The organism is Tumebacillus amylolyticus, from assembly GCF_016722965.1.
Classification (GTDB): Bacteria; Bacillota; Bacilli; order Tumebacillales; family Tumebacillaceae; genus Tumebacillus; species Tumebacillus amylolyticus.
Window position 1 is genome coordinate 895,163 of sequence record NZ_JAEQNB010000001.1, and the last position, 57,671, is coordinate 952,833.

Consider the following 57,671-nt stretch of genomic DNA (forward strand, 5'->3'; position numbering starts at 1 on the left):
ACGGACGCAACCGTGAAGCATGGCTTGAACCCAGCGGCGAGAACTGGCGGGAGCGGCGCTATCTCTACCGCTACAACGAGGAAGAGCTGACCTCCTGGGCACAACGAATCCACGAGTTGCAGCAGAGTACGTCCGAAGTCTGCATCATCTTCAACAACAATTCCGGCGGCGATGCCGTGCCCAACGCCAAACAACTCGCCGAGATGCTCGGCGTCAAGTACAAAGGCGAGCCTCCGGGGCAGATCAGCTTTTTCGATCTCTAAAAATACTTTTTGGGATTGATAGAAATGGATATAATGGAAACAACACATCCTCACTAGGAGTGCTTCCATGCAAATAAGAGCGATTCAAATACAGAACTTCAAAGGCTATGAGCAAAAGGAGTTCGCCTTCGACCCCAATTTCACATTGATCATCGGAGACAACGGAACCGGAAAAACCACGATCTTAGAAGCGATTAGCGTCGGGATCGGGGGTTTTTTGGCTGGGCTTGAAGGAGTAGAAACCCGAAATATCAACAAAGACGAAGTTCGACTGGGATGGGATAAGCCCGGCGATGCGACGGTGACGAGAGAGAAGCACTTTCCTGTCTCGATCTCTTGCGTGGGCGTCGTGGCGGATGAATTGTGCGAATGGACTCGTGAATTGCGCAGTTCAGGCGGACGTACAACCCGTGGAGAAGCGAGATCGATCATTGCCCAAGCGCAACAGATGCAAGAGCGGATCATCAAACATCGCGACCACGAAGTCGTGCTTCCCATGTTCTCCTACCAAGGGGCCGGGCGTCTGTTCTCGCAGAAACGCAACATGTGGGTCAACCCGTTTACCGCAGACGACCTCTCGCGTTTTCTCGGATATACGCATTGCTTAGATGCCGAGTCTGACATCAAGATGTTCGTCAGTTGGTTGCGTCGCATGACGATGATTCAGTTGCAAAAACGCAAACACATCGGCGAATTGGATGCCGTTCTCGGAGCGGTTACCGGGTGTATGCGCGGTCTGATGAACGAGGAAGTCAACGTCTACTTCGACTTCGAAGAGGAAGAAGTCGTGGTGGAGAACGGGGAGGTCGTGATTCCTTTGCGGATGATGAGTTCGGGGTATCGGACGATCATCGGCATGGTCGCTGATCTTGCCTATCGTGCTGCGATCCTCAATCCGCAACTGCGTGAGCGTGCCGTCCTTGAAACCCCCGGCATCGTGCTCATCGACGAACTTGACTTGCATCTTCACCCCAAGTGGCAATGGGTCATCATTGAGAACTTGAAAAAAACGTTCCCGAACATCCAATTCATCGCCACCACACATGCCCCCATCATCATCTCTTCTTGCAAGGACGGTTTCATCATCAACTTGGAGGATGGAGTACACGACGAGGATTCCATGACTCAACCGTCGAGCTACGGCTGGTTGATCGAGGACATTCTGAAAAAAGTGATGGGAACGCAAATCCGTGAACCGCACATTCAAAAGCAAATCCAGCAATTAGAGGTCCTTTATTCGAAGAAAATGGAAGGATCATTGACGGCAGAGGAGCTCGTGGAGATGGAGCGGTTGATGGAACACTTGGTCGAGCAATTGCCGGAGAGCGACCCTGCTGTCACGCTGGCGGAGTTGGCGGCCATTGAACTTCAGATGGAGAAGGGTTCCGATGAGACTAGTAACGAGAACAGCTAAACCGGGTAGTTTGGAAACCAATGCTGCCGCTTGGACCAAGGAACTCATGGATCTCCTTCAAAAGGGAACCGCTTTCGATGACATACCGAAATCTCTCCTGAATCGGTATCGCAAGACCGATGTTCAGGTCTCGTTACGCTCGATGTATCAGAGAAAATGTTGCTACTGCGAGAACCTGATAGGGATTAGCGACTACGAACACATCGACCACTTAAAGCCGAAGTCGTTACGTCAATTTCATCAGTTGACGTTCGAATGGTCGAACTTGCATTGGTCATGCCAGCGGTGTAACCAGAAGAAAGGTAACAAATGGGATGACGTGAACCCCATACTGGACCCCACCGTAGATGATCCCGAGGAACATCTGGAATTTGATATAACAACCTGCAAGATTAGACCGAAGAACGGTTCCTTACGAGGTCGGACTACCATCGAACACACCAATCTGAACCGCGAGTCGCTTGTCGATGCTCGTATCAAGGTTCGAGATAAGTTGCGTAACATCATTCTTCGATATAAAAAGGCCCAATCCGCTGAGGCTAAGGAAATGTGTGAAGAAGACTTGCTACCCTATCTTCAACAGAGCGAAACGATCAGTTACACGCTTTTGGTTCGCCAGATCTTACGACAATACGGACTTCTCTAGGACATGCCCTACACCCGGCATGTCCTTTTTTCTAAATTTTACAACTTATCGGAAGTCTCTTGCACACGGACAATTCCTCGTGCTACACTAAACCTACAAATCTTGGAAGGCCGTCTAGGGATCCGACGAGGCATGACTCGTGCTTCGGTTCGAACCAAGCGACGCAAGCGCACAAGCTGTGCGCCACACCGTAGGGATTAAAAGACCTCGGAAAGTTCCAATGCTGGGACTTTGCGTGGTCTTTTTTCTATGGCCAACATTGTCCACCATACACGTACAACAAGTGAAGGGTGGAATACAAAATGGGATTTCGTTCTCTGCATCGCAACTTGAAAATTCGGATGGTCGACTCGTTTCTGTCGATGATCCTCGGCAACATGCTGTTTCCGTTCATGACGATCTACTTCGCGCAGCAGTTCGGGGGCAAGACCGCCGGCGTGCTGCTCATGCTCAACGTCGCGCTCGGGGTTGTCGCAAATTTCTGCGGCGGGTACCTTGCGGATCGGTATGGCCGCCGGACCCTCATGCTGGTTGGCGAAAGCATTCGCTTCACGGCGTTTCTCGGGATGATGGTCGCCAACTCGCCTTGGTTCACCTCGCCTCTACTCACGTTCGTGACGTTCACAATCACCGGCCTTTGTTGGGGCTTGTCGGGGCCGGCGATGGACGCGATGATGGTCGACGTCTCCACACCTGAGAACCGCAAGCTCGTCTACTCCGTTCAGTATTGGAGCGTGAATTTCTCGCTGATGATCGGCGGGGTGGTGGGCGGGTTCTTTTTCCAAAGCTACAGATTCGAGTTGTTCGTCGCCGTCTGTGCGGCGCAGATGATTTCGCTGCTGCTCTTAGTGTTCTTTATTGAAGAAACGCATCGCGGCACACACGCGCAAACGCAACAAAAACAAAAGCAAGGCGCCGTCCGCGAGATGCTTGGCAACTACAAGTTGGTTTTTGCAGACCGTCGCTTCATGGTCTACGTGCTCGCGTCTCTGCTGATGATGTCGGTCGAGTTCATGAACAACTCCTACACGGGGGTCCGCCTCGCCGACGAGTTCGGCACGCAACATCTGCTCGGACTGCCGATTGACGGGGTGAAAATGTTCGGGATGCTCGGCTCGGAGAACTCGCTGTTCGTCGTCCTGCTCACGGCATTCGTCTCCGTCTGGATCAAAAAACGCCGTGAACAGCCCCTGCTGATCCTCGGCGTCCTGCTCTACGCAGTCGGATACGCGATGCAAGCGTGGAGCAACCAACCGCTGCTTCTGTTCCTCTGTATGGGGGTCGCCGTCTGCGGGGAACTGATCTGGGTGCCGATCAAACAATCCCTGATGGCAGACCTCGCGCCGGAGGAAAACCGCAGTGCGTACATGGCGGTCAACGGCCTCGTCTTTCGCGGGGCGAGCATCCTCGGGTCGCTGGCGGTGACGATTGGCGCATTTCTCCCGTCTTGGACGATGGCGATTTTGTTCCTGCTCAGCGGCCTTGCCGCGCTCAACCTGCTCCTGCGCGTGCTGAACAACCGCACGGCCACTCGTCGAGTGCAATCGCCCATCACAACGCAATCGCAAACAAAAGAGGGGATCGCCTAAGCGAACCCCTCTTTTTTTACATACGTGGCAAGGCATTTCTCATCCGAATCATGGAGAAGTGCAAAGTCGATTCCGGCAGAGCGTCGTGGAGCGGCCACAAGTTCGGCGTCAGGCGCAGTTCAACGCCCGCTTCCACCAACCGCGTGAGCAGGTCGCCGACGGGCTCGACTTTCACCGGAGTCACAGCTTCCCGCGACGTGAAGTAGCCCGCGCCGTGGTCTTCCATCGAGAACGTCTCTTCTGGCAGATGGTAGACGTACAACTGCGTGGTGCGCAGTTTTTCCAACCAGTACCCCTCGACGGCGATCATCATCCGCACGTCGGGACTTCCCAAAAAACGTCGCACGTCTTCGTCCGTGCTGCCGTCGATCTTCCACGCACAAACTCGCGGACAATCGCGGGGGAAAAAGTAGATCGGGGCCCGTGCCTCGTCAATCGCCCACACGGCCGGCGGTTTGCCGGGATGAGACGGGTGCAAACGGGGTTCAAACCGGGCAATCTCCGCTTCTTCGCTGAAATGGTACAGCATCCACAACCCTCCTGACTTGCAATCTGAGGGGGCTATTATAGCATGAGTTTGGGAAATTACTCCATGCGAAAAAACGACCTAGCCCGAGTCTGACATTGACCAAGCCTTTAACTGGTTGATAAACGACCATAGAGCCAAATTTCAATAGTCTTTCTCGACTAGTATTTATTGTCTGGATTTACTAATTATCCTATAATAAAAAGGGTACAGAGACCTAGTAAGGTCCTCTTACGAAAGTCCTAAACAAACTTTGCTATTGTAGACGCATGTCGTGCAATTTTAGAAGGTTTTGCTTAGACAGAGCAATGGGGGAGTGAAACACAAGGCATGTCCGTTTTACGACAACGAACGAGTCAACGAACCAAGAAACTGCTGATCGCCGGGGGCATAGGGGCCTTGGGCATGGCGGTCTTATCATCCGGGGTGTTTGTTTCCGTGATGATTCACAACAGCAACGTCAGCAAGGAACGAGACGCCGAGTACCAGAAGCAGATCGAAGAGAGCCAACAACTTCTGGAAAAAGAAAAGCAAACCAAGAAAAAAGTCTACGTCGCCGGCAAGGATCTCGAAGTCGGTACTTCCATCAACGCGGGCGATCTCATCGCCGTGGATGTCCCGAACGACGCGGTACCTGAAGACACCATCACGGAGAGCAACGGAGCGGCGGGGAAGTATTCCAAGATCACGATCAAGAAAAACACCCCCCTCACCAAAGCGATGCTCTACGAAGAAGGCGTCACCCCCGACGACATTCGCTCGCAGGAGTTCCGACTCATCCAACTGCCGAGCGACCTCAAACAAAACCAATTTCTCGACGTGCGGATCAAGTTCCCAACCGGTCAGGACTATATCGTTCTCTCCAAGAAAAAAGTCAAAAACCTCCTCGAAGGCACGATTTGGTTCGACATGGACGAACGGGAGATTCAGACGTTCTCGTCGGCCATCGTCGACGCGTTCCAAAACGGCGCGACCATCTACGGCCTTTCCTATGTAGATCCGTATGTCCAAAACCGCTCGATGGTGGACTATCCGGTCAACGCGATGGTGCGCACCCGCATCCAAGCCGACCCGAACATCCTGTCCATCGCCAAGAGTCGTCTCGAAGAAACGGCCCGCTTGAACTTGGAAGCCAACTTGAAAGTCCAAGGCGGTGCCGGAGCAGCGCTTACGGCGATCAACTTCAACGCTCCGTCGCCGAATTCGAGCCTCTATCCGGGCGCGGGAAGTGCTTCGAAACCGAGCGGCGGTTCCGGCGCGACTTCACCGAGCACAGGTTCGGGCAACTCCGCGAACAACTCGCAGAACGCGAACAAACCTGCCGTCGCAGCACCGGGCAGCACCTTGCAGAACCAATCGGGAGACGCGCAGAAGTCTATTTTTGAAAACAATGTCGACCACGTTGTGTCGCCGTAGGGAGGAGGCCCTGAGATCATGAAAAAAATGCTGTTTGCAGGCGCCTGTGACAAAAGCGACCTCCTGCTGTACATCGGCAAAGTGCTCGCATTGGCCGACCAAAAAGTCCTGATCGTCGACGCCACCCGCGAGCATCTCTACCAATACTCCGTGCCGAACATCGACCGGGAGTACCACGTCACCGAATTCGAGGGTTTCGACGTGGCGAACGGGTTCACTTCCTATGAAAGCTTGCAAACCTACATGGATGCCGAGCAAGAAAAACTCGACGCCTACGATTGCTTGCTGATCGACACCGACCGCCCCGATGCGGTGGCCACGTGGGGCGAGATTGAGCATTACGCGCTGGTCACCACGTATGAAAAACGCACCGTGCGCGCCAATCAGGATCTGATCGAAGGAATTTTCTCCGCACGGCGCGACGAGAGCGAAGTGCTTTTTCAAAAAGTGATCTTGCGCGAAGTCGATTGCCAGATTAACGAGGAGTACGTCGAGTCGACGATTTCGGAATACCCGATCCAATGGTCTGATCCGTCGTATCCGGTGTTCTTCGACGACGTGGACTTTGCGGTGAAGATCGAGAACCAATTCAACGAACGCTTGGCGATGAAGCGTCTCTCCAAACCGTTCAAGCAAGGGATTCAAGACCTCGCCCTGCTCATCTCCGGTCTGCCGGACTCCGACATCAAGAAAGCGCTCAAACAGGCAGAGAGGAGCAAGTAAGTCATGGGACAAGTCGCATTCTGGGGCAACGCGCACGGGCAAGTCGCCACGACCGCCAACGTCGTCGCCTCCGCCACGATTATCGGCCTCGAATACGCCCTGCGCACGCTGGTTGCCCACACGCATTGGTCGCGCTCCACGTTGGAGTCGGCGTTTCTCAAGTATTTCACCGGACGTGAAGACTCGTTGATCACGTTCAACGACACCGGTCTCGACGCGCTGGAACGTCTCGCACGCAGCGGCCGTCTGACGCCGGAGATCATCCAAGACTACACCAACCCGATTCTCAAGGACCGTCTCGACCTGCTGACCGGGACGACCAAGCCGGATGAAGCGATGTTCGAATCGATTCACGAGGTCATCCAAGGGATTTTTTACGCGGCGAAGCAATTCTACAACTTGACGTTGCTCGACTTGAACTCGGGGCAGCAGAACCAGCTCTCGATGACGATGCTCCAAGGCTCCGACCTGATCGTCGTCAACCTCAACCAGAACATCAACTTGCTGGAGCGCTTTTTCTCCAAGGAGGACTGGCCGGAGATTCTCAACGAGAAACCGTTCATCGTCGTGCTCGGTTCCTACGATCCGCAGTCGAAGTATTCCGCCCAGAACATTGCTCGCCGCTTCCGGTACAAAGACCCGATCTACACCGTTCCGTACTGCACCGATTTTCTCGATGCGCTCAACGACCGCAAAGTCCTCGACTTTTTCCTGCGCAACCGCAGTGTGACCAAGCTCCACGACAACTACTTCTTCATGCAGGAGATTCGCCGCCTCGCGCGCGCAATCGTCGACCATCTCGGTCTCAACTTGGAGATGGACGCGTGAGGAGGGGGAACTGATGTCGTACTTTTGGATCAACCTCCTGCTGATCATCGCGGTGTTGCTGTTGGTCGGGGTGTTCGTTTTCTTCAAACTGACAGACAAAAAAGACCTGCCCGATAAAAAAGTCACCGACGAGCGCAAGTACAACCTCGACGCGCTGACCGAGTACGTCAAACGAACCCTGCACGAGATGACGAACTCCAACCTCTACGACTTGGGCCTCTCCGCCGAAGAGTTCCGCCGCCGCAAGAACAAGCGCGCCGAACTGAAAAAAGCCCTCAAGGGCTGCACCAGCGGAGACATCAACGACAAGAACTACGTGAAGTTTTTCATCTTCGATCTGCTTCTCAAAACCTACGGCCTCAACGACCTCAACATCAACCTCGTGATTCCGTTTGAAGACCGTCAGCGCTTGAGCCCGCAGGACAAGTTCGAGATCTTGCTCTACCATTTCAAGAAAAAGCACGGCTACAACGCGCTCGCCGAGCTGATCAAAAAGTACGACCTCGACTCCACCAAGCATGTGATCGAAGAGGGCAAGACCCCGTCGTACATCATCACCGCGCAAGAGATCGAGCTCATTTTCAAAAAAGAAGTCCGTCGTCTGCTGTTCGAAGACAAGTTGCACATCATCGTCCAACGCATCTACCAGACCTACAAAGGCTTCTCCGTCATCGACGAGATTCGCGACATGAACATCGACGGCATCTCCGGCGGGGTTTCCGGTCTGCCGGCCTCGTTCATCCAGCAAACGGGCGAGTTTGAACTGTACGCCAAACAGATGAAGAAACCGGTCCCGAAGTCGCACGACTCGATCTGGCTGTTCTACCGCGGGAAGTCGATTCACCTGCAATGCATCTCGTTTGGCTCGGAGCTTGAACTCAAGCGCGTCTGCCAGAACATCTACAAGTACAACAACCCCGGCCAACTCTCCGAATCGAACGGGTTCAAAGTCAACGAGATGAAGGACGGCTCTCGCGTCGTCGTCGTCCGTCCGAACTTTGCCGAGTCGTGGGCGTTTTTCGTCCGGAAGTTCGATGTGCCGAACGCCTCGCTGGAACAACTGATCCGCGATCCGGGGGCAGAGCTCCCGATTACGCTGATTCAGTATCTGGTCAAGGGCTGTCGGATCACATCGGTCACCGGGTCGCAAGGCTCGGGAAAAACCACGCTGCTGATGGCGATGGTGCGTTACATCAACGCCGCGTTCAACATCCGCGTGCAAGAGATGGCGTTCGAGTTGCATCTGCGAAAAATCTACCACGACCGCAACATCCTCTCGTTCCGCGAAACCGACACGATTTCCGGACAAGCGGGTCTCGACGTGCAGAAGAAAACGGACGGGACCGTCAACATCCTCGGGGAAGTTGCGACCGACCCGGTTGCCGCGTGGATGATTCAGATGTCGCAGGTGGCGTCGCTTTTCACCCTCTTCACGCACCATGCCAAGACGTTCCGCGACCTCGTGTTCTCCCTGCGCAACTCGTTGCTCAAAACGGGGATGTTCAACAACGAGACGATCGCCGAACAGCAGGTCATCTCCGTCATCAACTTCGACATTCATTTGAAGCGGGACTTTGATGGGAAGCGCTACATCGAGCGGATCACCGAGTGCGTGCCGCTCGACTATCAACATCTGCCCTACCCCGAAGATTTCAAAGCGGCGAACACGCTGGAGGAAAAACTCGACCGCTTCATGAGCACGGCGACCGAGTACTTCAAGCGCACGACAGACCGCCAATGGTTCGAGTCGCGCAACCTCGTCGAATTCCGCAACGGGGAGTATGTCGCCGTCCATCCGCTTTCCGACCGCAACTTGCACGAGATGTGCGAGCACATGTCGGCCGAGGACGAGCAGGCGTTCCGCGACTTCCTCCAAGCGAATTGGGGGGCGACGCCTCTTGAATCTTAATCTCATCCTCTATACGGTCATCGGCGTTTCACTCGGCCTCTTTTTCCTTCTCTTGATCGCGTTTCAGATCATACGCCGACGTCAGGGTTCGAACTCTTCGTTTCAAGTGCAGAAGGGTTACTCCGACCTGATTGAACCGAATCAAAAAACCACGCGGCAACGCCTGGTGAACTTTTTCCAAAAATCGTACGTGTTGTTCTCCCGCACGCCGCTTCTGGAAAGCTACACGGCGAAGATTCGCAAGCGTCTGTCCACGATTCACTCCTACGATGAATTCACGATGCGCAAGGAGACGATGAAGATCGCCTACTTGACGCTCGGGATTCTGTTCGTGGCGGTGGTTCTGCTGGTGTTGGTCAACCGCGACCCGACGTTCCTCGCGATGGTCGTCGTGGCGGTGGTCGTCATCAACGGGATGTTGATCGACACGTTCGTCGGGCGGGTCGAGGACCGCTTGCTGAAGCAACTCTCTCATCTCATGACCGACGTGCGGCATTACTACCACCAGCACGGCATGGTCGAGGAAGCGATTTACGAAGCGGGGCAGGTCTCCAAGTACGAAGCGCAACTGCATGCCGAGCGCATCTACGAGGTCTTGACCGCCAACGACCCGCAGGACGAGTTGGAGAACTACTACGAAGTCGCGCCGACTCGCTTTTTGAAAGGATTCGCCGGCATCTCGTTTCTCGTCAAAGAGTACGGGGACAAGACGATCAACAACGGCTCGATGTACTTGAACGGGTTGAGCCGTCTCACGCAGGAGATCAACTTGGAAATTCTGCGTCGGGACCGTCTGCGCTACCTGTTCAGCGGGCTGACGATCATCTCGCTGGCCCCGATCTTTTTTACCAAACCGATTGAAATCTGGGCGCGGGGACACTTCCCGTCGATGGATGATTTTTATACGGGTAAGATCGGGTTTTTCACCAAGATGATTATCTTTGCGGTGATTTTGATCTCCTACGTCCTCCTGCGCAAGATGCAGGAGAACGACGAGGGCAAGTACGCCGCCAAAGCCACCCGCACCAAATGGGAGAAAAAAGTCTACGAACTCCCCGCCGTCGCGTGGATCGTAGACCGCATGGTGCCGGGTCAGCACACCAAGCAGCATTTCAAACTCACGCGGCTGTTGAAAGACACGTCCTCTCCGCTGACGATCGAATGGTTGTACTTGCAACGAATCTTGCTGTGCCTCGCGACGTTCGTGGTCTTGATCTCGACGACGCTGTACATGCACCATGTCTCCAAGCAGAACGTGCTGTATGCGCCGACCAAGAACACGACGTTGTTCGGTCAGCTCTCCCCGGAAGAAGAGAAAAAAGCCGAGGAGCTCACGATATCCGACCGCAAGATCATCGAAAGCGTGCAGGACGAACCGGACCCGAAAAAAAGAGAAGGCGCAGTCCGCGCCGCCGTCAAGGTGAAAGCGGGCCGCGACGCTTCCAAAGAAGCGGTGAACAAAGACGCCGCACGGGTTCTGAAAAAGCTCGACACGATGGAGAACGAGTATTTCAAGTGGTGGGAATTGGTCATCGCCGTCGGGGTCGCGACGGGCGGCTACTTCCTCCCGCTGTGGATGATCGAGTTTCGCAGACGGATGCGCGAGATGGACATGCAGAACGAGGTCGATCAGTTCCATACGATCATCGCGATGCTTTCGGAAATCGAGCGCATCTCCGTCGAGAACATCTTGGAATGGATGGAGCGCTTCGCCGTCATCTTCCGTCAACCGCTCCAAGTCTGCCTCATGGACTACGAGGCCGGGGGAGAAAAAGCGATGGAGCAGCTCAAGGAAGACGCGCCGTTCGTGCCGTTTGTCCGCACGGTTGAGCGTCTGCTCGTCGCCGTGGAGAAAATTCCGATTCGCCAAGCGTTCGACGATCTCGAAACCGAACGGGTGTATTACCAAGAGCAACGCAAGGAGCAGTACGAGCGCATCATCAACGAGAAAGCAAGTTGGGGTAAAATGATCGGGTTTGTTCCGATGTATGCGCTGGTGTTCCTGTATCTCGTCATTCCGCTCATTCTGATGTCGATGAACCAGATGAGCACGTATTTCAACCAGATCCAGACGATTCAGTGAGGAGGCTTTTACCAGATGGGAAACGCACAGAAAGCTTTGGTCATGGCGGCGGGGATTTTTCTCGCAATTGCCCTGATTACCATCGCTGTGGTGATGTTCATTTCGGCACAAGAAGCGACGAAGACCGCGCAGGATAACTTCTCCGGGATTCAGAATGAGCTGTCGAGCACGTCGTTTAACGTGTACGACAACACGATTGTCTCGGGGTCGCAGGTTGTGAATGCTCTGCGCAAATATGACAACCGTCAAGAGTTCGGCATCCAAGTAATCGTAGGCACTGACCGTCCGTCGGGTGCTTGGTACGGAGATGTGGTTTCATCCACCGGTAATATTGCGACAACGGACCATGCGTCGCAAGCTACGGAGTCCGCAAACACGTACGGTGGCCGTATTCACAATTCCTACTACTACACTCGCCCAGTAGAAGCGGAGGCAATTGAATCCCGACATTACGTCAACCCGGCAGGTCGTTTCCAAGCTATTGTCGTTCGCGACACATCCAATGTCGTCAAAGGCCTTGTGTTCACCCAGCAAGACTAGATCATGGGCAGCACAACACGAAAAATGCTCTACATGAGTGTCGCGATGATCTTGTTCATATCGGCGCTTTCGATGGGCTACACCTTGTTCACCAGCACGGCTGATGCGTTGGATCAGACGTATCAAACGAACCAAGGGCTTGACCGCAATCAAACGACTACATTAAAAGAGACTTCGAAAACGGACACCGTCCTTGGGTCGGTCGTCGTCCAAAATATCTATCACAATCATGACTTGGGGATTCCCGTCTACGTCGACGGCGTAGACCGCTCCGACCCCGACACGGTTGGGACGATCAACGTACAGGCGAAGTTCAACGTGACCTTCATTCGGGACACCCAAGGCCATCTCACCAGCATTCGTTACACCACGACACCGTAGAGGAGGATGGTCGATGAACTCAATATCCAAAGTGTTCGCTTTGATCCTCGCCGTCCTGCTCCTCTACTTCTACCCGATGTCAGAAGGGTTTGAACGCCAAGACGACATCTCGTACATGGTCGCCCTGAAAGCGGTCACCACTTTCACCGACTCCGTTCGCAACAAAGGCTACATCTCTCCGCAGATGTACAACGACTTTTTCACCGAGTTGCAGACGACGGGGAACACGTTCGATGTGAAGATGGAGCACCAGCACAAGCGGTACGATCCGACGATCCCGGACCCGAGCAATCCGACGCAGGACAAGTACGTGATCAACTACGACGAGTTTTACACCCAGCAGATCATGGACCTGATGTTCCCGGACAACACCACAGGGATCGACGACCCGAGCCGCCGCTATGAAATGCAGGCTGGAGATTACTTCAAAGTCACGGTCGTCAACACGAACAAAACAGCGGCAACGCTGATGCGGGACTTTTTGAACAATGGAAGCTCCGATACAGAGAAAATTGTCATCCCATACGGGGGCATGGTTCTCAACGAAGATTATTAGACAGAGAAAACTAGGGAAAAAAGGGGATACACCTACATGGGAAACGCTCAGAAAGCTTTGGTCATGGCTGCCGGCATCTTTCTCGCAATCGCACTGATCACCATCGCGGTCGTGATGTTCATCTCAGCCCAAGAAGCGACCAAGTCGGCACAAGAGAACTTCTCCGGTATTCAGCGTGAGTTGTCCAGCACGTCGTTCAACGTGTACGACGGCACGACGATTTCCGGCTCGCAGGTTGTCAACGCCTTGCGCAAATTCAGCCAACAAAAGCAATTCGGGGTATTGGTCATCACAGGGCGTAATAAAATTGCGACGACACCTGTTTCCGGAGGTACTTGGTACAACGGAGTGGTGAATGAATCGACGGGAATCGTTTCGTACGATTCGACTCTTCCGGCATCATCTTCGAATGTGGTTCCAACCAGTGGGTACAGTCAACTCGCGGACTCGACCACGCAAAGTGCCACTACGTACATCAACCCGGCTGGTCGTTTCAATGCTTCGATCATTCGAGACGACTCGAACGTGATTCACGGCCTGAAGTTCGTTCAGCAATAATCCTGACGCCAAACAATCTGTCGCTCCCTCACGCGAGGGGGCCACAGATTTTTTTAGGGACAAAACGAGAGGGGAGTGACGCACCGCCATGAAGATCACGAACTTTGCCATCATCGCCGTGCTGCTCCTGCTGCCGTTCTTCGTCTTCAACGGCTGGCACGTCACTGCACAAAAAGCGTCGCTCAACCTCGAAACGCGCTACAACGCCGCCATCACCTCGGCGGTGCAAGACGGGGCAAAAGCGCTGACGTTCAACGAGAAACAAGAGTTCGAATCAGGCTACGGCTCATTAAAAAAATACCGTGCCAACAAGGAGGCGGCGGTCGACGCTTTTTTGCACTCGCTGTACCTGAGCTTTGACGCGGAGGATGAAGCGACGCAAGGAACGCTGATGAGCTACATCCCCGCCCTGATGGTGATTGATTTTGACGGCTACTACTTGTACTCGCCGCAGCCATACTCCGGCGCGTCCGGCTTGGAATCCAAGCACGTCTTCTCCGAAAAAAAACCGTGGGTCTTCACCGATACCTCGAACAACACGATCGGCTTCACCCTCGACGACACGGTTCAAGTCTTTGACCGTCTGCACAACCGCTGGGAGGACGGTTCTCTCGACGACGTTGAAAAGCAGGTCAACCGCGAATATTACCAAAATCCGCTGTTCGGCTACAATTCCAAGGAACTTCACACCTGGGCGACCGACCACGCAACGTTCGACGGCTTCCGTCGGACGACGATCATCGGGGCTCTCCAAACCGACTTGGAGCAGGAGATCAACTCCTACAACGCCTACGCCAAGTCGCAAGGCATCGCCTACACGTTCACCCTTCCCACCATCGACCAAGAGCAGTGGAACAACACCGTGGACGACATCGGCCTGCTCGCCTTCATCCAAGGCATTCCCATGGGCGACAAAACCTACAACAACTACGCCCTCGGCGGATCGCGCATCGTGAAAAAAGACGCGCTGATCGGCGTGAAGGGCAAAGACCCCGGCCCGATGAAAGGCAGTCAGTACTACTTCCGCGAAAGCTGTCTGCCGAAGTTCGACATGACCAACTACCAACGCACCGAGACGTTCACCAACGAGAAAGACGCCGCCCAAAAAGGCTACCGGCCGTGGAGTTGCTTAAACGGGGGAATGGGCAATTAGATCGCTATGATTCCTAGTTGATATTAAAAAATATGACTATTTTTGGTATACTAAATCATATTTAGAAGGGGGTACAGAGATGAGACTGGTATTTGCTTTCGGTTCGGCTCCGCTCGGCCAGAAGCTGCAAACGTTCCTGCCGTACCCTGCGATCGAATGGAGTGACAACCTCCAATCGGAGGCGGAGTTGCAAGCGGAGTTGTCTGCGGGCCGTTGTGAGTTGTTGATCCTCGACCCGACCCTGCGCTGGTCGCAGGAAGCCAATGAACTTGCACACCGCTACGGCGTTGACGTCTTGCTGTTCTACGGAGACCTGCGCGACACCGCAAATCAAATCGTGCGGCGCATCGCTCCGCTTTTATCCGCCCAAGACGAACTCCTGGAACCGATCCGCCCGAACCTCCCCGACGAGGACGAGCATCGAGGCCCGGTCCGAATTATTGAAAAAGAAAAAATCGTCGAAGTCGAAAAAATCATCGAAAAGGAACGCATCGTCGAACGCCAGATCAAAGTCGCCGTTCCCGTGCATTCCTACGTTTCGATGCAAAGTAAAGTTTGCATGTTCCTCAACCTCACGCCGCGTGCCGGGGCGACGTTTGTCACGACGACGCTTGCCACCGCCATCGCCAACCGCAGCCTGCACTGTACGCTGGTTGAGCATCCGGGCAACCGCCCGACGCTCTACGACCACTTGAACGTCGCCGATCTCAAACCCGACTACAAACCGCCGTTCCACGTCCTCGAGTACGGCTCCTTGAAAAAAGAAGCCGAGCTGCTCTACGAAGGCATCGCGATGTACCTCAACCACCCGCAACTGCCCAACGGTGACGTTTCCGCCGAAGAGATCATGAAGCTGGTGTACGAACTGCGGCACTCGCCGTTCATTTTTTACGATGCTTCGTTTACGCCGGACGGTTTTGATGCCGACATTTTTGACGAGTTTGACCATGTGTTCCTCGTCGTGGACCCCGACCCGGTGCTTCTCCAACGCCTGATGCCGCCGTCAGACGGGGCACCGCCGACGGAGGAGTTCCTGCTGATTCGAGACCTGCTCCACGCCGAAGAACGCGGCGACTTGCACGTCCACGTCGTCGTCAACAAGTTCAACGCCGGCGTCGATCAGAAACTGCTCTTGCAATGCCTCCCGAAAAAACCGCTCGCCCACATCCCCGCGCAATCCATGAAGCACCTCTACCGTGCCGCGTGGGAAGCTCGGTTGATCGACGTGGACGACGAGTTGGACGGCGCGCTGAAACCGATCCTCGAACTGCTGGTGCCGGACAACTTCCTGCGCACGACGTTGGAAGAGGAGAGGGCGGCGGCGAGCGGCAAGGGGTTATTCGGTCGCTTGTTCAAGAAGTGAGATAGGAGGACACCATGAACGGAATTCAGTATTACAGACCCGCCCGCACGTATCCCGAGACGCTGCCCAAAGACGAGGTGAAAATCGTCTCGCCCCCGCCGCTGCAACCGCCGAGCAAAGGGGGCTTGGTCGTCTCGATCATCACCGCCGGCCTCACAATGACATCGGCGTACATCATGTCCACGGTCTACCAAAGCCCGAAAATGGCGTTCGCCGCAAGCGTCATGGCGGCGATCTCCATCATCACCGCGATTGTGCAAGTCGTCATGCAGAAAAAAAACCGCATGTCTCAACAGCGCTCCGTCAAGAAAAAGTACGTCAACTACCTCGACGAACAGCACGACAAACTTCAAAAGCTCTCTCTGCGTCAGAAAAAATACTACGACACGCTCTTTCCCGAGCCGTCGCAGTTGCTCGGCTTCGTTCAACAACGGGAACGCATCTGGGAGCGCAACCGCAGTGACGAGGACTTTTTGACGATCTCGATGGGACGCGGCTCGGTGCCGCTGACGAGCAAAGCGAAGTTGGAGATGGACGACAACCCGTTTACCGAGTATGACAAGAACTTGGTCTACCGCGCCAAGACGCTCGTTACCAAGTTCGAGTTGATCGAAAACGCACCGATTGAACTCCCGCTCAAAGACCTCGGGTCGCTGGCGATTCGTGGCAAACGCCACATGATCCAAGAGATGGCGCGCGCCCTGCTCACACAAGTGGCGGTGTTCCATGCACCGGAAGACGTGCAGATGCTGGTCTACTTCACCAAGGAAGTGGAACAGCAGTGGCAATGGTTCAAATGGCTCCCGCACGGCCGCCGCGCACGCTCCACGAAAAAAATGCCGGGCGGCATCCCGCTCTGCTTCATGGCGAGCAACGCGATGGAGTTCCACCAGATGTTTAATGAAGAAATTCTCCCGCGCATCGTACAGGTGAAAAAATCCCGCGAAGAGCGCAAAAACCAGCCGACCGGCCCGTCGGGTCCGCATCAGATTCTCGTCTTGGACGGCATCGACATCAACACGCTGATCTCGCAGTCGACCGAGTTGGCAGAGCTGTTCAACTTGGCGACCGAGGCGGGCATCACCGTGCTCTCGCTGGTGGACGGGCGGTACTCGATTCCGCAGGCATTCTCTTCTCGCGTGCATGTCGGGGAAGAGGGCGAGTTCACATTTGAAGAGATGGCGTTTGGCGGTCGCCGGGCAGAGGGCAAGCAAGCAGAGCGCTTGTCGCTTGTCATCAGCGACTCGATTGCCCGTGGTTTGGCACCGTTTGTCCAAAGTGAGAAGGCGTCGCAGATTTCGCTGGCAGACACCGTCAAGATGACCGACCTGCTCAACATCCGTTCGGCGGCACACGTCGATCCAGCGACGACTTGGCAATCCAAACCGCGTGAGTTGGTCATGCGTGCACCGATTGGCTTGCGTGTCGACGGGCAGCCGGTCATCGTCGACTTGAAGGAAGCGGCCGACAACGGGATGGGGGTTCACGGTCTCGTCATCGGGGCGACCGGTTCCGGGAAGTCGGAGCTCTTGCGTTCCTTGGTCGTTGGTCTGGCGGTCAACAACGATGCGGAGATGTTGAACTTCATCTTCGTCGACTTCAAAGGCGGGGCGGCGTTTGCCGATCTCTCCAACTTGCCGCACGCGGCGGGGATGATCACCAACCTCGAAGGCGACGGTTCGATGATCGACCGTTTCTACCAATCGTTGCTCGGCGAGATGGACCGCCGTCAGCGGATGCTTCGCGAAGCGGGCAACCTCGACAACGTGAAGCAGTACCAGAACAAACGCCAAGCTAATCCGTTCATGGAGCCGCTGCCGTATCTCGTCGTCGTCATCGACGAATTCGGCGAATTGCTCGCCGCTCAGCCGGAGTTCACCGACCTGTTCGTCAAGATCGGGCGAATTGGCCGGAGTATCGGGATTCACCTCCTGTTTGCCACACAGCGTTTGGAGGAGGGCCGTCTGAAAGGCTTGGAGACGCATCTGCGCTATCGAATTTGCCTGCGGACGTTCTCCGAAGCGGAGTCTCGTGCCGTCATCGGGACACCGGACGCTTTTTACCTTCCTTCCTATCCGGGGGTGGGCTATCTCAAAGTCGACACCCACATCTACGACCTGTTCAAAACGGCGTCTGTCTCGGGGCCGTACACGCCGATCTCCGACCAACCTCAAGCGTCTCTCCACATCGGGGAGTTCAACGCATCGGGCCGTATCGTGGAGTTCCTCCTGCCGGGGATGAACGAAGTCGCGGCGACGAAGTCCGGCAAGCGAGCCGACTCCCGAACGGAGATGGAAGTCATCATCGAAGGTTTGGTCGACCACGCCAAGACGCTCGGGCAGGAAGTCCACCAAGTCTGGGTGGAGCCGTTGGATCGCAACTTGACGCTCGACGGCGTTTTGAAGCCGCAGCAGTTTCTCCAGACGTTGTTCAACACGGGGAACTACCCGTTCTTCAACGGCACGGAGTGGCCGACGCGTCCGGTGCGTACTTTATTGAAGGTTCCGGTCGGGGTGCTCGATTTGCCGTTGCAGCAGTCGCAAGAGCCGTTGATTCTCGACTTCCTCGGCAACGAGGGGCACTTGGCGATCGTCGGTGCGCCGCAGAGCGGGAAATCGACGTTTTTGAAGACGATCCTGACAGCTTTCATGGCAACGCATAAGCCGTCGGATGCACAGTTTTACGTGATCGACCTCGGCGGCGGTCTGCTTCGTCCGTTGCAAGGAGCTCCGCATGTCGGGACGGTGTACGGCAAGGGGGACAAGGAAAAATTCCCCATCATGATCCGCCAAGTACACGGCTTGATCGACGAACGGGAGCAATTGTTCCGCCAGCATGGGATCGACACGATGCAGACGTTCCGCGAGCGTCGGGCGAACGGGGAGTTCCAAGACCAGCCGGGGGACGTGTTCCTCGTGATCGACGACATCGCGCAGTTGCAAAGCGAGTTTTTCGAGCTCGTGGACATTGAAGTGACGGAGTTGGTGACGACCGGTCTGAACTACGGGATTCACGTCATCTTGGCGTCGAACCGCTGGGCGGACTTGCGGATGAAGATTCGCGACAACATCACGGGGCGTTTGGAATTGCGTCTGAACGAACCGAACGATTCGGAAGTCAACCGAGCGGCACAAAAAGTCATGCCGCGAGATATCGCAGGACGTGGTGTGGGGCGTGAGGGCTTCTACTTCCAAGTCGCTCTGCCTCGATTGGATGTTACAGGCGACCCGGCACCGGATGCCTTTGTACAAGCGACGCAGGATGCTTGGAAAGGCCCGAAGGTGCAACCGATTCGCATCCTGCCGATGCAAATTCGTCAGGGGGACGTGGAGCCGGAGCAGTTGCAGGGCAAAGCGATTCCGTTTGGGATCGAGGAATCGCGTCTCGATGTGGTGTCGTGGGACCCGATGGGCAACGAGCCACACTTCATGGTGTATGGAGACGGCGAGACGGGCAAGACGGCGTTCCTCCGACAGTTCATGCGCGGGATGATGGCGCGGTACGGCCCGGAGCACGTGCAGTTCCTCGTGATCGACTTCCGCCGGATGCTGTTCGAGTTTGTGAACGATCCGGAGGTCAAGCCGTATATCAAGAACTACGCATGGTCGGCGCAGATGCTGAATGAACCGGTGTTCGCACTGCGTGGAGAGCTCGACCCGCGAATTTCGCAAGCCGCGCTGTCTCCGAACCCGAAGGAAGGCTGGAGCGGGCCGCATTACTTCTTGATCCTCGACGATTATGAAGTGGTGTCCGCCGCGATGGGCAATCCGATTACGCAGTTGGCGGATTACCTGTTACAAGCGCGAGATATCGGGTTCCATACGGTGCTTGCACGTCGAGTCGGGGGGTCGTCGCGAAGCTTCGACCAATTCCCGCAACGTCTGAAAGAGATGAGTTCTCCGGGGATTGTGTTGGCGGGGGATGCCGGTGAGGGCTTTATTCTCGGTAGCCAACGTGCCGCAATGTTACCGCAGGGGCGCGGGTTCCTCGTGAGACGGAACCAGAAAGTCCGGCAAGTACAACTCTTTATGGAAGAGGAATGAGAAAAGCTCTCCTCCGCAGGTGCGGGGGAGAGCTTTTTTATTTCTTTCGGGTGAACAGAGAGGTGATGGAGGAGGTCGCTTTTTTCAAGACGAGTAGTTTGTTCTCGTTGGGCAGGGACAACTCTCCCTCGATTTCAGGAAGCGGGTTGGAGTATTGAGAGCTAGGTTGGAGCAGGAGAATCGTTCCCTCAAGCACTCCGTAGTCGAACAGTTTGTTTGCAGGGTCGAGCTTCTGACCGCCCTTGATCCCGATGGTCCACTCAGACGGTGAACTCGGAGCACCGGGGATGGAAACGCGCGGGTGCTGAATCAGAAGCGGGAGCAAGGTCGAGATCGCAACATCACCGGAAAGCTCCACGTCAACCGAACCGTTCAGACCTTCTACGGTGACGAGAAGCGGCGGTGCGGACTTATCAAGTGCAAGGCTCATCGTAGATCAAACCTCCTTGGAAAGAAAAAAAGAAGGCCATGCCAATGAGGCTGGCACTGGCCTTCTGTTCGATTATCGGTTGAACATACCTTTGACAGCAGATTCGGTGTCAGAGTATGCTTGCGCCGCAGTTTGAGTAGCGTTGATGAAGGATTGGAGAGCATCCATCATTTCTTTGTGACCCTTGTTGAAGTGGTTGAACCAATCTTCGTAAGCTTTCTGTGCGTCACCGCCCCAAGCGCCGGAAATGCTTTGTACCGTGTTGTAGGCTTGGTTGTAGAAAGATTCGATGTTGTTGTAGCTATTTTGCAAAGACATCGAAGCGTTGTGGAGTTGTTCCGGAGTTACATTAAATTGATTGCCCATACTCATAATTGTCTGCCTCCTACCCTCATTGAGTGACTTCAATCCGCATTGTCACAGAGGACAATTGTTTGTTGAAGTCATTTATTAGTTTTTCTAGTTTGTACTTACTATCATATTTCTCTCACCTAGTTTCTGTCAATATTTTTCTATAGAACCATTGAATCCTAGTTAAAAATGAGCCTTCCTCCTTACCACCCCGTAATAATACAAATAACACCCCGCCACAAACGGCACTCCGCAATACAGCGCAATCCGCTGATCTTTATCAAACGCCAAGCTCACCAGCACCGCCACATTCAGCACCGTCGCAACCAACGGCAGCAGGGGATACCCCGGCGTCTTAAACTTCAAATCCTCAACCCGACCCCCATCCCGTACATACTTCCTCCTGAAAGCCAACTGCGACCACGTAATCGAAATCCACCCGACCTGCGCCCCTAACCCCGCCAGCGAGATCAGCCACAAATAAACAGTCTCCGCCGCATACGCACTCGACAGCAGGGACAGAAACGCAACCCCCATCGTCAGCACCAGCGCATTCAACGGCACCGCCCGCGCATTCACTCGCCCAAGTCCCTTCGGCGCCATCCCTTCACTGGAGAGCGCGAACATCATCCGCGTCGCCGCATACAATCCGGAGTTCGCCACCGAAAGCAACGCCGTCAGAATGACGAAGTTCATCACATCCGCCGCAAACGGTATCCCAATCGAGTCAAACACCGCAACAAACGGACTCTCCACCACGCCCGCCTGCTCATACGGAATCAACCCCGCCAGCACAAAAATCGCCAGCACGAAGAAAAACAACGTCCGCCACACCGTCGTCCGAATGCTCTTCGGAATCGTCTGCTCCGGATTCTCCGACTCACCCGCCGCGATCCCGATCAATTCCGTCCCTTGAAACGAGAAGTTCACAGTAATCATCGTTAAGATCAGACCTTTAATTCCGTTTGGTAACAGCCCGCTGTTCGTATAATTTTTCAGCATCGGCGCGGCTTGCCCGCTTTGGAACCCGAGCAGACCGAACATCGCGGCACCGCCCAAGATGATGAACAAGATGATCACCGCCACCTTCACGCTCGCAAACCAAAACTCCGTCTCGGCAAACGTCCTCGCCGACAGCGCGTTCATGAGAAACAGCACGACGCCGAAACCCAAGCACCAAACCCACGACGGCACATCGGCGAACCATCTCTGCATCAACTGCGCCGCCGACAACAATTCAAGCGCCACGGTCACCGCCCAGCCGAGCCAATACAACCAGCCGACCGCAAATCCCGTGCCGGGCCCGATAAATTTCGTCGTGTACGTCTGAAACGATCCCGACACCGGCATCGCCACCGACAATTCTCCGAGACACAGCATCGTCAAGTACATGATCAACCCGCCGACGAGATAGGACAGAATCGCCCCAAACGGCCCCGCCTGCGAAATCGTATACCCCGACCCGAGAAAAAACCCTGTCCCGATCACACCGCCAAGCGAGATCATAAACAAATGACGGCTCTTCATCGTGCGCTGCAACTGATTCTGTTCCTGTTCCTGCCTGTTCGACATCTCCCACAGAGCCTCCCTGAAAAAACGATCTACTCCCGCAACCCCAACCTCCGCGCCCGGTACTGCAAACTCTGGCGGCTCAATCCCAATTCCTTGGCCGCCCGCGAGAGATTGCCGCCGTGGCGGGTGAGGGTCTGTTGGAGATAGTGTTTCTCAAACTCTTCCAGTTTATCGCGCAGGGCGCCGGGGGACTGCGACAACGCCGTCAGCGTCCCCTCCTCGGCACCGCCCACAGGAGTTGCCGAAACCACAGACTGCCGCCGCAGATGATGCAGGGGCAGATGCACCATCTCAATCTCGCGCTCGTCGTCAATCAAGTTCATCGCCCCCTCGATCAGATGTTGCAACTCCCGCACATTCCCCGGCCAGTCATACTCGGCAAAAAACGCCCGCACCTCTTCGCTCGCTCCGTCGACCTCCATCTGAAACAACTGGTTGTATTTGCGCATGAAATGCTCCACCAACATCGGCACATCGCCCCGTCTTTCCCGAAGCGGCGGCACCATCAACGTGACAACCCCCAGCCGGTAGTACAGGTCTTTGCGCAGTCGCCCATGTGATATCGCTTCAATCGGGTCTTCGTTGATCGCCGCAATGATGCGCACGTTCACGGCACGGTCCTTCGTATCGCCGATGCGACGGACCGTTTTTTCCTGCAACACGCGCAAGAGTTTCGCTTGCAGCGGCAAACTCAGCGAATTGATCTCATCCAAAAAAAGCGTACCGCCCTCCGCCTGCTCGAACAGCCCCGGCCGCTCAATCGCTCCGGTAAATGCGCCCTTGGTCGTCCCGAACAGCAAGCCCTCAATCAACGAATCGGGCAACGCCGCACAGTTCTGGGACAGAAACGGCCCGTCCGCCCGCAAACTCGCCTGATGAATGCTCTGGACAAATAACTCCTTGCCCGTCCCGGTCTCGCCTGCGACCAACACGGACGACGACGTGCGAGCGGCCCGCTTGGCGTTCTCCACGACTTCGCGGATCGCCTCACTGTCGCCGATGATGCTCTCAAACGTAAAACGCGTGCCCCTTTTTTCCCGCTCCAAGAGATTCTCGCGGATCAGCCGTTCGATTTTGGTCACGTCGTTGGCAATCTCCATCGCCCCGACGACCCGGCCCTGCTCGAAGATCGGGTAGGTGTTATTTATTGTAGAGATCGGTTTGCCCTGTGTGTTGAAATACATCTGCCGCACGTTGCGAATCGCCCGCCCCTCGCGCAGACAGCGCAACAGGGTGGACTCCTGCTCGGCGGGGAACTGGAAGACATCGAGCAACTTCTTGCCGAGCACTTGATGCGACGCCATCGATTCGAGCTCCGTCATCTTGCGGTTGTAGACCACCGTCGTCCCGTCTGCGTCGATGACGTGAACGCCCTCGTTGATCTCGTCGAGAACTTGCTCATATATGGAAAGGAAACGATCCTGTAGTGCCAAATGATTTTGCCTCCCTGTATGCAGAAAAATTTTGCCTCTGCCAACTATTTTTGCATACCCGCCCCCATTTTGCACGGAAAAAAAGCGCGCACAGAATTGGCACGCTTCTTGCAATTCAAGTAAGTAAGAAATCCCACGCAACCAAGGAGGAACTCCCTCATGACGAAAACCCAACGCATTATCGACCAAACCGAACAATTCGGTGCACATAACTATCATCCGCTTCCGATCGTCATCGCAGAAGCTGAAGGCGTCTGGGTTCAAGACCCGGAAGGCAACAAATACATGGATATGCTCTCCGCATACTCCGCGCTCAACCAAGGACACCGCCACCCGAAGATCATCCAAGCGCTCAAGGACCAAGCGGACAAAGTCACGCTGACCTCCCGCGCGTTCCACAGCGAACGTCTGGGCGAGTTCTACGAAAAACTCGTCAAGCTGACCGGCAAGAACATGATTCTCCCGATGAACACCGGCGCCGAAGCGGTTGAAACCGCGGTCAAAGCGGTCCGCCGCTGGGCGTACGATGTGAAAAAAGTTCAAGAGAACATGGCGGAGATCATCGTCTGCGAAGGCAACTTCCACGGCCGCACCACGACGATCACGTCGTTCTCGTCCGACGAATCGTACCGTCGCGGTTTCGGTCCGTTCACCCCGGGCTTCAAGATCATCCCGTACGGCGACCTCGACGCATTGAAAGCGGCGATCACCCCGAACACCGCAGCGTTCATCGTTGAACCGATCCAAGGCGAAGCGGGCATCCTCATCCCGCGCGAAGGCTTCCTCAAAGAAGCGTACGAAACCTGCAAATCGAACAACGTCCTGTTCGTCGCCGACGAGATTCAGACCGGCTTCGGTCGCACGGGCCGACTGTTCGCTTCGCAATGGGAAGACTTCACCCCGGACATGTACATCATGGGCAAAGCACTGGGCGGCGGGGTATTCCCGATCTCCGCAGTGGCGGCCGACAGCGAAGTCCTCGGCGTGTTTGAACCGGGCTCCCACGGCTCGACGTTCGGCGGCAACCCGCTCGGTTGCGCAGTGGCCATCGCGGCGCTCGACGTCATCGAAGAGGAGCAACTCGTCCAACGCTCGCTCGAACTCGGCGCGTACTTCATCGAAAAACTCCGCGAGATCAACAACCCGGAGATCAAGGACATCCGCGGCCGTGGTCTGTTCATCGGCGTGGAACTGACGGGCCGCGCACGCCCGTACTGCGAGAAGCTCAAAGAACTCGGCCTGCTCTGCAAAGAAACCCACGAAACCACGATCCGTTTCGCACCGCCGCTCACGATCAAGCAAGACGAACTCGACTGGGCGATTGCCCGCATCAAACAAGTTCTCGACGTCGCAAACGTCGCCAACTAATTGAGAGGAGACTTGAAAACCATGACGACGCAAACCACGCAACTCGCGGCACGCAAGATCCCGACCTACGCACCGGAGGCGTTCACCGATTTCACCCGCCCGGAGAACCAGCAAGCAATGGAGGCAGCTCTGACCAAGATCAAGTCCCAACTCGGTCGTGACCTCCCGCTGCACATCGGCGGCGAATTGATCCACACCGAAGGCAAAATCACCTCGATCAACCCGGGTCGCACCGACGAAGTGATCGGCCGCGTCTCCAAAGCGTCCCAAGAACTCGCGGAACAAGCGATGCAATCCGCTCTGACCGCGTTCGAATCTTGGAAAAAGGTGCCGGCCCGCGAGCGCGCCGAATACCTGTTCCGCGCCGCCGAACTCATGCGCGAACGCAAGCACGAGTTCTCCGCGATGATGATCCTCGAAGCGGGCAAGAACTACGCAGAAGCAGACTGCGACACCGCCGAAGCGATCGACTTCATGGAGTTCTACGCTCGTGAAGCGATTCGCCTGAGCGAAACGAACATCCACCACCCGCTGACCAAGATCGATTCCGAAGAGAACATGCTGACCTACATTCCGCTGGGCGTCGGTTTCGTCATCCCGCCGTGGAACTTCCCGCTGGCGATCTGCGTCGGCATGACGACGGCTGCCATCGTTTCGGGCAACACCGTGCTGCTCAAGCCGTCCTCGATCACTCCGGTTATCGCGCACATGTTTGTTGAATTGATGGAAGAAGTCGGTCTCCCGGCAGGCGTCCTCAACTTCATCCCGGGCTCCTCGGCAGAAGTCGGCGACTACCTGACCTCGCACGCGAAGACTCGTTTCATCTCCTTCACGGGCTCCAAGGAAGTCGGCCTGCACATCAACAAACTGGCGGCCGAAACGGCGGAGGGCCAGATCTGGATCAAGCGCGTCGTCGCCGAGATGGGCGGCAAGGACGGCATCGTCGTCGACGAAACGGCAGACCTCGACGCAGCAGCGGCGTCCATCGTGGCATCTGCGTTCGGTTTCCAAGGCCAGAAGTGCTCCGCAGGTTCCCGTGCGGTCATCGTCGAGTCTGTGTACGACGAAGTGGTCGAGAAAGTCGTCGCCCTGACGAAAAACCTGAAAATCGGTCTCCCGGAAGAAAACTTCGCGGCAGGTCCGGTTTCTGACAAAAACGCCTACGAAAAAATTCTCGAATACATCGAGATCGGCAAGAACGAAGGTCGTCTCGTTGCAGGCGGCGCCAAGGCGGAGGAAGCGGGCAACGGCTTCTACATCCAGCCGACCGTGTTTGCAGACGTGGCTCCGAACGCACGCATCATGAAGGAAGAAATCTTCGGCCCGGTGCTGGCGATTGCTAAAGCGAAAGACTGGCAAGAAGCGATTGCGATCTACAACAACACCGAGTTCGGTCTGACGGGCTCCTTCTACTCCAACGACGAAGTTCGCATCGCAGAAGCACTCGATACGATGCACTGCGGCAACCTCTACATCAACCGCAAATGCACAGGCGCTCTCGTGGGCGTGCATCCGTTTGGAGGCTTCAACATGTCCGGCACCGACTCCAAAGCGGGCGGCCATGATTACCTCTTGCTGTTCACCCAAGCGAAATTGGCTTCGCGGAAAGTGAAGTAAGAAAAAAAGAACTTGGGGCGTGAGTGCCTCAAGTTCTTTTTTTTATCTCATCCGTAGGCTTGTGAGGAGATGGCGAAGAGGGAGCTGTGTCTCGGCGGGAGTTGCTCGCCCCCGATCAGCATGATCGGGGGGACGTTCGCCAAGTGGAAGCCGCGAAGGGGCATTGCTTCTACGAGTTCGGTCTGCTCTGTGGGGATGTCGATCCGCAGAGCCCCGTCATGGCGGCGGGCGAGGTGTTCAACCAGCATCAAGGCAAGTTGTGCATCTGGTGCGACCACCGGGCCGATGACGCGGTAGATTGGGCCTTGCACCGCGAGTGCAAATCCCACAATCTCACCAGCCTTACGAAGCACCATCCCATCCGAAGCCTGTGCAATCCGCATCTGCAAAAACTTCCGACGCCGAGCACCGATGGAGAGGGCGTCGAGCTCCAGGATGCGCTCAAAGTCAGCCGAGCGTATAGGAGCAAGATCAAACCCATCATCAAATCTCAACGCTTCGAGTTCGTGAGCATTGCCTGCTCGAAACAGTTCGAGTTTCGGACCCTCTGCTGTCTCAAGCGTTTCCTTTACCGGAACGTACCGTTCCGCGAGGTATTTATGCAGGGTTCCCACAGTATGGAAGCCCATTGCTTCATATAAGAACTTGCCCTGCGCCGTTGCACAGAGCATCGTAGGAATATCGGGGACTTCCTCCAGAACGCGTTCCATGACCTTCGTTCCCAGACCTTGGCGACGCTGACTCGGGTCGACCATGACCCCGCCGATGGAAGCGAGGCCTTCATAGGGAAACACCGCCGCACTGGAAACGACGCGACCTTCCTCATTCACATGTCCATATGCAATCCCGACCGTCAACAGCAACCGCAACTCCGGCGGTGCATAGTCCCAGCCGAGCTTCGTCGACAACGCAACCAAGTCCTCGATATGTCCTTCATCCAGTCTGACAAGTTGTAACATTCGGCCACCTCATTCCTAGCCCCCATTCTACCAAAAATCGTACAGGAGTTGAATAACCCCCATGTCGTTTGAAATTCGGATTTTGAATCAACATTGGATATCCCCGGACGCCGGATCTTATGATCTCTGCTCACACGGAGAAATCTATTTGCAAGTGAACAACACCGTCCTCTCCGACGTGGGACAGGATTGGACGCTCAACGTAACCGGGTTGCAGTTACTGAGATCACTGAAGAACGGTCGCGATCAAGAGAACAGCCAAAACCAAGCCATGTTCAATTGTTGTGGCGAGATATTCCCCGGTATGGGCTGCCCGACCCAAGTGGATTGGGACGTTGAACTCGCGGGAGAAGAGGTACGCCTCTCGAACTTTCGCAATTGTCCTGAATGGTCTGGTCGTTCTCAACACTACCCGGATCTACAGGCACGTATCTCCCGCGCAGAGTACCGCGAACAAGTCCTGACGTTCGCCCGCCAAGCCAAGGAGTTCTACTTCACAGCCATCAAAACGGAAACAGATGAGTACGTAGAAGAATTCTGGAAGGAATACGACGACCTCCTCAACACCGTGTAATGCAAAAAGAGGATCGACCCGCCGCAGCGGATCGATCCTTTTTTTTCTACAACTCACTACGCCCCGAGGAAGTCGAGGAGCATGTCGTTGAACTGTACCGGAATCTCCATGTTGACGATGTGCGCGAGGTTGGGGAGCACTTCCAACTCGGACAGGACGATGCGCCCGTGCAGGTAGGTCGCGATCTGCGAGATGTCCGGGTAGTCGAGTTCCCCCGCGATGATCAGGGTCGGCGATTTGATCTCCTGCACGCGCTGGATGACCGGCGGTTGGAGGAACTTCGGGAAGTTCTCCGGCTTCGGCAGAGCGAATGCATGGAACACCATGTCGAGGAATCGCTCGCGAATCTCCGTCGCCACGCGTCCCGGTGCTTGCCCCGGCCCTTCGAGCCATTGGTTCGCAAACACGTTCGCCACTGCGCTCACATCTGCGGTTTGTACCACAGCGTTGAACGTCTCGATGTCCGCTTTGCGAATCTCGGTCATCGGGAAGCCGTTGAGACCTGCGGAGACGAGAACGAGTTTGTTGACGCGATCCGGATAGGCGAGCGCGAATTCCTGCGCGGTGTACCCGCCAAACGACAGCCCGCAGACATGCGTCTTCTCAATCTCGAGGTGGTCGAGCAGGGCCGCGAGATCGTCGAAATGGGAAAAGTCCCCCGCCGACGGACCCGATTGCCCAAAGCCGCGCATGTCGTAGCGCACGACTTGGAAATGCTTCTGCAACTCGGCAAACTGCTCGTCCCACAACCGGCAGTCCAAGTTAAAACCGTGGATCAACACCAACGGATGCCCACTCCCCGCCATTTCGTAATAGAGGGAGGTACCGTTGACTTCTGCGTATGCCATTCAGTGAGTCACCTGTCTTTCTGGAGTATCGTAAGTGTACATAGTTTACCAGACATTGGGCGACAGTGTACAATCAAGAAAAAAGGGGGGTGGTCGCATGAATCAAATCCAAGTTGGAATTACGGGGCATCGTGATTTGCGAAGCGAAGATTTGCTGAACTTGAGTGATCGTGTGCGTGAATTTTTTGAAAAGGTCGAACGTTCGAATCCAGGTTCAGACTTGATCCTCATGTCGCCGCTTGCGGACGGTGCGGATCGCTTGGTAGCTAAACTTGCAATTGAAGTAAAATGGAAGGTGATCGCTTTGCTTCCGATGCCGGTTTCTGAATACGAAAATGACTTTGAGACAGCAGAGTCCTTGACTGAGTTCCGGGAACTGCTGGAACAGGTGGATCGCTGTGTGGAAATCCCCTTGGTCGAAGGAAACACTTTGGAAAACATCCAAGGGTGGGGCGAGAACCGCGCCAAGCAATACGTATTCGTAGGGGCCTACACCGTGCGACACAGCCACATCCTGCTTGCTCTGTGGAACGGAGAAGATCCGAAACTTCCGGGTGGTACGGCAGAAGTTGTTCAGTTTATGCGAACCGGAGAAATACCAGCTGAGTTTGAGCCAACCACTCACCCGGTTCCACCAACGGCTGGCGGAAGTGTCTATCACATCGTGACGCCGAGAAAAAGCAATCCGGTGACGGTAGGGAGCGCATTCGAGGTAAAGGAGTACGAATCCAGATGAGTGAGCAGAAGAAACTGTGTTTTGTTGCAATGGGGTACGGGGAGAAGGTCGACTATCCTACAGGTCGACTTTTGAACATGGATGCGACCTACTTTAACGTTATCAAGCAAGCGGTTGAAGCGGCGGGTTTGCATTGTGTACGGGCTGATGAACTCATTCATTCTGGAACGATTGATGTCCCGATGTATGAGTATTTATTGAAAGCAGATGTCGTGATTGCAGATCTTTCTACGTACAACGCCAACGCGTTGTATGAGTTGGGAGTCCGGCACGCCCTCAAGCCGCACACGACGCTTTTGATCGCCGAGTCGAAGTTTCAAAACCCCTTTGATCTCGGCCATACCGTGATCCGACGGTATGAGCACTTGGGAAAAGACATTGGGTATTCGGAAGCCACGCGCTTCCAAAAAGAGCTGAAGGAAGCCATTCAGGAAATCCTGAAGAATCCCCAGATCGACAGCCCGGTGTACACCTATTTGAAAGACTTGAAAGGGTTTGAAGAGAGCAGAGTGGTTCAGGAACTGCCGATTCCGGATGGAAGCGATTTGCAAACTCTGAACAAGATCGTGGAACGTGGGCAAAAAGCATTGGACGAAGGGGAGTTTTTGCGGGCCAAGGAACTGTTTGGCATGGCGGGAGAGATGGACCCTCAGAACTCCTTTTTCGTTCAACGACGGGTCTTAGCCACCTACAAATCAAAGAGCCCAACGGCTGTTGAAGCTTTGCGCGAAGCTTGGTCAATGCTCGAACCTTTGGATGTGCAACGGTCGGCCGACCCGGAAACATTGGGTCTTGCAGGGGCAGTACAAAAACGGTTGTGGGAAGAACTGCACGAAATCGGGTATTTGGATCGAGCGATTGGGTACTATGAGCGAGGGTTTTATATCAAACGCGACTACTACAACGGGATCAACTTCGCGTTCCTCTTGAATGTACGGGGCCGAATTGTAACTGGAGATGACCGGATTGCCGATCAAGTCTTGGCAAATCGTGTCCGCAAACAAGTTGTGGAGATCTGTCAAGAGTTGATGAGGTCGGACTTCGATCAGCGCAGCGACCAATATTGGATTCTGGCGACCTTGGAGGAGGCTTATTTCGGGCTCCAACAAGAGGCAGAGTATCTGGAAGCCAAGCAAAGAGCCGAGCAAGCAGCGAATCAGGCTTGGGAACGTACATCGACCGAGGAACAACTTGAGAAGTTACGCGCTTTGTTGGAAGGATAAAAAAGGAGGACTGTTGGCACACAGGTCAACAGTCCTCCTTTTTCTTTTTCCGGATCACATTGTCTATCTAGTTTAGAACTCATATAATTGAAGTCATAAGATTTTTATCAGAGGTGATGGGGTTGTATTATCACGTAAAAGTTCAAACTCGAGATGGTCAAACTCTCTATGAGATAGATCATACCGGACTTACGTTTATCAAGAACAATATCATCGAGCCATTCCTGAAAAAGGAAAGCATTTGGGCTCAAGAATCAGAAATTCCTTATGAGAATATTAGGAGATTCCTAATTACGAAGACAGATATGTTATCTGCGCGTTTAGTAAGCGAGAATTACAAGGCGACTTATCTTTATCCAAGCTTGAAGAAGTCACGAGAGTATCTCGTTACGGAGGGCAAACATGCAGTAGATATCACCGATAATCTCTTGGAGACGATCCGTTTGACTCCAGACGTGCAGAAAAACGAAGATTCAGTTATCGAGATGCCCGTATCCACCCAACCTACATTATTTCTTGCTTACAGCTACAGCAAAGAAGACGAAGAATTGGTATCTGGAATGAAGACTTTTTTACAGCGAAAATATGAAGTCTTAGACGGAAAAGCCAGTAAGTTGGGATCTGTATCGGGAACGGTGTTGGACAAGATTCGCCGCTCGGACCTCGCTGTGTTTGTCATGACGCAGCGGGAACGAAAAGAATCTGGCACCTACACAACCTCAGGATGGCTCATCGAAGAAAAAGGGGCGGCGATCGCCTTGGGCAAGAAAGTAGCAATTCTGGTTGAATCCGATGTGGACCGAAACGACATTGGAGGTTTGCACGGTGATTCGCAGTGGCTGTCGTTTACCCGCAATAATTTTATGAAGGTGGTCATGGACTTGGAAGTTATCTTGACTAACAGCGTGTCGTAAAGGGGATTTGCATGGAAAATCGGCTGCTCCAGTATTACTCAGAATGCTTGCGTTATGAATCATTTTTCGAGAAAAAACTGACCGAAAGTGAAATTCGAAACGGGCGCTTGCCCAATGGCCTTTCACTCGATCCTCTTCCGCCTGTTTATACCCAGCATCAAGGCAAAGTAAAAGATGATCAAACGTTCCTCATCGGCTATCCTGTGACTCACTCAAAGAGGGTCCCCCTCGTGATCTGGGAGGTAGAATCTCCGACGATCTCGTTGTTGCCGAACTCTGATGTTTTTTTTCACAAGGATTTGCATGAGGAACTGATCTCAACAGGTCAACGGTCTTATCTGGCAGACTTTCAAAAGAGAGTCAAGGAAACTCCTCAAAAGATTTTGGATCGATCTTTTTTCGTCGAGATTTTGCAAACGATGGATCTGAGAGAAAGCCAAGTTTTATGGGAACCGGTCTTGTTCCTTGGCGAGAAGACGACAACGATGAATTACAACATTGTGAAAGAGTTCGAATCTCTACACAATGAAACGCAAGGACGGTCTGAGAGTACGGACACCTATCTCTCTGTAGATGTTTCTGCGACTCGATCCTCAGATGAGTACTATCATGTCGTGAACAGCAACCATCCTCAAAACGTTGCCCTTGCCAACCTCTCGGAACGAATCACGGTATTACAAGGCCCACCGGGGACCGGAAAGACGCAAACCATCTTGAATTTGATTGCAACACAGGTGATAAACGGGGAGACCGTTCTGGTTTCGAGTACGAACAACGCCGCCGTTAACAATATTATTGACAAAATGAGTAGGGAACAGATCGACCAAGACTTTCCCGGATACGTGCGGTTTGGCAATCGAGAAGAAATCAAGAAGTCGGTCCCCCGTATGTTGGATCTCATCGAGAGTGTTACAAATGAGCCCGTCTTAGACGATGAAGTGAAGATAAGAGTGGACATTGAGCGGTATAAGCAAACCAGTTTGAAGCAACTCTTAGAAATTCGGCAGATCGAAGAGGCGGACGATGAGTATCACAGAGTAACAGCAGAGGAGAAGGAGCTGAATGTACTCGCACGTCAGCTATGGCTGAGGATTGAAAAAGGCTCAATGACTTCGCTGGCCAAAGCGTTGGAAGAATCCCGATTCGTGGATCAGCAGGTAGAGCGTCAATTTGCCCAATGGTTGCTAGAGCCCGGTCTGTTGGACGGAAATCCGCGATCCATTCTGGACAAAATCCGGATGTGGTGGAGGGCTTGGAAATTCAAGTCGAGGTTGAAACGATTGTTCAAGGTTCTCAAAACCTCGGGAGTTCAGTTTCCTGCTATTACGAAAGCAATGGATCTCGCGGAGATTCATGATGTGTTGCGGTATGTCAATACACGCGATCTGCTCCGAACCTGCCAGGCCCGAATTCAGAAGGCCGAGGATAAGCGCAAGCAGACGCACAAACTAGCAGGGCTCTATGACCGCAAGATCGAGACGGATCGTCAATTGTTGCGGGAAATGTGGAAACTCCGACGAGCTCGGATGCAACGAAATGGAGTGCAAATCCAGCGTATTAATCGTTGCATGAGCGAACTTTCAAAGGACAAACCGAAAATCAAGGATACTTCCGCAGATTTCCCTGCCTTACAAGAGTTGTTTCCGATTTTCCTAACAAGCAATCTCTCGGTACGGAATACAGTGCCTTATCCGTTTCAATTTGATTTGGTCATTGTAGACGAAGCGTCGCAATGTTCTATACCCAGTCTGATTTCACTTCTGCAAGTGGCGAAGCGAATCGTTGTCATCGGAGACGAGAAGCAATTGCCCCACATTACTTCACTTGGTGAGCGACTTGATGACTTGCTTTTTGAAAAACTTTGCGGGAATTCCGCAGAGTCCGGTCAATATCAGCATACAAAGAACAGTGCTTTTGACCGAGCGCTTCATGTCGTGAGAACGGATGAGAAGAAAAAACACCTCCTCAACTTTCACTACCGCTGTGCACCTTCGATCATCGAGTTCTGTAATCGTGAGTTCTACTTCAATCGCCTGCGCGTTATGACTCAGGAACCTGTCGGAAGTTTGGGCAGTACTCGGTACATAAATATCCCGGATGCACGAGCAGAGGGCTTATTCAATGAGAGTGAGGTTCAGAAAGTCTGCCAGTTGGTGGAGGAATTGAAGAACGAAGGATATCACAGCATCGGGGTAATCACTCCGTTTCGACGTCAAGCGAACGCTTTGGAGGCACGTCTCGCAGGGAAAGCAGATGTGGGAACGGTGCATAAGTTTCAAGGCAAGGAAAATGACGTGATCATTTTCAGCACTGTAGTAGCTCCGGGGATGGAAGAACGAAACATTCGGTTTGTACAGAAAAATCGCGAATTGATAAATGTCGCAGTCTCACGGGCAGCCAAACTGCTGATCGTTGTGGGGCATGAAGAGACTTTGAACCGTACCAAAGGGTACCTGACTAAGTTGGTGCAGTATATCCGTACCAACGCGGTACCGGATAAAATGCAGTTAGTTCCGTATATGGTGTATGGAGATGAACGCCGGAAACAATTGCTGACAGAGACTCAACAAGGCCTGCTGAAGACCTTGGAGCAAACATTCGCTTCACGTTCAGTGGTGGTTTATCCAAAGATGGCAGTCAAAGATACGTTGATGATTCGGGGAGTGCTGCCCGGTCTCCATGAGTTTTACATGGTGAGTCACTTTGATTTTGTTGTGTATGAAAAAGAGTCCCTCACACCTTTGGCAGCGATCGTACAAGATCAACGGGAGTCCTTCGACGAACTCTGTGCCTTGGTGGAATTTCCTTGTATTCATCTCCAAGATCAGAAGGACGAAGAGGCCTTGTCAAAGCTTGAGGATGTGGTACGGGAGTGGAAGTTGTAAAAAAGAGACCGGGCCGTGGAGGCCGGTCTCTTTTTTCGTATACCAACTCGTCCTACACAACCCAACCGGCGGCGCTGCGCTCCATCCGGCGAACTTCCACAATCGCATCTGTATTGAGTGGTCCGTAGATGTGCGGATAGAGGTTGCCGTCGCTTGCTTGCTCGTACTTCACTTCGGACGTCACGCGCTCTTCGTCGATCACGAGCAACAACAACTCGCCCTCGTAGGTCGCATACACGCGGTTCATCACCCGCTCCAACAGCTCGTCCCCGCGCGTTGCGTGGATAAAACCTTCCTCGTCGTAATCGCGGGGAAGGTACTCGGCCTTGCCTTCATACTGCGCCCAATAGGGGGCGGGCACCAAGCAATAGATCACATTCATTTCGTTACCGTCTCCTTCTCAGCAAATGGCCACTTTTCCAGTGTGTACGCCATCTGCCAGAACGAATACTCAAAATCACTGCTCAAAATAAAATGACTCTCCATCCGTCGCTTCTCTTCCTCCGACGCGACCTCCGCCAGTTCATCCAGACGGTTGATTTGCTCCACCACCAACTGTCCGAACCACTCTCCGCCATACGCATTGATCCAGTCTTGATAGATCGGCTCCGGCGTTTGCACACCTTCGTAGCGCTTGCCGATCTCCCAGTACAGCCAGTAGCACGGCAGAATCGCGGCGATGATCTCGCCGAGCGTTCCCGTGTACGCCACGGCGATCATGTGGTTGGCGTAGTTGTACGCGGACGGCGAGGGTTGGAACGCCGCTTTTTGCTCCTCCGTGATGCCAAGTCGCACGGTGAAGTTGCGGTGCAGGTCCATCTCCGCTTCGTAGGTTCCCTGTGCATGAGCCGCCATGCGCGACATCGTGTAGAGGTCGCCGGCGCGAGCGGCACCCAGCGCTTGGACTTTGGCGAACACGGAGAGGTAGTAGGAGTCGTTCAGCACATAATGTTTGAAGCTCTCCAGGGACAGAGAACCGTCGGCCACCCCGGTGACAAACGGATGGTCAAAACTCGCTTGCCAGCTCGCTTCGACCTTTTGACGCAAGGATTCGGAAAATTTCATTGTGATACAGCCTCCATTCTGGGCAGTTATTGGCACAACACTGCTAATTGTAGCAAAACTAGTCGCCAATCGGAATCCTCACAACAAATCGACTTCCCTTGCCCGGCTCCGATTCCAGCGTCACGGCCCCGTGCATCAACCCCACCAACTTGCGCACGATGGCAAGCCCCAAGCCTGTGCCGTTGTATTTGCGAGTCGTCCCGCCGTCCACCTGCGTAAACGGTTCGAAGATATAGTCGTAATGTCCCCGCTCAATCCCGATCCCCGTGTCTTCCACCATCAATTCCAAGAGCCCGTGCCGCCGTCGCGCGGAGATCATCACATGTCCGTGGTCGGTGAATTTGATCGCGTTGTTGACGAGGTTGATGAGAACCTGCTCGACTTTGATCGAGTCGGTGCGCACGGTGCCGATCGGATCGGGGAGGTGGAGCACGAACGCGATCTTTTTTTCATCGGCGAACAGTTTGAGCTCTTCTTGGATTTGGTGCAGGAGCTCGTCGATTTCCACGTCCTCGAGTTTGACTTGCTCCTTGCCGTTTTCGATCTTGGAGAAGTTCAAGATGTCTTCGATCAGACGCAACAGTCGGTTGGCACTGCGGCGGATCACTTGCAGATCGGCGCGCAATTCGTCGGAGATCGGGCCGTCCTCTTCGTTTTCGATCAGCTCGACGTAGCCGAGGATGCCGTGCATCGGAGTGCGCAGTTCGTGGGAGATCGCCGCCATGAAATCGTCTTTGACTTGCAGGGCAACGGTAAGCTCGGCGTTTTTGACGGAGAGTTCATGGGTGCGCTGTTGAACTTTGCTTTCCAGTTCTTCATTGAGGTGGTGCAGTTTCCGAAGCAGTCGGTCGTTCTCCACCATCGTGAGAATCTGCCGCACGATCACGAGCGTCATCGCCAGCGCCGAGCCGACCACGATCGCATCGAGATGGCCAACTCGCAGCACCATCACGGCAAACAGCACGATCAACGCCGCATAGGGCAGGATCAGCCGCACGGTGTCGCGGGGGAGTGGACGGTCGTCGGAGAGGGCCGTTTTTTCCTCCGTGACGTACATCCCGGAGAGGCCGAGCAACAGCAGTCCAACCGACCAGAGCGGATCGAACCACGAGCCGGCGAGGTAGGTCCCCAATGTCTGTTGGTAGAGATACGCAGAGTCGCCGCAGACGAACAGCAAAAGCCCGGACATCATGAGAAAAAGCGCCCACGGCGTGAAGGAACTGCGGGAGGAGAAATACAACGACACCACGCCGAACAACACCCCCAAGTCGAGCATGGGATAGGTGACGGAGACGAGCACGGCGAACGTGGAGACTCCCTGTTGGTAGAGCAAGGGTTGGATGAGGAATTCCCACGAGAGCGACGTCGCGACGGTCATGACGATCAGCGTGTCGAACAGCAACCGCACCATGCGGGCGGAGTTTTTCCGCTCATACATTCGGTAGCACATCGCGGCGAGCAGAAACAGGTAGTACAGCATATAAAAAGGGTCCGTCCACGAAGGAAACGGCACCTTCGTCGTCCCAAACGCCACATACAGCAGCCAAACCACGTCGGCCAGCAGATACGAAACGACTGCCAGCAACACAAACAGCCAGAAAAAACGTCCCGGCCCCCGCAGGCGGCGGAACGTGATCCACAAGCAGACGAGGGCGAGCAGCGGTCCTAGTGCGGACCATCCGATGTTGCCGAGCGCCCGCACGTCGTCATTCCCTTGCCACCACCAGATCCACAGATAATACCCGGCGGTGTACAGGGGCAAGAAAAACAGGAGCTCCAGACGCCATCTTGCCAAGTCCATCCCGCATTCCTCCTCTCTCCGACAAGATATGCTGTACACATCCGCCTTACGTCTGAATAAGGTAGAGTGAGGTGAGACGTGTGGCCAAAATCTTGGTGGTCGATGACGAAGAAATGAACGTGGCGTTGCTCTCTCGACGCTTAAAAAAATTAGGCTACGAAGTTTGCGAAGCCCGCAATGGTCGCGAGGCGTTGCAACAATTCGACCGTGAAGAGTTTGACTTGGTCTTGCTCGACGTCATGATGCCGCATGTGGACGGATTTGAAGTGGCGCGGCGGATGCGGGCACACACGACTCGGCATTTGGAGACGGAGATCCTTTTTTTATCGGCAAAAAGTTCGATTGATTCAAAGCTTCAAGGCTTGAACTTGGGCGCTGTGGACTATATCACCAAGCCGTTCGATTTCCGCGAACTGCAAGCGAAGATCAAGAGAATCCTCGTGGATGCAGAGCGGCGCAAAAAATTGGAGGTTGCCGCCTACACCGACTTTTTGACGGGGCTGTCGAACCGTCGGCATGTGGAGGAGCAGATGCAAGGCATCTTGCAGAGAGCGGCTGAACAGCCGAGGGAGCTCTGGCTGTTGTTGCTGGACCTCGACTTTTTCAAGCGCATCAACGATACGTACGGACATGAGCAGGGCGATGTCGTGATGGTGGAAGTGGCTCGGGTTCTGCGAGAAGCGGTCGAGCTTCCAGATGTCGTCGGGCGCTATGGCGGTGAGGAATTTCTGATCCTGCTCGCCGGGCGGCCGCAAGCTGAAGTGCTGGCGGTCGCAGAATCGATTCGGGAGACGATCGAGAAGCACCCGTTCCAACTGTGCGGCATGATGGAGCACATCACGATCTCGATTGGTGTGAGCAAGTATGAAAGCGGCACGCTGTCCGCGTGGATTCATCGGACCGATCAAGCGCTGTACCAAGCGAAACATACCGGGCGCAACCGCGTCGTGCAGGCCTAGTTCCGCGAGTTGGCGGAATTTGGGCCTTTTTTTGCGAAGGTGGAGAGCGGTGGGGGTCGAACTTAGTAAGTACGTGTATAAGCAGGAGGATTGGTGATGAACCCAGGGTTTCGTGAAGTCGTCGGGAATTGCCGATGGGAGGAATTGACGATTGGGCGTTCGGGCGCAACGCTGCACCGTTTGGTGGGGTTGGAAGGCCAAGAGACGCGGTATTTGAAAGTGATGAGTCGCTTTGCGGGCTCCGATTTGGCGTTTGAAGCGGAGCGCACGAAGTGGGTGTCTGCGTATCTGTCCGCGCCGAAAGTGCTGGACTTTCGGGAGGAGGGAATATTCGAGTACCTCTTGACTTCGGAAGTGCCCGGCATCCATGCCGCAGATCCGCATTGGGCAGGGCGTGCGGATGAAATTCTGCCCGTGCTCGCCCAAGGGTTGCGACGGGTGCATGAACTCCCCGTGGAGAAGTGCCCGTATGACAACCGGACGGGCGTGGTGCTGCAGATGGCGAAGTTGAATTTGCACAGCGGGTTGGTTGAGGGGGAGGATGCGGAGGAAGAACTGAAGGACCTGGTGAAAACTCGCCCGGAGACACCTGATGAGGACTTGGTGGTCCTGCACGGCGACTACAGTTTCCCGAATGTCTTGCTCACGCCGGAGGGAGATGGAGTCAGCGGGTATGTCGATTGGGGCGCGCTCGGAATCGGCGACCGCTATCTGGACCTCGCCATCGCGGTGAAAAGTGTGATCCTGAATGTCGGCGAGGACGGAGTGGCTGCGTTTTTGGAAGGATATTCGCCGGAGCCGCTCGATGCAGGGAAATTGGAATGGTTTCGACGCTTGAACCGTTTTTTGTAAGTGCATTGCTCCCGTGTTGATCGGGTGTTATAATTTAACCAGTTTAGAGCAGTGAGTTTGAGTTGAGATGAGTTAGGACAGCAGAGTCGAGATGAGAATTGCACATTCCTGTTGTCCTCCCACTTTGAGGAGGAATTTCCCCATGAGCATGTTATCCAATTTGAGGTTAGATCCTGAGTCCAAGACGTACCACACCCGCACCGGCATCACCATCACCCGCTCCCTCGAGCAAGTGGAGGTGCAGGGAGCTGTCGAGCACATCCTGCAAGGGATCGACTCGCGGCGCGGGGCGCTTTTCTCCAGCTCCTATGAGTATCCGGGACGTTATTCCCGTTGGGACACCGGGTTTCTCAATCCGGCGATGGAGGTGCGTGCGTCGGCAACCGGTCGAAGCTTCACTCTCACGGCGCTCAATTCACGCGGCGAGGTCCTGATGGGTCTCGTCGCCGATTTTATGGATGCCCACCCGGACATCTCCCTCTCCGAGCGCACTTCCACTTCCACCCAAGGCACGATTGTGCGACCCCAAGGCTTTTTCTACGAGGAACAACGCAGCCGCCAAGCGTCTGTGTTTACCGTCATCCGTGCGTTTCAAGAGCTGTTCTCTTCTGCAGAAGACAGTTTCTTAGGGCTGTACGGTGCGTTTGGCTACGATCTGATCTATCAGTTGGAGCCGATGGCGGTGAAGCAGAAGCGAGAGGCGGCGCAGTCCGATCTCGTGTTGTTCTTGCCGGATGAACTAACCGTCGTCGACCACCAGATGGGGTTGGCGTATCGGTTGCAATATGAGTTCGAAGTCAACGGCCGTTCGACGCAAGGGTTGCCGCGTGAAGGTCGTGACACGGAGCGGTCGTTCCCGAACGAGCTGGTGCCGGAGTATGTGCCGGGCCGTTATGCGGACATCGTGCGCGGGGCGATGGATCACTTCCGTCGCGGGGATTTGTTTGAAGTGGTGCCGACGCAGTCGCTTTTTGAACGCTGTGAGGTGCGCCCGTCCGAGGTGTTCACGAAGTTGAAGCAGATCAACCCCAGTCCGTATGGGTTTATCATTAATTTGGGCGACGAATATTTGGTCGGGTCGTCGCCGGAGATGTACGTGCGCGTCGAAGGCGACCGCGTGGAGACGTGCCCGATTTCAGGGACGATCAAGCGCGGCGCAGACGCGTTGGAAGACGCCGACCGCATTCGAGACTTGCTGAACTCGCGCAAGGATGAGTCGGAGCTGACGATGTGTACCGACGTCGACCGCAACGACAAGTCGCGTATCTGCGTGCCGGGCTCGGTCAAAGTCATCGGCCGCCGTCAGACGGAGATGTACTCGCACTTGATTCACACGGTCGACCATGTCGAGGGTCGCTTGGCCCCGCAGTATGATGCGCTCGATGCGTTCATCACTCATATGTGGGCGGTGACGATCACAGGAGCACCGAAACCGGCGGCGGCTCGTTGGATTGAGCAGAACGAGCACGCACCGCGCCTCTGGTACGGGGGAGCGGTGGGCTATCTGAACTTCAACGGCAACTTGAACACGGGCTTGACCCTGCGCACGATTCGGATCAAGGACGATGTCGCAGAGATTCGAGTCGGCGCGACGGTGCTCTACGATTCGATTCCCGAGGATGAGGAAGCGGAGACGTTGACCAAAGCGGCGGCGCTCGTGCAGGCGATTCGCAGTGTGCGCAATCAGCACCAACCGCAGAAGTTGACCGGTCGTCCGCCGTATCGTCCGGGGGCGGGCAAACGCGTGCTGTTCGTCGATCATGAAGATTCGTTCGTGCATACGCTGGCGAATTACTTCCGTCAGACGGGAGCGGAGGTTGTGACGTTGCGTTCGCCGTTTGCACGTCAGGCGTTGGCGGAAGGTCGGGAATCGTTCGACCTCGTGCTGCTTTCGCCGGGGCCGGGTCGTCCGGAGGAGTTCAAACTGAGTGAGACGATTGCTCTGTGCATGGAGCGTGAAGTGCCGATCTTCGGCGTCTGCTTGGGGTTGCAAGGAATTGTGGAACACTTCGGGGGCTCGCTCGGTCAACTGCCGGTTCCGCGTCATGGCAAGCCGGCGCAAGTGAAGTTGGTGGGCGAACAAAACGAAGAGAACGGGATGTTCCGCGGACTGCCGGAGGCGTTCACCGTGGGACTCTATCATTCGCTGTATGCCGACGATCTGCCGGAGACGCTTCGGGTGACCGCAGTGACGGATGACGGCATCGTGATGGGCGTTGAACATCGCGACTTGCCGATCTCCGCCGTGCAGTTCCATCCGGAGTCGATCATGAGCGCTCGAAACGAGTTGGGGCTGCGGATGATCGAGAATGTCCTCGCCCGCTTGCAGCATCAGCCGGTACGGAACAAGTAACGAAATCGCGCAGTCGCAAAAAGAAGCCCAACACGTCGCGGGACGTGTCGGGCTTTTTTTCGTTAGCCTTATGGGGCTTGTGCAACTGTGTGTGGATTACTGGCCGATGTCGGTCAGGTTGACGGTCGGTTCCTTGGACGGGTCGATGGTGAAGGTCACCGGCTCGCCGATCTTGCTGTAGGAACTCTTGATGAGGTAGTTGACGTCCGTGTTGTTCATGACGATCGTCATCTGGATGTCGTCGCGGATCGTTTGGTCTTTGTCGTTGAGCAAGGTGAAGATCTTGCCGTTTTTGATCGTCGGGAGTTGCGTGTCCGCGATCGGGCCGCTGGTTTGGCCTTTGTACTCGGCGTAGATTTTCTGAGCCAGTGCGCTGTCGAGTTCGACGGAGATTTTTTTCTGGGCGCCGGCTTTTTTGTCGTCGTCGGTCAGTTGTTCCGAGTGGAACAGTTTGCCGTCGATGCCTTCGTAGAGGGCGAGGTCGTACAGCGCGTCTTTGGACGTGTCGGTGACGACGAGTTTGCCTTGGACGGACGGCAAGGTTTCGAGACCCGGGAATTTGTCCATGCGCATGTACATTTTGCCCGCGTTGTAGTCCATCAGGGCCGGAATTTCGTAGGACGGCATGCCTTGGTTGGCCGGCATGGACGCTTTGATGTTCATTTGAATTTTCTTGGCTTGGAGGTCCGCATCCGATGTTGCCGATACTTTCATCTGCGACAGGGTGTCGGCCAGAGCCTTGGATTGTGCGTCGGTCGACGTGGAGTTGACAGACATCGTCACGTCCATGTCGGAATGGTAGGTCGATTCGGTCAGGTACTTGTGCGAAGCGACGTAGGTGGTTTTCAGGTCAATCGCATTATTGCTGACGCCGTTCGCAGCCGTTTGGGTCGAGTCACTGCAACCGGTCAGTGCGACAGAAGCGAGTGCAAGAGCGGCGATCGGGAGTGCCATGTATTTTTTCATTGGTTTAAACACCTCGCCTAAAAGTATACGGGACTGTACTTGTTTCGTCAGGTGGGAAAGCAAGGGAAAGAGACCGTAGCCTCGGGGGCACGGTCTTTTTTTGTGTGTAGAACTTAGAGCCAGTCGGGTGTGATCTTACCTCGGGACCATGCGTTGATGGCGCGGATCATGCCTTGGGCTTTGACTTGCGTTTCGAGGTATTCGTCCTCGGGGTCCGAATCGGCGACGATGCCGCCGCCGACGTAGAGACGAATCTCGCGGTCGTCGGTGAAGGTCATCGTGCGAATGGCGATGTTCCAACTCGCCGTGCCGCGAGTGTCGAGGAACCCGAGGGCTCCGGTGTAGATGCCGCGGCGCGAGGTCTCCAATTCGTGGATGATCTGCATGGCGCGGATCTTCGGCGCGCCGGTGATCGAGCCGCCGGGAAATGTGGCTTTGAGGATGGCGCCGGCCGTGATGTTTGAAGGCAGGGCGCCGCGCACGACGGCGACTTGGTGCCAGACGGTGCGATGGGCTTCGATGTCGAACAGCACGGGGACTTCCACGGAGCCGGGCTTGCAAAATTTGCCGAGGTCGTTGCGTTCGAGATCGACGATCATGAGCAGTTCGGCGCGGTCTTTTTCGCTGGTGGCAAGGTCGTTGCGCAGCGCGAGGTCGGACGCTTCGTCGGTGCCACGGGGGCGGGTGCCTTTGATCGGGATGGTTTCGATGTGGGTGTCGTCCCAGCGGAGGAACAGTTCCGGAGAGCCGCTGAGGATGAGGTAGCCCGGGATGTTGAAGTAGCCGGCGTACGTGCCGCCGTTGGTTTCGCGCAGGGCGAGGTAGAGCTCCCACGGGTCGGCGTCTTCGACTTCGACCGCGATCTGATAGGTGAAGTTCGCTTGGAAGATGTCGCCCTCGCGGATGTAGTGCTTGACCCGTCGAATGCGGTCGAGGTACTCGGACTTGGTGATTTCAGGCTGTAGAGCTGTGAGGGCGCGGGGGGTTGAGTTTAAGTTCGAGTGGCTCGCTGTCGTAGGCTCTGAAATCCCGCTTGCTCCTTGCTTTGCAGTTTCATAGGGTGCTTCGTTCCAAATCAACACCTGCGCGACCAGTGCGTCCACCGCACTCTCCGCCGTGTCGCTCTCTGTGACGGCGACGGCCCACGTCGTTTTTTCAAGGACGTCGATGATGAGAGCCTTGCCGGGGAGGATCAGCACGCCGTCCGGAATTTCATGCGGGTTGGGTTTTGACTCTCCAATCTGTTCTTGGCCCCAACCCAATTCGTAACCGAGAAACCCGAGCACCCCACTGAGGTAGGGCGGTGCATCGGCGGGTGGAGACTGTACCTTCGGGGCCTCTGCCAACAAGCGGTCGATTCTGTCAAACGGACACTCTACGTCGTCATGACGCAACTCCACCTGCCGCACCGGCTCCCACGCGAGAATCATATACCGCCCGTGCGACCCGCTGTCCAACCACAAACTGTACGGCAACCGTGCCCCGCGGGCAAATAACGAAATGGCGTCCAGCGCCCCATCCATTTTTCTCCATGCTGCAAACAATCTCATTCACCTCAAAACGTTCTCGCCAAAAATGTCGTCGTCATTGTACTATACTTCAGACGGGAAGTACAGGAAGAGGAGGGAGCGCTTGCATGTTCACCACCAAGGGATTGAATCACATCACACTCCATATAGAAGACTTGGAGAGGTCGCTGGTTTTTTATCAAGAGATTCTGCGGATGACCCTCGTGCAAAAAGGGCCGGATTACGCCTACTTGGAGTCCGGTACAACCTGGTTCTGCCTCTCGCACAAGCCGTCCACAGCCCGAGTCGAAGGGGAAAAAGGCGTCCACCACATCGCCTTGACCGTGGCTCCCGATGAGTTCGAAGAAGCGGTCGAACACCTGCGCTCACACGGAGTGCCCATCGTCCGCGAGCCGGTCCTGCGAGGGGTCGGGAGGGCGGTGAACTTTCTCGACCCGGACGGGGTGCAGTGGGAGTTCCATTGCTCAAACCTCGCCGAGCGAATGACCGTCATTCAAGAGATGGAGCGTGAAAAATTTGGGTCCGATGTTTGATCTCTACGCATTTGCCGACTACAGCGGAGCGGCGAAAGAATCCGGGCAGCGCAAACACATCGTCCTCGCCGTGGGCGACGGTCGGGACGTGACGCTCGTGCATCACACGCGCGAGTCGCTTTTTGTTGCCCTGCAAGACTTGTTGCGAGATTCGGCTGGCCAGCGCATCCTGTTCGGTGTGGACCACAGCTACAGTTTTCCCATTGGGTTTTACGAAGCGATGACGGGCAAGACCCAGCGCAGTTGGGAGGACCTGCTTGAAGTTCTGGGCACGCCGACGAACCCGCGCGAATGGGCGGCCGAAGCGAATCGAAACATTGCCGCCCGCACCGGTCAACCCACGGGGCCGTTCTGGGGAGCGCATTTCAAACCACAGGTGAAAAAACCGTACTTCGCGCACGACGAAGCCTCCTTGCCGGAGCGTCGTCTCGTCGAAACGCGCAACCGCCGCCTGAAACCGATCTACCAACTCGGAGGCAACGGAGCGGTGGGGCTGCAAGCTCTCTACGGCATCCCGTACTTGGCACAACTGCGTGCGTTTTGCCGTGAGCAGGGAATCCAACTTCACGCGTGGCCCTTTGACGGCTGGGAATTGCCTTCCGACGGGCATGTCCTCGTCGAAGTCTACCCCACGCTCTACAACACGGAGCAACGCACCGACGAAAACGACGCCAAAGCCTGCGTCACCACACTGACTGATCTTGACCAAAAAGGCAACCTGCTCGCCTGCTTCCACCCTACCCTCACCGACGAAGAACGAAACCGCGCCCACCTCGAAGGCTGGGTGCTTGGGATCGACTAAAAACCCAACCACTGCGTTGGGTCTTTATTTTTTGTCAATGATTTGTTGACTTTTGAGATTCCAGATGGATATACTGAGAACAGAGAGGAGGTGAAAAGATGCTGACATTTTATCAACTGGTAGGCAAACGAATTCTCGAAGAAATGGAACGAAGGGGATTCAAGCAACAGGACCTCGCCGACAAACTTGGGTATTCCAAGCAGGTCATGAGCAAAGTTTTACGTGGTGAGAAGAATACCACCATTCTTGAAATGACGCGGATTGCCGAGATTCTCGGCGTGACCGTCGATTCGCTCTCCCGACCGAACGAATGCGAGTCTTCCTTGTACGATTTGGAGGAAGATCTGGAGCCGACCTTCATGGGGCAGGTCCGAACGGAGCAAGGTCGAGCAGGCGTTCAAAAAGCGCTGAGAATCATTTCATTACTTCAACAGCAAGAGAAAATACGTGAACATAAGGAAACTGGTGATCGCTCGTTGAGTAATCAAATTGTTGACTTTTCATGGGTCAAACGTTGGGAGGAGTAATGCGTGATTGGTGTAACGGATACATTGTACTTTAGCCATCGTGAGGAATACAAACGAGTTGAAAGGCTGGCATTTCAGGATCTGAACATACATTTTCGAGGACAAACCATTCGTGATGATATCCTGCGAATTTTGCGAAACAGAAGCAACACCCATTTGATTCGGTTCCCGATTGAAGATGTCTCGATTTCCGCATTTACGATGAGAAGGAAATCCAAAGATTATGTCTATCTAAATACATGGCTCCCCTTGGACATGCAAATATTTGCGGCCGCTCATGAGTGGTACCACATCTGTCATGATGCGGAGTATCAACGTCAAAAAAACGATTTGGTAGAGAACCTGCAACAAACCTATGACAACGGTATTCTGCGAGAAAAAATTGCAAATTGCTTTGCAGCTTGTTTATTGGTACCCAGTCATCAATTACATAAGGAACTCCTTGCTCTGGAACTAGACAAGGACAAAATCCGAGCGCGGGATGTATTGAAGTTAATGGATGCGTTTGCAGTGCCTTTTCATGCGATGGTATTGCGACTCTATGAGAATGGCTTCTTGAAACCAGAGCAGGCTGAGGAATTTCTCGCTCTGCCTGAGAATGATCCAAATTCAGGGGTATTGCCCCTTGTGAAAAAAACAGGACATGCCAAGCGTTGGAAAAGGGTCGACCCCGAGGTCGAGTACTCTTGCTTGGTCGATTTGCTTCTGCAGAATTTTGAACGGAATTTCGTGTCCTATGACGGAGTAGAGAAAGTCTTCAAGGAACTAAACGTACCTCTAGAAGACTACCTGAAACTCGAAGAAGACCTATAAGATTCTCAACCAACTTTGAAAGGGGGTGATATTTTGAAACTGAGCGTAATCAATACCGATACGGACTTTTTTCTCCTAACAGACTGTGTCCAATATGAGGGTACTTCGATGTTTGAAGCAGTCACCTCGGCAGCCGACTTGACTGTCATGCACGCTTTTGTAGATCGAGAGGTTATTCGTGGTCAATCAAGAGAGCGGTTGGACTGGTTGATCCAACAGGGGAAAGTGCAGGTCATAGACGATGCCGACTTGCTGAACCGACTGGTTGAAGCGGGAGATTCAGAGTATGTAGCCTGTCAATTCTATCGTCGTGTCATGGCGGCGTGTATCGAGTGTGTCGATTATCCCAGTCATCTGCCAAGCCCAAAAGGTATCTACCGTTCTCTTCTTATAAGAGAGTTTGAAACTCGTTCCGAGTTGTTGAAGGAACTTCGAGAGATCGAAAACCAAGATCTCATAGGTTGTCACATCGGTGAACTCAAATCAGCAATACTGATCAGAATCTTTCAAAGGATCGGTGCTGACCATATCCTGTTGTTCACCTCGAATGATCATGCGGCGCGGGATATGGTTTACCGTTCCACCGATGACGAGATCGCCTGTGCATCTGTCATTGGCAGTTTCGTCCTCTTACGAGATCGTGGCGTTCCGCGAGTTCATGCAGAGGAATACCTGCACCAACTCGTTCAAGGAATGGATGCGAGAACAAATCGTGTCGTCTACCTATTCGAAGAGAATGGTAGACAGAAACACAAGATGAGTACATACCAGAGGGTGTTTGATCTTATCTATGAGAATCAAGCCAGCCTTCTCAAGAACGGTTCCCTTTTCGTTCGAAAATAAACAACCTTGCAGGTTGTTCACACATAACAAAAAGCCCGGCGCATCCCGCCCGGGCTCCTTTTTTCCATTCCAAAAAACAAATCCTAAAACACCACCAACTTCTCCCGCACCGCGTACATGATCGCTTGCGAGCGGCTCTTAACGCCGAGCTTCCGATAAATATTGCTGATATGCAACTTCACCGTCGTCTCGGAGATGAACAACTGCTCGGCGATCAGCTTGTTCGAAAGCCCTTGCACCAACGCCGTCAGAACTTCCAACTCGCGGGGGGACAGCTTCTCCGCCGACTCGTCGCGCGGTTCCCGATACGAGGCCATCAGCTTGTCGGTCAGGCTCGGGTTCAACACCGACCCGCCGCTCATCACTTTGCGAATCGCTTCGACCACTTCCGAAACGGGGGAGTCTTTCAACAGATACCCTTTCGCTCCGGCGCGGATCGTGCGGAACAAGTATTCATCGTGGTTGTACATCGTCAGGATCAAGATGCGGATGTTCGGATGCTCAGCCGTCAACTTCTCAACCGCTTCCACACCGCCCATCCCCGGCATGTTGATGTCCATCAAGATCACGTCCGGCTGCAACTCCTGCACGGCGTCGATCGCTTGCTGGCCGTCAGACGCTTCGCCGACGACGTGCAGGTCCGACTCGCCCTCGAGCAGGTTGCGCAGACCGTCGCGCAAAATCGTATGATCATCGCACAGCAACACGCGAATTCTCATCACATTCTACCTCCTCCAGCGTAATCTCCAGCGACACCAGGGTTCCCTCACCCGGTGCCGTCACATAGTCGAGCATCCCGCCCACATCGTCGGCGATGCTGTGCAAATTCTCTATGCCAAAACTTTTTCGCTCCGCCGCTTGCAAGATCGCTTGTCCGAAATGGAACCCCACTCCGTTGTCCTTGACCGTCACCATCAACGTCACACCGTCGCTCTCCAGCGTCACCCACAGATCGGTCGCTTTCGAGTGCTTCGCGGCGTTCTTCACCGCCTCGGTGCAAATCGCAAACACCGTCTGCGAAACTTTCGATGGCAAGCGGTCGCCCTGCAACTTCGCGGACAGATGCGTCGCAATCCCGGTCGTCGCCCGCACTTCATCCAAGTGCGCCCGCAAAGCAGGAACCAAACCCACATGCGAGTACGGCGCCGGTCGCAAGGAATAGATCGAGTGGCGCACCATCGTCGCCGTTTTGCGCACCATCTCTTGCAACTCCGTCAACGGGAGCTCCATCTCACGCGGAGCCGAGCGTTTCATCATCTCGACTTGCAAGATCGCCGACGCGAGATCTTGTGCCAATCCATCGTGAATCTCGCGGGCGAGACGGTTGCGCTCTTCGAGCAGCAGACGTTTTTCCTGCTCCTCCATGTACTGCGCATTGCGCATCGCCACGCCGGCATGCGTCGCGAAGATCGTCATCATCTTGACGTCATCATCACGAAACGCATAGGATTGCTTTTTGCCAAGCGACATGACTCCGACCACGCGGTCTTCGATATGAATCGGGACGACGAGCAACGAGCGGGTATCCTCTTGGGTCTCCGTTCGCAGCACCCGCGTATCGCGCTCCGCATCATGAATCAACATCGGCTTGCCCAAGTGCGCCACTTGCCCGACGATGCCCACCTGCATCGGAATGCGCTTGAGCAGGTTGACTTCCGACGTCCCGGTCACACGCTTGAGCGTTCCGTCCTCCTCCACGAGATAGAGCATGCCATAACTTCCGCCGACCAACTTCGTCGCTTCGGAAATGACGTGCGACAACACCGTGGGCAAATCATTCTGCTGGTTGATCGATTGCGACACGACGAACAGCGTCTCCAACGATTTGTTCGCACGCGTCAGGTTTGTCAACAAGTGTACCACGAACGTCACGCCAACCAAAGGAATGAAATAAAATAAAGTCCCGATCGAGCCCGGTCCGGCGTACTTCGGATCGTACGCCATCCACAGCATAATTCCGTTGATGAAGAACGAAGAAGAGATCGACATCAACCACAGCAGGAAAAAGGACAACGTAGACCCGCGGCCGTCCATGTTTTTGAACAAGTACCATCTCACCAAAACGGTCGTTACCGTCGTAAACACGAAGCATTGCACGGCCAAATCGATGAGACCGTGACTCACCAAGCGTTCATCGCCGAGCAGCGGATGCACAAGCATCGTCGCAAACTCCGCCAAAACCAACGCAACCGCCCGCGACGACGTGTTGAACACGACTTTCTGCCACGGTTTGCCCTGCATCATGTTGATCGACGCAAGCATCAGCACCCCGATGATGACCGTGGCCTCGCCGCCTGTTGCAAAGCGCAACGCAAAGAGAATAGGGAATGTGAACGCGTAATTGATCTTGCCAAGCCGCAACGGCAACAACTCGATCAACACGAGCAAGATCGTCAGCGTAATCACCGTAGACGGCATGTGCCATTCGGCGTTGATCAGGGAATAGATCATCCCCGCCGCGCCAAGTCCGGCTAACGGAAGCAGGGGAAAGGACTGTCGAGTGAATTGCAGAGGCATGAATTTCCTCCTGACGCATTCTTTCTTATTCTTTCTTAGAGAACGAGAACTAATCTGATACTTTCCACAACTACATACCAAGTCCCTGCTGGAAAAAACGCCAGATCATCGCAAATTCATTACTTTACAAAAGAAAGTAACTTGGTTATGATCTTGAGAATACAGGGGAATGCTACCCAGCGGAACCTGAACCTCGAAAGGACTGATTCTCCCATGACCCAAAACGTACATAACCAAGTCACCGTCGAACAAGCGATGCGCGAACGCCATGCCGTGAAAAAATACGATGCCTCCTACACCATCCCGGAAGCGGAACTCAACGCCATCCTCGAACTGGCGGCAACCTCTCCGTCCTCTTGGAACCTGCAACACTGGAAGCTCGTCGTGATCACCGACCAAGCCACCAAGGAGAAAATTCTCCCGATCGCGTACGGACAACAGCAAGTGGCAGACGCATCGGCTGTCATCCTCGTGCTCGGCGACCTCGAAGCGAACAAAAACGCAGAACCTGTCTTCAAGCCGGCACTCGACGGCGGCTTCATCTCCCAGCAAGTCTACGATGTACTGCTCGGCCAAATCGCAGCGGCGTACGACAACAACCCGCAAGGCGCACGCGACGAAGCGATCCGCAACTCGTCCTACATCGCGATGCAACTGATGCTCGCAGCCAAAGCATACGGCTACGACACCTGCCCGATGGGCGGCTTTGACAAGGAAAAAATCGTCGAAGCCCTGAACGTGCCGTCCCGCTACATCCCGTCCGTCCTGATCTCGCTTGGCAAAGCAGCGACACCGGCGCATCCGTCCGGCCGTTTCGGTCTCGACCAAATCGTCGTCAAAAACTCCTTCTAAGAATCGAAAATGCTCGAAAAAAAGACCCGCCCGCCCACGCGAGCGGGTCTTTTTTGTCCCCTCCTCCCATATCTTTGTAACAGGCTGTACATAGAGAACAGGGGGTTTTCAATCGATGGAAGCAATTAGCCATAAACTCAACCCGCGCACGGTTGATTTCGTAAAGTCCAAAACGGTGAAAAAAATGTTCGTCGGCGGTCAATTTGTGGAAGCGGTCTCCGGCAAGACGTTCCCGATCTACAACCCGGCGAACAACGAAATTCTCGCCTACGTCGCCGAAGGGGACAAGGAAGACATCGACCGCGCCGTCGCCTGTGCCCGCGACGCGTTTGAATCCGGCCCGTGGCATCGCATGATGCCGTCTGAACGTGCCCGTCTCATCTACACGTTGGCCGACTTGATCGAGCGTGACTCTGACGTATTCGCAGAGATCGAATCGCTCGACAACGGCAAGCCGATTGCAGAAGCCAAAGGGTTCGACGTTCCGATGACCGTCGAGCACTTCCGCTATTACGCAGGCTGGGCCACCAAGATCTCGGGCGACGTGATTCCGGTCAACATCCCGAACATGCACAACTACGTGCGCCGCGAGCCGATCGGCGTCGTCGGGCAGATCATCCCGTGGAACTTCCCGTTGTTGATGGCCGCTTGGAAACTGGGGGCGGCACTGGCGACAGGCTGCACCGTGGTTCTCAAACCGGCAGAGCAAACGCCGCTGTCCGCCCTCTACCTCGCCAAACTCGTCCAAGAAGCGGGCTTCCCGGCGGGCGTCGTCAACATCGTGCCGGGCTTCGGCGAAACGGCGGGCAACGCGCTCGTCACCCATCGTGACGTGGACAAAATCGCGTTCACCGGCTCCACCGAAGTCGGCAAGTTGATCATGAGCAACGCAAGCGTCGATCTCAAGCGCGTCTCTCTGGAACTGGGCGGCAAGTCGCCGAACATCATCTTCCCGGACGCAGACTTCTCCCGTGCGGTCAAAGGCTCGATGCAGGCGATCTTCTTCAACCAAGGCCAAGTCTGCTCGGCAGGTTCCCGCCTGTACATCCACAAAAGCCAATACGACAACGTGCTCTCCGACATGGTGACGCATGCGAGCAACGTGCGCCAAGGCTACGGCATCGACCCGAAAACGCAAATGGGCCCGCTCGTCTCCGAAGAACAACTGACCCGCGTCACCGGCTACATCGAACGCGGTCTGGAACAGGGAGCCAAGATCGCCATCGGCGGTGAGCGCGGCGAGGGCGACCTCTCCCGCGGCTACTTCGTGCGACCGACCGTGTTCTACGATGTCCAAGACGACATGGCGATTGCCCAAGAGGAAATCTTCGGCCCGGTTGTCGCCACGATGCCGTTTGACGACATCGAAGACGTAATCAAACGCGCCAATGCATCCACCTACGGCCTCGCCGCCGGCGTCTGGACGCAGAACATGAAAACGGCGTTCACCGTCGCGAACTCGCTCAAAGCAGGTTCCGTCTGGATCAACTGCTACAACATGTTCGACGCCGCTTCTCCGTTTGGCGGGTACAAACACTCCGGCATCGGCCGCGAGATGGGCGAATACGCGCTGGAAAACTACACGCAACACAAGAGCGTGTGGGTCAACTACAACTAAGCGCAGTCAAAAAAAAGGGGAGTGCCGTGTGCGGTCACTCCCCCTTTTTTTCTCACATTGACGCGATGAAGAGTTTGATGTATTCTAAAGTATGTTGAAAGTTCGTAAAACTTCATACGCAACTCTTATCCAGAGAGGTGGAGGGACTGGCCCTACGAAACCTCGGCAACCGGTATCAATCGTGATACATGGTGCTAATTCCAGCAATTACGTCCATGTGGGACGTTTTGGCAGATAAGAGAGGATCTCGATCTATTGTCGAATTGTACAATGAGCCTCTTCTTGGACGCCTGAGAAGAGGCTTTTTTATATACTTTTTTGGAAGAAGGGGTGGGGAAGCAAAGTGAATTCATCACATGCTTTTCGGGCGCGACTGCGGTCTGATGTGTTGGTGGGGGACGGCGCGATGGCAACGCTTTTGTATTTGCAAGGCAACGCCATCGGAGCTTCGACGGAGGAATTGTGTCTGACGGAACCGGATTGGGTGCGGGATGTGCATATGGCGTATCTGGATGCGGGGGCGAACGTCATCGAGACGAACTCCTATGCGGCCAACCGCGATTCGCTGGCACGCTATGGCTTGGAAACGCGCACCACGCGCATCAACCGCGCTTCTGTGCAGATTGCGCGTCAAGCGGTGGAGGAATCGGGACGCGAAGCGTTCGTCGTAGGCTCCATCGGCTCCATCCTCGCCGGTCGCATTCGCGGCACTGAGTGGGAGGAATACCGAGACATCTACGAGGAACAGGCGGTTGCGCTCTTGCATGAAGGCGTCGACGGTTTGATTCTCGAAACCTTCTACGACGTCGAAGAGTTGCTGCTGGCGTTGGATGTCATCCGCCCGCTGGCCGCTTCGAGCGGTACGCCGATCATCTCGCAACTGTCGCTTCTGGAAGTCGGCCGCACCCGAGACGGGTATGAACTGACCCAAGCGTTTCGCCAACTGGAAGCGGCAGGCTCCGACGTCGTCGGTCTGAACTGTCGACTCGGCCCTGCTGAAATTCTCGGCTCCTTGGAAAAAACCATCGTCCCCGAAGGCATGCCGATCTCCGTCTACCCGAACGCCGGGCGACTGGGCATGATCGACGGCAAAGTCCAATACAAATCCAACGCCGCGTACTTTGGCGACTATGCGGTTCGACTGCTCGACCAAGGCGTTGGACTCCTCGGCGGTTGTTGCGGCACTGCGCCGGAACACATCCGCGCGATTGCAGACGCCGTCGCGGGAAAAAAACGCGTGCCCCGCATCAACCCCACCCTCGCCGCCAAAACGGAAGTCATCGAACGGGAAACGCCGCGCATCGAATTGCCTCCGTCTCCGAACATCGTCGATCTGGTCGGTCAACGCCATACGATCATCGTCGAGTACGACACCCCGAAGGACCTCGACATCGAAAAGTACCTCGCCGGAAGCAAAGCGCTCCAAGAAGCCGGAGCAGATGCGATCACCCTCGCCGACAATTCGCTGGCGACCACCCGTGTCAGCAACATGGCGCTCGGCGCCATTCTCAAGCGTGAAATGGGCATCGAAGCGATCGCCCACGTCGCCTGTCGCGACCGCAACTTGATCGGGCAGCAATCTCATCTCTTGGGTCTGCACGCACTGGGCTTGAATCAAGTCCTCGTCATCACCGGCGACCCGGCGCGAGTCGGAGACCTGCCGGGGGCGACGTCCGTGTTCGATCTCTCGTCGTTCGACCTGATCCGCATGGTCAAACAACTTAATGAAGGAATTGCCTTCTCCGGTCGTCGGATGAAGAACAAAGCCCGCTTCGTCGTCGGAGCGGCGTTCAACCCGCACGTCCGCAATTTGGAGCCGGCCATCGCACGCCTCGAACGCAAAGTCGAAGCGGGAGCAGACTTCATCATGACCCAACCCGTCTATGACGTGGAGACGTTACTCGCGATCCGCGAAGCGACGAAGCACATCCAAGTTCCGATCTTCATCGGCATCATGCCGATGACAGGGTCGCGCAATGCAGAATTTCTGCACAACGAAGTGCCGGGCATCAAAATCGCCGAATCGACGCTTGAGCGCATCAAGCGCTTCGAAGGCGAGGCCGCCCGTCACGAAGGCGTGCAGATCGCCAAGGAACTGCTCGACGTCGCCGTGCAACATTTCAACGGCCTGTACTTGATCACGCCGTTCCACTATACCGATATGACCGTCGAATTGACCCGCTACGCACGGGAAATCACGGCGGCCCAAGCGGAGATCGCGGTTGCGGCTCACGGCCATCACCACGGTTTCGGCTGCAACTGCTAATTCAACGCACGAATGGAGGGAACCCACCTTGAAATTCTCGGGCGTCGACCTCCTGCTCTTGCAATTCTCTCCGCAATTGGAAGAGATGGAGCGCTTCTCCCGCGACGTCATGCAAGTTCAACAACCCGTATGAGGAAAAAGAAGCCCGGCAGGCACACGCCGGGCTTTTTTTGCGTTCAACATGATTTCGTCATCTAGTTTTGCTACACTGGGTGGCAAACTTAATGAGAAGAAGGTTGAAAACAAATGAAGCGTCCCGAGCTCAAGGCACTGAGAAGCCCTTTTGTCCTCTACACGCTGTTTATGATACTCAAGTCCCTGCATGTCCGACAATGGATGTACGAAGACGCCACGTTTTGGAGCGTCGTGGCAGTGGAATTGAGTGCTTTTTTGTTGCTGTTCAGCGCTGTGGAGCTGATTGGCAGAAAGGGCAAGAACGTCGTCTATTTCCTGCTGAACTTCCTGCTTTCCACCATTTATTTGGCGGTGCTGGTCTACTACCGCCAGTTCCACCGCATCCCGCCGTTTGAGTCGCTGTACTTGCTCGGCGAAGCGGAGTCGGTGGGCGACTCCATCGCGGTGCTGCTCGACCCGACCGATGTCATCATGTACCTCGACCTCGTCGTCGTGGCGGTGTTTGCGCTGATCCGCAAACCGATCTTCACGGCGAACCCGCTGTTCCCGCGCAAAGTCTGGGGCGGCGTGCTGGTCTTGTCGCTGCTGGTCTCAAGTTGGAACATCACCTTGAAAAGCTCGCAAGACGTCCTCGACCCGTCCAAACTCGCCAAGGACGTCGGCCTTCTCAACGCCGAAGCCTACCAAGCGATCAAAGAAAAGCGCAGCAAGGAATTCGACACCGGCCCGATTACGCAAGAGGGCATCAACGATCTCAAAGGCATCACCGAACCGACAGACCCGCGCGCATTCGGCGTGGCGAAGAACAAAAACCTGATCGTCATCCAGCTCGAATCGTTCCAAAACTTCGTGCTCGGCAAGAAAATCAACGGCCAAGAGATCACGCCGAACCTGAACAAACTGGTCGGAGAGAGCCTCTACTTCGATCATTACAACTCCATGATCGGGCAAGGCAACACCTCCGACGCCGAATTCATCACGAACACCTCGCTCTACCCGCTGGAGAACGGCGCGATGTCGACGATCTACAAGGACAAATCGTTCCCAAGCCTCCCGAAACTGTTGGAGGACGCCGGGTATGACGCGTTCACGATGCACGTCAACGACGCGAGCTTCTACAACCGCAACGAGATGTATCCGAACATGGGATACAACCAATACTATGACAAATCTTACTTCGGCACCGACGATGTCATCGGCATGGGGTCGAGCGACAACGTGCTCTACGGCAAGTCCCTGCCGCTGTTGAAGGAACGAGCGGACCGCGGACAACCGTTCTACGCCAACTACGTCACCCTGTCCAGTCACCATCCGTTCAAATTGCCGGACGGGGCGGACGACTTGCAAGTGCCGTCCGAGTACCAAGGCACGATGCTCGGCGATTATCTGCACGCCGTGCATTACACAGACGCGGCACTGGGCACATTCTTCGACCTCTTGAAGCAAAACGGCCTCTACGACCAGACGGTGATCGCGCTCTACGGCGACCACTTCGCGTTCCACGCCGACTCGGTCTCAGCCGAAGACGCCACATCTCTGCAAGAACTGCTCGGTCATCCGTATGACAAAACCGACATGCTGAACATCCCGATGATCATGCACGTGCCGGGGATGGGGGCCGAAACCTTGCACGGCATCGGCGGGCAAGTCGATACGATGCCGACGCTTGCCAACCTGCTGGGCGTGAAACTCGGCGACCAGATTCACTTCGGGCAAGACCTGCTCAACCAACCTCACAACCGCATTGGCGAGTTGTTCTACTTCCCGACGGGGTCGTTTGTGCAAGACGACCTGCTCTATCTCTCGGAGGGCTCCGTCACGATTGACCTCCTCTCCCGTGAACGCAAGGAAGGGACCGAGGAATACAGCAACCCCATGACGAACGTCTTGGAATTGGAAAAAGAGTCACGCGCGTATATCGAACGCCTGCCTGCACGGAAAAAAAGCTGATGTCCACCACGGACGTCAGCTTTTTTTTTCGGCAACAAAAAGGATTTTTTGTCGAAATGTATAACTATACTTAATACGAGATGTTAGTAAAAACTACTAGTTAGCTCGATGGGGACTGGGGGGAAATGGATGAATCTCATGGACAAGGACCGACATAACGTAGGAGTGGCAGAACGTGAAGTCCTGAACATACTGAGTGAATTCCTTGGGACTACAACTTTCTTTGTCGCACATATCGAAAATGCCGGGAGTCCTGTTGAAAATGTGTTGGATCGAGGCGGACTCATGCTTTCCGATGAAGTGTGCCGCAAACTCCTCGCACTTGGAAACAGCCGCGAGCCGATCCTCATCTCTCATCTGGAAGAATCTTCGATCCCCGGCGTTCAAGC

Annotated in this window: 50 protein-coding genes and 1 riboswitch (2 of these 51 running past the window's edge); of the genes, 36 read left to right on the forward strand and 14 right to left on the reverse strand. The window is 54.8% G+C overall.

All coding sequences use genetic code 11. From position 1 onward, the window contains the following. The 4 genes from JJB07_RS04180 to JJB07_RS04195 form a co-directional block, all read left to right on the forward strand. A protein-coding gene (locus JJB07_RS04180) for a DUF72 domain-containing protein (protein ID WP_201631377.1) crosses the window boundary here: on the forward strand, positions 1-263 show its end. It extends 565 nt beyond the left edge of the window; the window shows 263 of its 828 coding nt (coding positions 566-828); the start codon falls outside the window, past its left edge; the stop codon is at positions 261-263. A 67-nt stretch (positions 264-330) separates the two neighbouring features. After that, complete coding sequence (locus JJB07_RS04185; protein ID WP_201631378.1) at positions 331-1,677, forward strand: AAA family ATPase; 1,347 nt, start codon at positions 331-333, stop codon at positions 1,675-1,677. Then, positions 1,652-2,323 (forward strand): retron system putative HNH endonuclease, encoded by a 672-nt coding sequence (locus tag JJB07_RS04190; protein WP_201631379.1) that lies wholly within the window; start codon positions 1,652-1,654, stop codon positions 2,321-2,323. The genes JJB07_RS04185 and JJB07_RS04190 overlap by 26 nt, the downstream gene beginning before the upstream one ends. A 302-nt stretch (positions 2,324-2,625) precedes the next feature. After that, positions 2,626-3,912 (forward strand): MDR family MFS transporter, encoded by a 1,287-nt coding sequence (locus tag JJB07_RS04195; RefSeq protein ID WP_201631380.1) that lies wholly within the window; start codon positions 2,626-2,628, stop codon positions 3,910-3,912. Positions 3,913-3,928: 16 nt separating this feature from the next. Here the strand turns inward: JJB07_RS04195 and JJB07_RS04200 are convergent, their stop codons facing one another. Beyond that, a complete protein-coding gene (locus tag JJB07_RS04200) occupies positions 3,929-4,441 on the reverse strand; it encodes a DUF6886 family protein (protein ID WP_236587600.1) in 513 nt (170 codons plus the stop codon). Between the two features lie 327 nt (positions 4,442-4,768). On the opposite strand from JJB07_RS04200, the gene JJB07_RS04205 reads away from it, so the two are divergent. The 12 genes from JJB07_RS04205 to eccCa all read left to right on the forward strand — a co-directional run bounded on the left by JJB07_RS04205 (position 4,769) and on the right by eccCa (position 19,991). Beyond that, a complete protein-coding gene (locus JJB07_RS04205) occupies positions 4,769-5,854 on the forward strand; it encodes an SAF domain-containing protein (RefSeq protein WP_201631382.1) in 1,086 nt (361 codons plus the stop codon). 18 nt (positions 5,855-5,872) lie between these two features. Beyond that, positions 5,873-6,577, forward strand: coding sequence for a hypothetical protein (locus JJB07_RS04210; RefSeq protein WP_201631383.1), 705 nt, complete (start codon positions 5,873-5,875; stop codon positions 6,575-6,577). 3 nt (positions 6,578-6,580) lie between these two features. Continuing rightward, entirely contained in the window at positions 6,581-7,405 is an 825-nt protein-coding gene (locus tag JJB07_RS04215; RefSeq protein WP_201631384.1) for a chromosome partitioning protein ParA, read from the forward strand. 13 nt (positions 7,406-7,418) lie between these two features. Beyond that, the gene (locus JJB07_RS04220; RefSeq protein ID WP_201631386.1) at positions 7,419-9,314 is read left to right on the forward strand and encodes an ATPase, T2SS/T4P/T4SS family; all 1,896 of its coding nucleotides are present in this window, start codon (positions 7,419-7,421) and stop codon (positions 9,312-9,314) included. Further along, entirely contained in the window at positions 9,304-11,397 is a 2,094-nt protein-coding gene (locus tag JJB07_RS04225) for a hypothetical protein (RefSeq protein WP_236587603.1), read from the forward strand. Before JJB07_RS04220 ends, JJB07_RS04225 begins: the two co-directional genes overlap by 11 nt. Positions 11,398-11,412: 15 nt before the next feature. After that, complete coding sequence (locus JJB07_RS04230) at positions 11,413-11,937, forward strand: ABC transporter permease (RefSeq protein ID WP_201631388.1); 525 nt, start codon at positions 11,413-11,415, stop codon at positions 11,935-11,937. 3 nt (positions 11,938-11,940) lie between these two features. Next, positions 11,941-12,318 carry a hypothetical protein gene (locus JJB07_RS04235; protein WP_201631390.1) on the forward strand — a complete coding sequence of 126 codons (378 nt, stop codon included), beginning with the start codon at positions 11,941-11,943 and terminating at the stop codon, positions 12,316-12,318. A 13-nt stretch (positions 12,319-12,331) separates the two neighbouring features. Continuing rightward, positions 12,332-12,874 carry a hypothetical protein gene (locus JJB07_RS04240; protein ID WP_201631392.1) on the forward strand — a complete coding sequence of 181 codons (543 nt, stop codon included), beginning with the start codon at positions 12,332-12,334 and terminating at the stop codon, positions 12,872-12,874. Between the two features lie 36 nt (positions 12,875-12,910). After that, complete coding sequence (locus JJB07_RS04245) at positions 12,911-13,432, forward strand: ABC transporter permease (protein ID WP_201631394.1); 522 nt, start codon at positions 12,911-12,913, stop codon at positions 13,430-13,432. An 88-nt stretch (positions 13,433-13,520) separates the two neighbouring features. Further along, complete coding sequence (locus JJB07_RS04250; protein ID WP_201631396.1) at positions 13,521-14,585, forward strand: hypothetical protein; 1,065 nt, start codon at positions 13,521-13,523, stop codon at positions 14,583-14,585. Between the two features lie 79 nt (positions 14,586-14,664). Continuing rightward, positions 14,665-15,948, forward strand: coding sequence for a CpaE/TadZ family protein (locus JJB07_RS04255; RefSeq protein WP_201631398.1), 1,284 nt, complete (start codon positions 14,665-14,667; stop codon positions 15,946-15,948). A 14-nt stretch (positions 15,949-15,962) separates the two neighbouring features. After that, on the forward strand, positions 15,963-19,991 hold the full coding sequence (gene eccCa, locus JJB07_RS04260; RefSeq protein ID WP_201631400.1) for a type VII secretion protein EccCa: 4,029 nt from the start codon (positions 15,963-15,965) through the stop codon (positions 19,989-19,991). Between the two features lie 37 nt (positions 19,992-20,028). On the opposite strand, the gene JJB07_RS04265 is transcribed toward eccCa, so the two are convergent. The 4 genes from JJB07_RS04265 to JJB07_RS04280 form a co-directional block, all read right to left on the reverse strand. Then, positions 20,029-20,421: an EsaB/YukD family protein gene (locus JJB07_RS04265; protein WP_201631402.1), complete on the reverse strand. Its 393-nt coding sequence runs from the start codon at positions 20,419-20,421 to the stop codon at positions 20,029-20,031. Positions 20,422-20,493: 72 nt separating this feature from the next. Continuing rightward, positions 20,494-20,793, reverse strand: coding sequence for a WXG100 family type VII secretion target (locus JJB07_RS04270; protein WP_201631404.1), 300 nt, complete (start codon positions 20,791-20,793; stop codon positions 20,494-20,496). Positions 20,794-20,955: 162 nt separating this feature from the next. Continuing rightward, the gene (locus tag JJB07_RS04275) at positions 20,956-22,344 is read right to left on the reverse strand and encodes an amino acid permease (protein WP_201631406.1); all 1,389 of its coding nucleotides are present in this window, start codon (positions 22,342-22,344) and stop codon (positions 20,956-20,958) included. Positions 22,345-22,373: 29 nt separating this feature from the next. Next, positions 22,374-23,777: a sigma-54 interaction domain-containing protein gene (locus JJB07_RS04280; protein ID WP_236587604.1), complete on the reverse strand. Its 1,404-nt coding sequence runs from the start codon at positions 23,775-23,777 to the stop codon at positions 22,374-22,376. 159 nt (positions 23,778-23,936) lie between these two features. On the opposite strand from JJB07_RS04280, the gene JJB07_RS04285 reads away from it, so the two are divergent. Further along, the gene (locus JJB07_RS04285) at positions 23,937-25,145 is read left to right on the forward strand and encodes an ornithine--oxo-acid transaminase (RefSeq protein ID WP_201631410.1); all 1,209 of its coding nucleotides are present in this window, start codon (positions 23,937-23,939) and stop codon (positions 25,143-25,145) included. Positions 25,146-25,166: 21 nt separating this feature from the next. Continuing rightward, positions 25,167-26,762: an L-glutamate gamma-semialdehyde dehydrogenase gene (gene pruA, locus JJB07_RS04290; RefSeq protein ID WP_201631412.1), complete on the forward strand. Its 1,596-nt coding sequence runs from the start codon at positions 25,167-25,169 to the stop codon at positions 26,760-26,762. A gap of 47 nt (positions 26,763-26,809) precedes the next feature. Here pruA and JJB07_RS04295 read toward each other — a convergent pair whose 3' ends face one another. Beyond that, the gene (locus JJB07_RS04295; protein WP_201631414.1) at positions 26,810-27,721 is read right to left on the reverse strand and encodes a GNAT family N-acetyltransferase; all 912 of its coding nucleotides are present in this window, start codon (positions 27,719-27,721) and stop codon (positions 26,810-26,812) included. A gap of 61 nt (positions 27,722-27,782) precedes the next feature. On the opposite strand from JJB07_RS04295, the gene JJB07_RS23910 reads away from it, so the two are divergent. Continuing rightward, entirely contained in the window at positions 27,783-28,295 is a 513-nt protein-coding gene (locus JJB07_RS23910; RefSeq protein ID WP_236587607.1) for a hypothetical protein, read from the forward strand. Positions 28,296-28,351: 56 nt separating this feature from the next. Here the strand turns inward: JJB07_RS23910 and JJB07_RS04305 are convergent, their stop codons facing one another. Next, a complete protein-coding gene (locus tag JJB07_RS04305) occupies positions 28,352-29,143 on the reverse strand; it encodes an alpha/beta fold hydrolase (RefSeq protein WP_201631416.1) in 792 nt (263 codons plus the stop codon). 97 nt (positions 29,144-29,240) lie between these two features. Here JJB07_RS04305 and JJB07_RS04310 point away from each other — a divergent pair, with 97 nt between their 5' ends. From JJB07_RS04310 to JJB07_RS04325, 4 genes are all read left to right on the forward strand, one after another. After that, positions 29,241-29,879 carry a hypothetical protein gene (locus JJB07_RS04310; RefSeq protein ID WP_201631418.1) on the forward strand — a complete coding sequence of 213 codons (639 nt, stop codon included), beginning with the start codon at positions 29,241-29,243 and terminating at the stop codon, positions 29,877-29,879. After that, positions 29,876-31,102, forward strand: coding sequence for a TRAFs-binding domain-containing protein (locus JJB07_RS04315; protein WP_236587608.1), 1,227 nt, complete (start codon positions 29,876-29,878; stop codon positions 31,100-31,102). Before JJB07_RS04310 ends, JJB07_RS04315 begins: the two co-directional genes overlap by 4 nt. 122 nt (positions 31,103-31,224) lie before the next feature. After that, positions 31,225-32,016, forward strand: a complete 792-nt coding sequence (locus JJB07_RS04320; RefSeq protein WP_201631420.1) for a toll/interleukin-1 receptor domain-containing protein — start codon at positions 31,225-31,227, stop codon at positions 32,014-32,016. 11 nt (positions 32,017-32,027) lie between these two features. Next, a complete protein-coding gene (locus JJB07_RS04325; protein ID WP_201631422.1) occupies positions 32,028-34,901 on the forward strand; it encodes a DEAD/DEAH box helicase in 2,874 nt (957 codons plus the stop codon). A gap of 52 nt (positions 34,902-34,953) precedes the next feature. Here the strand turns inward: JJB07_RS04325 and JJB07_RS04330 are convergent, their stop codons facing one another. The 3 genes from JJB07_RS04330 to JJB07_RS04340 are packed head-to-tail and all read right to left on the reverse strand — an operon-like array spanning position 34,954 to position 37,767. Next, complete coding sequence (locus JJB07_RS04330; protein ID WP_201631424.1) at positions 34,954-35,283, reverse strand: DUF952 domain-containing protein; 330 nt, start codon at positions 35,281-35,283, stop codon at positions 34,954-34,956. Continuing rightward, positions 35,280-35,966 carry a thiaminase II gene (gene tenA, locus JJB07_RS04335; RefSeq protein WP_201631426.1) on the reverse strand — a complete coding sequence of 229 codons (687 nt, stop codon included), beginning with the start codon at positions 35,964-35,966 and terminating at the stop codon, positions 35,280-35,282. Before tenA ends, JJB07_RS04330 begins: the two co-directional genes overlap by 4 nt. Before the next feature lie 58 nt (positions 35,967-36,024). Continuing rightward, entirely contained in the window at positions 36,025-37,767 is a 1,743-nt protein-coding gene (locus tag JJB07_RS04340) for a DUF4084 domain-containing protein (RefSeq protein ID WP_201631428.1), read from the reverse strand. 80 nt (positions 37,768-37,847) lie between these two features. Here JJB07_RS04340 and JJB07_RS04345 point away from each other — a divergent pair, with 80 nt between their 5' ends. The 3 genes from JJB07_RS04345 (at position 37,848) to JJB07_RS04355 (ending at position 41,931) form a co-directional block, all read left to right on the forward strand. Further along, positions 37,848-38,726, forward strand: coding sequence for a diguanylate cyclase (locus JJB07_RS04345; protein WP_201631430.1), 879 nt, complete (start codon positions 37,848-37,850; stop codon positions 38,724-38,726). A 96-nt stretch (positions 38,727-38,822) separates the two neighbouring features. Beyond that, positions 38,823-39,578 carry an aminoglycoside 3'-phosphotransferase gene (locus JJB07_RS04350; protein ID WP_201631432.1) on the forward strand — a complete coding sequence of 252 codons (756 nt, stop codon included), beginning with the start codon at positions 38,823-38,825 and terminating at the stop codon, positions 39,576-39,578. A gap of 142 nt (positions 39,579-39,720) precedes the next feature. After that, a complete protein-coding gene (locus JJB07_RS04355; RefSeq protein ID WP_201631433.1) occupies positions 39,721-41,931 on the forward strand; it encodes an anthranilate synthase component I in 2,211 nt (736 codons plus the stop codon). A 96-nt stretch (positions 41,932-42,027) separates the two neighbouring features. Here the strand turns inward: JJB07_RS04355 and JJB07_RS04360 are convergent, their stop codons facing one another. Together JJB07_RS04360 and pabB are read right to left on the reverse strand one after the other, a co-directional pair. Then, positions 42,028-42,897, reverse strand: a complete 870-nt coding sequence (locus JJB07_RS04360; protein WP_201631434.1) for a hypothetical protein — start codon at positions 42,895-42,897, stop codon at positions 42,028-42,030. A gap of 113 nt (positions 42,898-43,010) precedes the next feature. After that, entirely contained in the window at positions 43,011-44,447 is a 1,437-nt protein-coding gene (pabB, locus tag JJB07_RS04365) for an aminodeoxychorismate synthase component I (protein ID WP_201631435.1), read from the reverse strand. An 86-nt stretch (positions 44,448-44,533) separates the two neighbouring features. Between pabB and JJB07_RS04370 the strand changes: the two genes are divergently transcribed. The 5 genes from JJB07_RS04370 (at position 44,534) to JJB07_RS04390 (ending at position 47,944) form a co-directional block, all read left to right on the forward strand. Continuing rightward, complete coding sequence (locus JJB07_RS04370; protein WP_201631436.1) at positions 44,534-44,959, forward strand: VOC family protein; 426 nt, start codon at positions 44,534-44,536, stop codon at positions 44,957-44,959. Beyond that, on the forward strand, positions 44,934-45,761 hold the full coding sequence (locus JJB07_RS04375) for a hypothetical protein (RefSeq protein ID WP_201631437.1): 828 nt from the start codon (positions 44,934-44,936) through the stop codon (positions 45,759-45,761). The genes JJB07_RS04370 and JJB07_RS04375 overlap by 26 nt, the downstream gene beginning before the upstream one ends. 98 nt (positions 45,762-45,859) lie before the next feature. After that, on the forward strand, positions 45,860-46,288 hold the full coding sequence (locus tag JJB07_RS04380; RefSeq protein ID WP_201631438.1) for a helix-turn-helix domain-containing protein: 429 nt from the start codon (positions 45,860-45,862) through the stop codon (positions 46,286-46,288). A gap of 3 nt (positions 46,289-46,291) precedes the next feature. Continuing rightward, the gene (locus JJB07_RS04385; protein WP_201631439.1) at positions 46,292-47,101 is read left to right on the forward strand and encodes an ImmA/IrrE family metallo-endopeptidase; all 810 of its coding nucleotides are present in this window, start codon (positions 46,292-46,294) and stop codon (positions 47,099-47,101) included. Positions 47,102-47,209: 108 nt separating this feature from the next. Continuing rightward, entirely contained in the window at positions 47,210-47,944 is a 735-nt protein-coding gene (locus JJB07_RS04390; protein ID WP_201631441.1) for a hypothetical protein, read from the forward strand. A gap of 83 nt (positions 47,945-48,027) precedes the next feature. On the opposite strand, the gene JJB07_RS04395 is transcribed toward JJB07_RS04390, so the two are convergent. Both JJB07_RS04395 and JJB07_RS04400 read right to left on the reverse strand, forming a co-directional pair. Next, complete coding sequence (locus JJB07_RS04395) at positions 48,028-48,663, reverse strand: response regulator (protein WP_201631443.1); 636 nt, start codon at positions 48,661-48,663, stop codon at positions 48,028-48,030. Then, the gene (locus JJB07_RS04400; RefSeq protein WP_201631444.1) at positions 48,635-50,461 is read right to left on the reverse strand and encodes a GAF domain-containing sensor histidine kinase; all 1,827 of its coding nucleotides are present in this window, start codon (positions 50,459-50,461) and stop codon (positions 48,635-48,637) included. Before JJB07_RS04400 ends, JJB07_RS04395 begins: the two co-directional genes overlap by 29 nt. A gap of 213 nt (positions 50,462-50,674) precedes the next feature. Between JJB07_RS04400 and JJB07_RS04405 the strand changes: the two genes are divergently transcribed. The 5 genes from JJB07_RS04405 to JJB07_RS04425 form a co-directional block, all read left to right on the forward strand. After that, entirely contained in the window at positions 50,675-51,313 is a 639-nt protein-coding gene (locus tag JJB07_RS04405) for a nitroreductase family protein (protein ID WP_201631445.1), read from the forward strand. A 115-nt stretch (positions 51,314-51,428) separates the two neighbouring features. Continuing rightward, positions 51,429-52,931 (forward strand): aldehyde dehydrogenase family protein, encoded by a 1,503-nt coding sequence (locus JJB07_RS04410; RefSeq protein ID WP_201631446.1) that lies wholly within the window; start codon positions 51,429-51,431, stop codon positions 52,929-52,931. 122 nt (positions 52,932-53,053) lie between these two features. Beyond that, positions 53,054-53,172, forward strand: a riboswitch (SAM riboswitch). 102 nt (positions 53,173-53,274) lie between these two features. Continuing rightward, positions 53,275-55,197, forward strand: coding sequence for a bifunctional homocysteine S-methyltransferase/methylenetetrahydrofolate reductase (locus tag JJB07_RS04415; protein ID WP_201631447.1), 1,923 nt, complete (start codon positions 53,275-53,277; stop codon positions 55,195-55,197). A gap of 246 nt (positions 55,198-55,443) precedes the next feature. Beyond that, positions 55,444-57,282 carry an LTA synthase family protein gene (locus JJB07_RS04420; protein ID WP_201631448.1) on the forward strand — a complete coding sequence of 613 codons (1,839 nt, stop codon included), beginning with the start codon at positions 55,444-55,446 and terminating at the stop codon, positions 57,280-57,282. 285 nt (positions 57,283-57,567) lie between these two features. Then, on the forward strand, positions 57,568-57,671 hold the 5' portion of the coding sequence (locus JJB07_RS04425; protein ID WP_201631449.1) for a bifunctional diguanylate cyclase/phosphodiesterase. The gene runs 2,209 nt beyond the window's last position; 104 of the gene's 2,313 nt are visible here — the first part of the coding sequence; it begins with the start codon at positions 57,568-57,570; its stop codon lies beyond the right edge, outside the window.

What these genes read in the sequence shown, in the direction of transcription:
- JJB07_RS04185 (WP_201631378.1), top strand. Translation starts at nt 331, where the DNA reads ATGCAAATAAGAGCGATTCAAATACAGAACTTCAAAGGCTATGAGCAA.
- JJB07_RS04410 (WP_201631446.1), top strand. Translation starts at nt 51,429, where the DNA reads ATGGAAGCAATTAGCCATAAACTCAACCCGCGCACGGTTGATTTCGTA.
- JJB07_RS04240 (WP_201631392.1), top strand. Translation starts at nt 12,332, where the DNA reads ATGAACTCAATATCCAAAGTGTTCGCTTTGATCCTCGCCGTCCTGCTC.
- JJB07_RS04265 (WP_201631402.1), bottom strand. Translation starts at nt 20,421, where the DNA reads ATGAGCCTTGCACTTGATAAGTCCGCACCGCCGCTTCTCGTCACCGTA.
- JJB07_RS04395 (WP_201631443.1), bottom strand. Translation starts at nt 48,663, where the DNA reads ATGAGAATTCGCGTGTTGCTGTGCGATGATCATACGATTTTGCGCGAC.
- JJB07_RS04275 (WP_201631406.1), bottom strand. Translation starts at nt 22,344, where the DNA reads ATGTCGAACAGGCAGGAACAGGAACAGAATCAGTTGCAGCGCACGATG.
- JJB07_RS04270 (WP_201631404.1), bottom strand. Translation starts at nt 20,793, where the DNA reads ATGAGTATGGGCAATCAATTTAATGTAACTCCGGAACAACTCCACAAC.
- JJB07_RS04420 (WP_201631448.1), top strand. Translation starts at nt 55,444, where the DNA reads ATGAAGCGTCCCGAGCTCAAGGCACTGAGAAGCCCTTTTGTCCTCTAC.
- JJB07_RS04245 (WP_201631394.1), top strand. Translation starts at nt 12,911, where the DNA reads ATGGGAAACGCTCAGAAAGCTTTGGTCATGGCTGCCGGCATCTTTCTC.
- JJB07_RS04295 (WP_201631414.1), bottom strand. Translation starts at nt 27,721, where the DNA reads ATGTTACAACTTGTCAGACTGGATGAAGGACATATCGAGGACTTGGTT.
- JJB07_RS04215 (WP_201631384.1), top strand. Translation starts at nt 6,581, where the DNA reads ATGGGACAAGTCGCATTCTGGGGCAACGCGCACGGGCAAGTCGCCACG.
- JJB07_RS04305 (WP_201631416.1), bottom strand. Translation starts at nt 29,143, where the DNA reads ATGGCATACGCAGAAGTCAACGGTACCTCCCTCTATTACGAAATGGCG.
- JJB07_RS04190 (WP_201631379.1), top strand. Translation starts at nt 1,652, where the DNA reads ATGAGACTAGTAACGAGAACAGCTAAACCGGGTAGTTTGGAAACCAAT.
- JJB07_RS04350 (WP_201631432.1), top strand. Translation starts at nt 38,823, where the DNA reads ATGAACCCAGGGTTTCGTGAAGTCGTCGGGAATTGCCGATGGGAGGAA.
- JJB07_RS04315 (WP_236587608.1), top strand. Translation starts at nt 29,876, where the DNA reads ATGAGTGAGCAGAAGAAACTGTGTTTTGTTGCAATGGGGTACGGGGAG.
- JJB07_RS04370 (WP_201631436.1), top strand. Translation starts at nt 44,534, where the DNA reads ATGTTCACCACCAAGGGATTGAATCACATCACACTCCATATAGAAGAC.
- JJB07_RS04220 (WP_201631386.1), top strand. Translation starts at nt 7,419, where the DNA reads ATGTCGTACTTTTGGATCAACCTCCTGCTGATCATCGCGGTGTTGCTG.
- pruA (WP_201631412.1), top strand. Translation starts at nt 25,167, where the DNA reads ATGACGACGCAAACCACGCAACTCGCGGCACGCAAGATCCCGACCTAC.
- JJB07_RS04195 (WP_201631380.1), top strand. Translation starts at nt 2,626, where the DNA reads ATGGGATTTCGTTCTCTGCATCGCAACTTGAAAATTCGGATGGTCGAC.
- JJB07_RS04235 (WP_201631390.1), top strand. Translation starts at nt 11,941, where the DNA reads ATGGGCAGCACAACACGAAAAATGCTCTACATGAGTGTCGCGATGATC.
- JJB07_RS23910 (WP_236587607.1), top strand. Translation starts at nt 27,783, where the DNA reads ATGTCGTTTGAAATTCGGATTTTGAATCAACATTGGATATCCCCGGAC.
- JJB07_RS04200 (WP_236587600.1), bottom strand. Translation starts at nt 4,441, where the DNA reads ATGCTGTACCATTTCAGCGAAGAAGCGGAGATTGCCCGGTTTGAACCC.
- JJB07_RS04405 (WP_201631445.1), top strand. Translation starts at nt 50,675, where the DNA reads ATGACCCAAAACGTACATAACCAAGTCACCGTCGAACAAGCGATGCGC.
- JJB07_RS04285 (WP_201631410.1), top strand. Translation starts at nt 23,937, where the DNA reads ATGACGAAAACCCAACGCATTATCGACCAAACCGAACAATTCGGTGCA.
- JJB07_RS04310 (WP_201631418.1), top strand. Translation starts at nt 29,241, where the DNA reads ATGAATCAAATCCAAGTTGGAATTACGGGGCATCGTGATTTGCGAAGC.
- JJB07_RS04230 (WP_201631388.1), top strand. Translation starts at nt 11,413, where the DNA reads ATGGGAAACGCACAGAAAGCTTTGGTCATGGCGGCGGGGATTTTTCTC.
- JJB07_RS04210 (WP_201631383.1), top strand. Translation starts at nt 5,873, where the DNA reads ATGAAAAAAATGCTGTTTGCAGGCGCCTGTGACAAAAGCGACCTCCTG.
- JJB07_RS04205 (WP_201631382.1), top strand. Translation starts at nt 4,769, where the DNA reads ATGTCCGTTTTACGACAACGAACGAGTCAACGAACCAAGAAACTGCTG.
- pabB (WP_201631435.1), bottom strand. Translation starts at nt 44,447, where the DNA reads ATGAGATTGTTTGCAGCATGGAGAAAAATGGATGGGGCGCTGGACGCC.
- JJB07_RS04380 (WP_201631438.1), top strand. Translation starts at nt 45,860, where the DNA reads ATGCTGACATTTTATCAACTGGTAGGCAAACGAATTCTCGAAGAAATG.
- JJB07_RS04360 (WP_201631434.1), bottom strand. Translation starts at nt 42,897, where the DNA reads ATGAAAAAATACATGGCACTCCCGATCGCCGCTCTTGCACTCGCTTCT.
- JJB07_RS04325 (WP_201631422.1), top strand. Translation starts at nt 32,028, where the DNA reads ATGGAAAATCGGCTGCTCCAGTATTACTCAGAATGCTTGCGTTATGAA.
- JJB07_RS04340 (WP_201631428.1), bottom strand. Translation starts at nt 37,767, where the DNA reads ATGGACTTGGCAAGATGGCGTCTGGAGCTCCTGTTTTTCTTGCCCCTG.
- JJB07_RS04250 (WP_201631396.1), top strand. Translation starts at nt 13,521, where the DNA reads ATGAAGATCACGAACTTTGCCATCATCGCCGTGCTGCTCCTGCTGCCG.
- JJB07_RS04400 (WP_201631444.1), bottom strand. Translation starts at nt 50,461, where the DNA reads ATGCCTCTGCAATTCACTCGACAGTCCTTTCCCCTGCTTCCGTTAGCC.
- JJB07_RS04355 (WP_201631433.1), top strand. Translation starts at nt 39,721, where the DNA reads ATGAGCATGTTATCCAATTTGAGGTTAGATCCTGAGTCCAAGACGTAC.
- JJB07_RS04390 (WP_201631441.1), top strand. Translation starts at nt 47,210, where the DNA reads ATGTTTGAAGCAGTCACCTCGGCAGCCGACTTGACTGTCATGCACGCT.
- JJB07_RS04330 (WP_201631424.1), bottom strand. Translation starts at nt 35,283, where the DNA reads ATGAATGTGATCTATTGCTTGGTGCCCGCCCCCTATTGGGCGCAGTAT.
- eccCa (WP_201631400.1), top strand. Translation starts at nt 15,963, where the DNA reads ATGAACGGAATTCAGTATTACAGACCCGCCCGCACGTATCCCGAGACG.
- tenA (WP_201631426.1), bottom strand. Translation starts at nt 35,966, where the DNA reads ATGAAATTTTCCGAATCCTTGCGTCAAAAGGTCGAAGCGAGCTGGCAA.
- JJB07_RS04255 (WP_201631398.1), top strand. Translation starts at nt 14,665, where the DNA reads ATGAGACTGGTATTTGCTTTCGGTTCGGCTCCGCTCGGCCAGAAGCTG.